Source organism: Streptomyces sp. NPDC039609 (assembly GCF_055596705.1).
This window is the reverse complement of sequence record NZ_JBVIUJ010000011.1, coordinates 228,867-282,840: the sequence shown is the minus strand read 5'-3', so window position 1 is coordinate 282,840 and position 53,974 is coordinate 228,867. Positions and strand designations below refer to the sequence as shown.

Genomic DNA, 53,974 nt, shown 5'->3' with positions numbered 1-53,974 from the left:
GCGAACACGTACACGTACGACTGGGCCAACCGCCTGTCGTCCTGGAACAACGGGACGACGACGGAGGCCTACGGTTACGACGCGTCCGGCAACCGCACCCGCGTGGGCGGCGACACGTACACGTACGACGCCCGCAACCGGCTCACGTCGGACGGGCACAGCACGTACACGTACTCCGCGCGCGGCACGATGAGCCAGGTCACGGACGAGGGCGGCAGGACGACCCTGATGAAGGCGGACGCCTTCAACCGGGTCATCAGCGAGGGCGACCGTACGTACGCGTACGACGGCCTCGACCGGGTCCTCGACGCCAAGGACGAGACGGGCTCACCGCTCTACTCGTTCCAGTACAGCGGTGCCGGAAACGACGTGGCCTCAGACGGTGTGACGACCTATAGCCGCAATGTGGACGGCTCACTGATCGGCGTGAAGACGTCCGTGTCGGCGGTGCTCGCGCTGGCCGATCTGCACACCGACGTGGTCGCGCAGTTCACGGCGTCCGGTGAGGCGCTGAGCGGTTCGACGACGTACTCGCCGTTCGGCAAGGTTTCGGCATCCAGCGGGATGCTCGGTGCGCTCGGCTACCAGTCGGGCTGGACCGACCCGCAGACGGCCAAGGTCAACATGGCCGCGCGCTGGTACTCGCCGCAGACGGCCCAGTTCAACAGCCGCGACACGGTGGGTCTCGACCCGATGCGCGGCGGCTCGGTGAACGCGAACCGCTATGCGTACGCCAACGGCAACCCGATGACGGGTGTAGACCCGACCGGCCACTGGTGGGAGGACATCAAGAAGGGCTGGAACAAGGTCACCAAGAAGGTGACGAAGACCGTCAAGACGGCCTACCACAAGACGGTGACCACGGTTAAGAAGACCGCCGCGGTCGTCAAGAAGGCGGCAAAGGTCGTCAAGAAGACCGTCAAGAAGGCAGTCAAGAAGGCAGCCAGAACCGTCCGTAAGGCTGTGCGGTACGTGTCCGACAGCGTCCGCAAGGTCAAGAGATACGTCAAACGCACCTACAAGCGGGTCAAGCGCTACGTCCACAAGGTCGTCAAGCACGTCAAGAAGACCGTGCGGAAGGTCGCCAAGGCGGTCAAACACGTAGCCAAGAAGGTCGTCAAGGCAGCCAAGAAGGTCGGCAGAGCCGTCAAGAAGGCAGCCAAGGCCACAGCCAACTTCGTCAAACAGCACGCCTCGACCATCGCCTCGGTCGCCGTCGGCATCGCCGTCTTCGCAGGATGCACGGCCCTCACGGCCGGTGTCGGCGCCCTCGGTTGCGCAGCGCTCGCGGGCGCGGCGGCCAACGGCGTCGGCTACATGATGAGCGACGGCCCGAAAACGCTGGGCGGGTTCGCCATGGCGGTCGGCGTCGGCGCCCTCACGGGTATGGCCGGCGGTGTGGCGGGCCGACTCGCGGCCGGTGCCGCGGGTCGCCTACTGTCCGGCGCGGCCGGCAAGATCGTCTCGGGGGCGGCGGAAGGCGCGGCCGAAGAGGCGGTCACCGGCGCGGTCGAGTACGGCACCTCCTGCGTTAACAGCGAGGAGGGCTGCTCCGTCGCTGGCGCCGCGAAGGCGGCGACGATCGGGGCAGCCATGGGCGGCGCCTTCGGCGCGGCAGGCAAGGTCCGCGGCCCGAAGGCGAAGGGGTCTCCGACGTCCAACGGCGGATCCTGTCCGATCCGGCGCGGTTCGACCCCGCACAGCTTCACGGCCAAGACACCGGTGCTGCTCGCCGGCGACAGAACGAAGGCCATCTCCCAGGTGAAGCCGGGGGACTACGTCCTGACCGCCGAGCCGGGTAAGAAGACGAAGGAGAAGCACCGGGTCAAGGAGGTGATCGTCACCAAGACCGACCGTGACTACGTCGACGTCGTCGTCGCCACGAAGGCCGGTCCGAAGACGATCCAGACCACCAAGCACCACCAGTTCTACGAGTCCACCCGCAACTCATGGACCCAAGCCGGTGACCTGCAGCCCGGCCAGATGCTCCAGAACGGTGAGGGTGCTCCGGCGAAGATCGTCGCGATCAAGTCGTACAAGGCTGAGCGGGTCACGTACGACCTGAGCATCGACGGCCTGCACACGTACTTCGTGCTGGCGGGCGGCTCGGTCACGGCGGTCGACACGAGCGCTGCGGTGCTCGTGCACAACTGCAATGATGAGGTGCCGAGGATCTTTGCCGTCGACTCGGGTGGAACGGCGTACGAGATGCCGGTTCACGAGATCGACCCGACTAAACACAGTCCGATGGCGTCCAACCATCTGAAGGCTGTGGCAAGCGGTGCTCCGGCGATCGTGACCAAGATGGACGGCGAAGCGATGCACAACAGGAACCGGAGGCAGGCACAGAAACACGCGCCGAGACCTCGCAGGTTCGCTTCGGACGCGACATGGGAGGAGTACCCCTTTGCCTCCACCTATGAAGGTGGACAGGGGGCGACGCTCACGCTTGCTCCTCAAAGCATCAATTCGAGTCACGGAAACTCCCTCAAGGAGTTTTACAAGAAGGCCGGTTTGAATGACGGTGATCCATTTGTGGTCCGCGTGAAGAGATAGAAGGCAATGAGTTGATCAGAGAGATCGTGGAAGAGCTCTGGGCCGAGGCTGCTCGTCTAGGGCGCCCGGTTGTGTCGGCACGCGTGGCTGGCGCTGCTCCTGAACGGGTTGTCACCGCTTTCGGTCCTGTGCCACAGGAGGTTTTGGACTGGTTCGGATCGTGTAACGGCGTGACGTACATGCCGGGGCAGACTCAAGACGACGCGGCGCTCATCCCAGGCTTCGAGCCCTTGTCCGTCGACGAGGCAGCGGCGATCAGGTCGACGCTTGAAGACCCCCTGTTGGGGGACTTCTGGGTACCGCTACTGGCGGACGGCGCAGGTGACTTCTACGCCGTGATTTACGGCTCCGATTCCGATGCACCAGTGCTGAAGGTGATGAGCGAGTATCCTTCGCGTCCTGCCTATCGGAGCGTCGCCGAGATGGTTTCCGCCTTCCGTGACATGTATCGCGATGGAGTCTTCTTCGTCGACGAGGACGGAACCCTCGAAGCGGACGATGACGCCTGGGTCCGGCGGGAAACGGGCGGTACTGAAGGACAGCAGGGAACTGTCGACTGAATTGACTGTCGCGCTGGTTCTCTTACCTCGTAGCAGTTGCTGAGAGAGCTGATCGACAGTTGAGAGTGAACGCCCCTCCAGGTCACGCTCCGGAGGGGCGTTCGCTATGAGCGCCTCCATGTCGGGTCGCTACTGAACTTGATTGGGCGATGTCGGAGCTGTTCGCCTGGCAGCGGCACCACGGCTTCGGTAGCCGTTGGGCGTGAGATACGCGCAGGGCGGTGGGTTGACCGATGCGGGGAGGCCGCGCGCGAGCGGATCCGGTTGCAGGCCGTGGAACGCTTCGAGGGCGGTGAGAAGAACCGGGAGATCGCCGACGCGCTGCGGGTCAGTGAGCGGTCGGTGGAGCGGTGGCGACGCCAGGGGCGAGAGCGCGGTGAGGCCGGAGTCCTGTCGAAGGGATCGCCGGGGCGACCGAGGCTCGGCGAGAGGCAGATCGCCAGGCTGGAACGGGAGTTGGAGCGCGGGCCGCTGGTCCATGGCTGGGCGGACCAACGGTGGACGCTGGCGCGGGTGAAGACGCTGATCGGCCGTTCGCGTCGATCACCGCGGTGGCCCCGCGTCGCTCGCCGAATTTCTCGGAGCGGCTGGAGGCGTATGAGGTGCTGAGAACTCTGGGGGTGGCCGACTAGCGCGGGACGACCGAAGGGTGGGGCAAGCGCTTCGAGGGTGGCGCAGCCTCATCTCTGTGCAACGCGTCCGCAGTCCGCTGAGGCACTGAGCGCGGCCCGGACGGGCTCGGAAAGGAACCGGCCCCGGGGGGAATCCCCCGGGGCCGGTTCTTGCGCTACTGCGCTTCCGCGTCGCGGCGGTGGCGGCCGTGGGGGGAGGAGGTGGAATCCTCCGACGGCGCCGCCTCGCCGCGATGCTTTCCGGAGCCGTGCGGCTCCGTCCCGTCCGTACGTGCTTCCGACATGGTGGAACTCACCCCGTAGTGATTGCTGTTGTCGTGCGGCCGTGAGTCTAGCCAGCGGCTTTGCGGTCGGCGAGCGGTGCCTGCTGGAGCGGGACCGGGCGGCAGACCCGCGGCTCCACGGTGACCTCGACCCGTGCCGGTTCCGGGTCCGGCGGGACCTCCAGGCCGGCGAGTCCACAGGGCGCCTCCTCCGTCGCGTACGGAAGCCGCAGCACGCCCTCCGCGGTCCAGAGCCCCGACCCGGCCAGCCACCCCGCCGGGACCGCCAGTTGGTGCATCCGGCGATCCGTCGGGCGCCACATCCCGACCCAGCTTCCCGCCGCCGCGTCGATCCGCAGCGCGACCGAGCAGGTCTCCGGCAGCAGCACCTGCCCCGGCTGCACCGCGAACGGGGTGACCGCCGCGTCGTCCAGCCGCAGGCACTCGGGGAAACGAATCGGCAGCAGACTGCCGAGGACTCCCCACCCCAGTCGCTCGTGCCCCGGTGACGGAGCGTCCGAGCGGATCAGCAGCAGCCCGCTGTCCGGGTCGGCCATCAGCAGCCGGTCGTCGCTCTCCTCGGTGAGCTGGAGCAGCGGCGTCGCCTCCCCGCTCCGCTCCAGGTCGACCGCCACCGCCTTGACCGGGCCGTCGTCCAGCCGCCGGTCGAGGGCGAGCATCCGTCCCGTACGGTCGAGCCAGACCCCGCCCGTGCAGCGGCCCTTGACCTCGGCGACCTGCTCGGGTCCGAACGCCCCGCCCGCCACCAGCCAGATCGTGGTGGTGTCGGCCCCGACACACATCGCGTACGCGCAGATGCCGTCGGGCGAGGGCGGCAGCAGGATGAGGTCCGCGGACTCGACGGCCCCCAGGGGCAGTTCTCCCGTCCCCGGTCCCGTCGGGTACAGCAGCGAGAACGTGTGGCGGTCGCCGTCCACCCGGCGTCCGGTCAGCACCCGTCCGTCCGCCAACGGCAGCAGCTGCGTGTGGCGCTCCTCGGGCTGGTCGAGCGGAAGGGGCACGGCGTACGGCTCCGGCCCGTCCAGGGTCCAGCGCTCCGCGTACAGGGCGTCGCCCGTACCGGCGAGCCGCGCCGCGTACGCCCCGTTCGCCGTGATCGTGAACCGCGAGGGCCACACGGCGCCGCCGCCCCCCGCCGCCGTCTCGATGGCACAGACTGTCATCGTCTCGTCACCTCCGGCCACCGAAGCTAGTTTTCGCACTTCCTGCCGAACAACACGAGCCCGGTCACTTCACACATAAGGGTGGCCGTGAATCGATTCTGCTGAGGGGAGGGGGGTTGCTGTGCTGGAGAGAACGGTGGGGTTTAAGGTAAGGCGACCCTAAGTGGAGTCTGGGACTCCGGGTGCGAGACCGGGTAGGGGACCCGTTCCGTGACCGATCCCGAGCCGCCGTCCTCGTACCCGTACAGGAGAACCCCTCATGTCACTCCGCCGCCGCGGCACCGCCGCAGCCGTCGCCCTCGCCGCCGCGCTCTCCCTCGCGGCATGCGGAAGCGGCGACGGCGCATCGGGCGCCACCTCGGAAAAGAAGGAAGGCGCCGCCAAGAAGGACGTCGCCACGGGCGGCAAGGACTTCGGTGACGCGGCGGCCAAGACGGCGGCCATGGGTACGGACGCCAAGGCCGGCCAGTTCCCCCGCACCCTCACCCACGCGCTCGGCAAGACCGAGATCAAGTCCGCCCCCAAGCGGGTCGTCGTCCTCGACGTCGGCGAACTCGACAACGTCGTCTCGCTCGGCATCCAGCCGGTCGGCTACGCCCCCGCCGAGGGAGACGATGGCATCCCCACGTATCTGAAGAAGGACGCCGGCAGCCCCAAGTCCGTCGGCACCATCAACAACCTCAACCTCGAGGCGATCGCCAACCTGGAGCCCGATCTGATCCTCGGCAGCCAGCTGCGCGCCGCGGACAAGTACGACGAGCTCTCGAAGATCGCGCCCACCGTCTTCTCCATCCGCCCCGGCTTCACCTGGAAGGAGAACTACCTCCTCAACGCCGCGGCCCTGGACAGGACCGCCGACGCCAGGACGAAGCTCGCCGCCTACGAGACCAAGGCGAAGCAGCTGGGTGCAGACATTGGCGCGGCCAGCGGCCCGAACAAGCCGACCATCTCCATGGTCCGCTACCTCCCGGGCAAGATCCGCCTCTACGCCAAGGCGTCCTTCATCGGCACGATCCTCGAGGACACGGGTCTGCCCCGGCCCAAGAACCAGCAGATCAACGACCTCGCCGCCGAGATCAGCCCCGAGAAGATCGACCAGGCCGACGCCGACTGGATCTTCACCGGCGTCTACGGCGACCCGAAGGCCACCAAGCGCGACACCGCCCAGGCCAACCCCCTGTGGAAGAACCTCTCGGCGGTCAAGGCCGGCCAGGCCAAGGACGTCCCGGACGAGACCTGGTACCTCGGCCTCGGGGTGACGGCGGCCGACAGCGTCCTCGACGACCTGCGCGCCGACCTCGTGAAGAAGTAGGCGGCGGAGCCCCTGGCGCCGACCGACGGCGCCAGGGGCTTCACCCGGCGGTGATCACCCGTGACCACCGATCGAGCAACCCCGACGGCGGCCCGCCACCTCCGCGAGAGCGGCGCCGGTCCAGGCGCAAAGAGGAGCCAGGTAGCCTTTCCTTCGTGCCCCGTCTGTCTGAAGTCATCGCCGCGCTCGACGCCCTCTGGCCGCCCGAGCGGGCCGAGGAGTGGGACGCCGTCGGCACGGTCTGCGGCGACCCCGACGCCGAGGTCGGCCGTGTCCTTTTCGCCGTGGACCCCGTCCAGGAGATCGCCGACGAGGCGATCGCGCTCGGCGCCGACCTGATCGTCACCCACCACCCGCTCTATCTGCGCGGTACGACGACGGTCGCGGCCTCCCACTTCAAGGGCCGCGTCGTGCACACGCTGATCAAGCACGACATCGCCCTGCACGTCGCGCACACCAACGCCGACACCGCCGACCCCGGGGTGTCCGACGCCCTCGCCGGCGCCCTGGACCTGCGGATCACCGGCCCCCTGGTCCCCGAGACCAACCTCGGCAGGATCTGCGAGCTGGACCATCCCGAGACGCTGGCCGAGTTCGCGGCCCGCGCCGCGAAGCGGCTGCCCGCCACCGCGCAGGGGATCCGGGTCGCCGGAGACCCGGGCATGACCGTCCGCCGGGTCGCGGTCAGCGGCGGCTCCGGCGACAGCCTCTTCGGCGCCGTACGGGCCGCCGGCGTCGACGCCTTCCTCACCGCGGACCTGCGCCACCACCCGGTCTCCGAAGCCACCCAGGCCGCACTCACGTCGACCGGGCCGATCGGCCTGATCGACGCCGCCCACTGGGCCACCGAATGGCCCTGGTGCGAGCAGGCCGCCGCCCAGCTCGACGAGATCTCCGACCGCCACGGCTGGGACCTGCGGGTCCACGTCTCGAAGACGGTCACCGACCCCTGGTCCTCCCATCACAACTCCCCTGGAGCCCCCAACTGAACGCCGCGCCCGCCGACCAGATCCGACTCCTCGACGTCCAGGCCCTGGACGTCCGTCTCCAGCAGCTCGCCCACAAGCGCAAGTCCCTGCCCGAGCACGCCGAGATCGAGTCGCTGAACAAGGACCTCACGCAGCTGCGCGACCTGCTCGTCGCCGCGCAGACCGAGGAGAGCGACTGCGCCCGCGAGCAGACCAAGGCCGAGCAGGACGTCGACCAGGTGCGCCAGCGCGCCGTCCGGGACCAGCAGCGCCTGGACTCCGGCGCCGTCTCCTCCCCGAAGGACCTGGAGAGCCTCCAGCGCGAGATCACCTCGCTCGCCAAGCGCCAGGGCGACCTGGAGGACATCGTCCTCGAGGTCATGGAGCGCCGTGAGTCCGCGACCGAGCGGGTCGCCGAGCTGACCGAGCGGGCCTCCGCGGTCCAGGCCAAGGCCGACGACGCGACCGCCCGCCGTGACGCGGCGCAGGCCGAGCTGGACGGCGAGGCGGCGTCCGTCGGCAAGGAGCGCGAGCTGGTGGCCGGCTCCGTCCCGGCCGACCTGCTGAAGCTCTACGAGAAGCTGCGCGAGCAGCAGGGCGGTGTCGGCGCGGCGCGGCTCTACCAGCGCAAGTGCGAGGGCTGCCACATCGAGCTGAACATCACCGAGCTCAACGACGTCCGGGCTGCCGCCGCGGACACGGTGGTGCGGTGCGAGAACTGCCGTCGGATCCTGGTCCGCACGTCGGAGTCCGGCCTGTAATGACGGCCATCACGGAAGTCGTCGTCGAGGCCGACGGAGGCTCCCGGGGGAACCCGGGGCCGGCCGGGTACGGGGCCGTGGTCCTCGACCCGGTGACCGGCGAGACGCTCGCGGAGCGGGCCGAGTACATCGGCGTCGCGACGAACAACGTCGCCGAGTACAAGGGCCTGGTGGCCGGTCTGAAGGCGGCGCGTGAGCTGTTCCCGGACGCCAAGGTGCACGTCCGGATGGACTCCAAGCTGGTCGTCGAGCAGATGTCCGGCCGCTGGAAGATCAAGCACCCGGACATGAAGCCGCTGGCGGCGGAGGCGGCACGGGTCTTCCCCGCGCGCCAGGTCCGCTACGAGTGGATCCCGCGCGAGAAGAACAAGCACGCCGACCGCCTCGCCAACGAGGCGATGGACGCGGGCAAGCGGGGCAAGCAGTGGGAGCCTTCGGCCTCCTCGGCCGCCCTGGACACGTCGGCGGCGCGCAACGCGGTGCGCGGCGCGGCGACGGCGCCCTCGGGTCCTCCCGGCGATGCGACGGCGGGTGCGGCCCGCGCGCGGGCCGCGCTCGCGGGTACGGGTGCGGCCTCCGGTGCGCGTACGGGCTCCGGTGCCGGTGGGCGTTCGGATGCGGGTGTCCCGGCCGACGACGGCCTCTTCGCCGCCGACGAGACCATCGCGGCCCAGGCACGCGCCTCGCTGGCGGCGGCCGCCACGGCCGAGCGTGAGTCCGCGGAGAGCGGCGACTTCGAGGCCGAGGCGGGTGTCCTCGGCCACGAGCCCAAGCCTGTCGTGTCCGGTGCCGAGGGCGCCGCCCGCACCGGCGGCGCCGCGCCCGGTTGGGGCGCGCCCGACCTGGGGGCTCCCGCCACCTTCGTGCTGCTCCGGCACGGGGAGACCGCGCTCACGCCCGAGAAGCGGTTCTCGGGGAGCGGGGGCACCGACCCCGAACTGTCCGCCGCCGGGATGCGGCAGGCCGAGGCCGTCGCCGCCGCGCTCGCCGCGCGCGGGACGATCCAGGAGATCGTCAGCTCCCCGCTCAAGCGCTGCCGCCAGACCGCGGAGACCGTCGCCGCCCGCCTGGGCCTCGATGTGCGCATCGAGGACGGGCTGCGCGAGACCGACTTCGGTGCCTGGGAGGGGCTGACCTTCGCCGAGGTGCGGGAGCGTCACGGCGACGACCTCGACGCCTGGCTCGCCTCGCCCAAGGCCGCCCCGACCGGTGGCGGCGAGAGCTTCGCGACCGTCGCGCGCCGCGTCTCCGCGACCCGGGACCGGCTGACCGCCGCGTACGCCGGCCGTACGGTCCTCCTCGTCACGCACGTCACGCCCATCAAGACGCTCGTGCGGCTGGCCCTCGGAGCCCCGCCCGAGTCGCTGTTCCGGATGGAGCTCTCGGCGGCCTCGCTGTCGGCGGTCGCGTACTACGCGGACGGCAACGCCTCCGTACGACTCCTGAACGACACCTCGCACCTGAGGTGATCCGCGACGGAAGCGGAGGGAAGGGGGCACGGAAATCCGTGGCCCCTTCCCTCGTTCCGTAGCACCATCGACGCCATGAGCTGGCACATCACCGAGGACGCCGACGCCTTCCGCGCGGCGGCCCACGAGCACTTCGCCGCCGATCCCGCGCGGAACACCGTGCTGCTCACCCTCAGCGAGGGAGCCCGGCGGCGGCCCGTCGAGTCCGCGCGGTACGGCTGGTGGAGCGAGCCGGACGGCCGGGTCACAGGCGCGTTCCTGTTCACTCTGCCCCACGAGCCGGCGCTCGGACCGATGCCCGCGGCGGCGGCCCGCGCCCTCGTCCATGTACTGCCGGACGCGGCCGAGGTGACCGGCGTGCGCGGCGAGGAGGAGACGGCGGAGGCCTTCGCCCGGGAACTGTGCGGCGAGAACCGCGCGTGGACGACCACGCGCCGGATGCGGCTCTACCGGCTCGGTACGCTCACCCCGCCGGACCCCGCGCCGCCGGGACGGTCGCGGCCGGCGGTCGCCGCCGACATTCCGCTCGCGGTGTCGTGGATGAGTGACTTCGCCCGGGACATCGGGGAGGACGGCGACGTGGACTACACCCCGAACATCGAGCCCCGTGTCGCCGACGGCCGCCTCCACCTCTGGGAGACCGCCGAGGGCCCGGTGTCGATGGCGAGCATCTCGCCGATCGTCGCGGGCCAGGCCCGGGTCTCGCCGGTGTACACACCGGCCGAGCTCCGCGGCCGTGGCTACGCGGGAGCCGTCACCGGTGCGGTCAGCCGGGCCGCCCTGGACGCGGGCGCGAAGCAGGTCCTGCTCTTCACGGACCTCGCCAATCCCACCAGCAACGCGTTGTACCAGCGGCTCGGGTACCGCCCCGTGACCGACCACGTCGGCCTGACGCTCTCCTGACGGTCGGTCGGCGAGCGCGCGCCGGCACCTGTCAGGGCGCTCGCAGCTCCGCCGCCTCGCGCGCCAGCGATTCGACCCGCGTCCAGTCGCGGGCCGCGAGGGCGTCGGCGGGCAGCATCCATGTGCCGCCGACGCAGCCGACGTTCGGCAGCGCGAGGTAGGCGGGGGCGGAGCCGAGGGAGACGCCACCGGTCGGGCAGAACCGGGCCTGGGGGAGCGGGCCGGAGAGCGACTTCAGATACGGGACGCCGCCCGCCGCCTCGGCGGGGAAGAACTTCATCTCGCGCACCCCGCGCTCCAGGAGCGCCACGACCTCGGAGGTGGTGGAGACACCCGGCAGGAACGGCACGCCCGAGGAGACCATGGCGTCCAGCAGGCTCTCCGTCCAGCCTGGGCTCACCAGGAAGCGTGAACCGGCCGCGACCGCGTGCGCGACGCCGACCGCCGAGATGACGGTGCCGGCGCCGACGACCGCGTCGGGGACCTCGGCGGCGATCGCGCGGATGGCGTCGAGCGCCGCCGGGGTCCGCAGGGTCACCTCGATCGCGGGCAGTCCGCCCGCGACGAGGGCGCGGGCGAGAGGTACGGCGTCGGCGGCGTCCTCGATGACGACGACCGGGACGACGGGGGCGAGGTCGAGGACGGAGGGCAGCGCGGAGGTCATGGCCCCATCCTGCCCGGGTGCGACAACACACGCAACGAGCGTTGCGCACAGTGCAACAGCGGCCCCGTCGGGCGTTCGCCGACCGATCGGCCCGCGACGTCATATGCGCCCGGGCACCCCACCCCGGCTTCGTGCGGGCACGCCTAGTGGATCTCCTCCACCAGGACGTCGAGGGCCCCCGCCTTCCCCTCCTCCACCACGTACTTCAGGTCCCGCAGCGCCTCCACCAGCTCCACCGGGTCCTTCGGCGCCGCACCCGCCTCGAGAAGGCTGCGCACGATCCGCCCCTTCGTCGCCTTGTTGAAGTGGCTGACCACCTTGCGGGTCGGCGCGTGCAGTACCCGCACCGTCGCCGTCCGCGCCGCCACCTCGCCCTTCGGCTTCCACGCCGAGGTGTACGCAGAGGACCGCAGGTCCAGAACCAGTCCGTCGCCCGCCGCCTCCGGCAGCACGCTCGCCATCGCACCCCGCCAGTGCGCACCCAGTGCCCCGAGCCCCGGCAGCTTCACGCCCATGGAGCAGCGGTACGACGGAATCCGGTCGTCCACGCGCACCGCGCCCCACAGCCCCGAGAACACCAGGAGCGAGGCCCGCGCCCGCTTCCGCGCCGCCGCGTCCAGCGTGGCCAGCCCCAGCGCGTCGTACAGCACCCCCGTGTAGATCTCGCCGGCCGGACGAGCCCCCGCCGTCCGCAGCTCCGTGTTCTTCGCGATCTCGCCGCGCAGCCCCTCGCTCAGCCCGAGCACCTCGCGCGCCTTCTCCTCGTCGGCGACGCACAGCTCGACCAGCTCGTCCAGGACGGCCGCCCGCGCCTCGGCCAGGCCCGGCAACGACAGGGACTCCGGCTTGAGCGGCGCCCCACGCCCCGAAGCGGCCTTACCCTCCGACGGCGGCAACAGCACGAGCACGGTGGTTCTCCTTCATACGTACGGGGCTGGGGGTGCGGCCCCAGAACGTTCAGCCTACAAAGTGCCGGGCCGGGTCCCCCGCCATACGCTCGGTCCATGCCACGCCGCCACATTCACGTGACCGGCGCAGCCGAGGACCTACGGGCCGCGCTGCGCGCACTGAGAACCCGGATGCAGGTCCCGGCGAGCTTCCCGCCGGCGGTCCTCGCCGAGGCGGAGGCGGCCGCGGCGTCCCCGCGGCTGCCGGACCACGACGCCACCGACATCCCTCTCTTCACCATCGACCCGCCGGGCTCCCGCGACCTCGACCAGGCCATGCACATCGCCCGACGGCCGGGCGGCGGCTACCGCGTCCACTACGCCATCGCCGATGTCGCCGCGTTCGTCACCGCCGGTGGCGCCGTCGACAAGGAGGCCCACAAGCGCGTCGAGACCCTCTACTTCCCCGACGAGAAGATCCCGCTGCACCCTCCGGTCCTCTCCGAGGGCGCCGCCAGCCTGCTGCCCGACCAGACCGTGCCCGCCCTGCTCTGGCGCCTCGACCTGGACGCCGACGGCCGCCAGGTCGCCGTCGACGTACGCCGTGCGCGTGTCCGCAGCATCCTCAGACTCGACTACGCCGGCGCCCAGCAGCTGATCGAGGCGGGCACGGCGGAGGAACCGCTCGCCCTGCTCAAGACCGTGGGCATGCTCCGCGAGGCCCTGGAGGTCAAGCGCGGCGGGGTCTCCCTCGACCTCCCCGAGCAGGAGGTCGTCGAGAACGGAGACTCGTACACCCTCGTCTACCGCGCCCCGCGCGCCGTCGACGGCTGGAACGAGCAGATCTCCCTGCTCACCGGCATGGCCGCGGCCGATCTGATGATCGCCGAGGGCACGGGGATCCTGCGCACCCTCGGCGCCACCCCGGACGGCGTCGAGAAGCTGCGCCACTCCGCGCAGGCGCTGGAGATCGCGTGGCCGCACCACGTCTCGTACGCGGAGCTCATCCGCTCGCTCGACCCGGCGAACAACCCCCAGCACGCCGCGTTCCTGCTGGACGCCACCGGCCTGTTCCAGAAGTCCGCGTACATCGACTTTGCGGACGGCCGCCTTCCGGACTCCGTGGTCCATGCCGCGATCGCCGACGAGTACACCCACTGCACCGCGCCCCTGCGCCGCCTGGTCGACCGCTATGTGGGCGAGCTCTGTCTGGCGGCCGCCGCGGGCCAGGAGCCACCCGCGTGGGTGAAGGACGCGCTGACGGCACTGCCGGCCGACATGGACAGGGGACGGGGCAAGGAGGCGGACAGGGAGAGCATGGACGTCGTCGAGGCGGCGCTCCTGAAGAACCGGATCGGCCAGGTCTTCGACGGGTTCGTGATCGACATCAAGGACACCGCGAACAAGCGGGGTGTCGTGCATCTGAAGGACCCGGCCGTGGTGGGCACCGTGAAGAGCCAGCAGGCGATGAAGCAGGGGAAGCGGGTGCGAGTGAAGCTGAAGAAGGCGGACCCGGCGGACCCCGGCAGGGACAAGATCCTCTTCGATCACGTACCGGAGTGAGTCAGACCTCCACGACGGCCTGCCTCAGCGCCCGGTGCAGCGCGCGGGCGTCGTCCGCGTGGAAGCGGAGGGTGTGGACGGGCCGGGGCCCGCCGAGGAACCGGGGCGCGTCGACGGGCTCGGTCAGCCGCCGGATCCGGGCGAGCAGGACGGCGTCCCGGATGCCGTACTCGCGGTAGCCGTTGGCCAGCCGTACGGGCTCGGGCAGCAGCCCCAGATGGTGGTAGTGGCGCACGGCCCGCGGGGTGACCCCGACGAGCGCGGCGATCTCGCCGATTCGCATGCGCCCAGTAGAAACCCTGACGCTGCGACAAGGTCAAGCGCGCCCGGCACGGCGGGTAGCATGGTCGGCACGGCAGACGAGCCGGGCGGGCGGCCGCGTGGGGATCCTCGGATCCTCCCGAGGAACGTCCGGGCTCCACAGGGCAGGGTGGTGGCTAACGGCCACCCGGGGTGACCCGCGGGACAGTGCCACAGAAAACAGACCGCCGGGGACCTCGGTCCTCGGTAAGGGTGAAACGGTGGTGTAAGAGACCACCAGCGCCTGAGGTGACTCAGGCGGCTAGGTAAACCCCACCCGGAGCAAGGTCAAGAGGGGCCGCCTGGAGACAGGCGACTCTGCGCGAACGCTTGAGGGCTGCCCGCCCGAGTTCGCGGGTAGACCGCACGAGACCGGCGGCAACGCCGGTCCTAGATGGATGGCCGTCACCCCGACGACCGCGAGGTCCCGGGGTACAGAACCCGGCGTACAGCCCGACTCGTCTGCCTCAACCCGTCCGACCCGGCTGAACTCCCGGGCCAGGCGGGTTTCGCGTTTCCCCGTGCCTTCGGCGTCACTCGTCGGTGCACCTCGCGGACCGGCCGGTCCTACGGAACCGTCCCAGGAGTCCTGACGGCCCGTCCCCTGACGTCACTTCTCCAACGACCGTTCCGCCACCCGCCGGACGTGCCCCGCGAACACCTCCTCCGCGTCCGGGGTCAGCGTGCGCAGTGCCACCATCGCCGTGATGATCACGTCGCACAGTTCGGACTCGACGTCCTGCCAGGTGTGCGACGTGCCCTTGCGCGGGTTCTGGCCCGTCGCGCCGATCACGGCCTGCGCCACTTCGCCGACCTCCTCCGAGAGCTTCAGGACGCGCAGCAGGACGTCCTGTTCGGGCGGGAGGGTGTGGTGTGCGGCGATCCACGAGGCGAGCCGCTCGATGGTGTTCCACGGGTCGGTCATGGGGGAGAAGAATGCCAGCTCGACGCGGTCGGTAGGGTGCGCGGACGATATTCCGGCGTGGGCGGCTGCAAGCCGCCGTGAGTGAGTTCGAGACCGCCGTGCGGGCACAGGACGGCGCTGCCGCCGAGCGGGCCTTCGGAGGGCTGCATCGGGCCTTCGGGCGGGCCGGGGATGCGGAGCTGGAGCTGCCGGAGGCCGGGCCCCGGCTCGCGGCGTTCCTCGCCGAGGTGCCCCCGGGTCCGCGCGCCGTGACCGCGGTGATGGTCGGGGCCTGTGTCGAGCGCGGCGCCGACGCGGTCGCCTGCGCTCCCGCCGTGTTCGCGGGGGCGCGTGAGGCGTTCGAGGCCGCCGAGGTGTTCTGCGAGCGGTGGGCGGCCACCGGCGGCGGCGACCTGCCGGGCCACGAGGACCTGACGGAGGCCCATGTCGAGCGGGTCGGCTTCGACGCCGTCGTCGGCTGGGAGTCGCTTCCGCAGTGGGAGATGGCCTGCGTTGCGATGCTCAACGTGAACGCCGTACGGCGCGGGGCCGACGGCAAGCAGGAGCTGCGCGCGGTCGTGGAGCGCGTGCAGGAGGCGTCGGGGGAGCCGTTCAAGTGCCTCGCCTACGCCCTGGCCGTGCTGGACGACGAGCCGCTCCTGGTCCTCGACCGGAAGTCCGGTGCCGGCTTCGCCGTACGCGTCTCCGGGATCGGCGACAACTTCCAGCTGCACACCCTCCTCGCCGACGCGCTGATCGGGGGCGGGCACCTGCCCGGTACGGCGCCGTCCCCACAGGCCGTCGCCATGTGCCGGGACCAGCCCGGGATGAGCCCGACCACCGGCTCCTTCAATCTCGTCGGCGCCGACGGCGAGTGGATCTGGAACGAGGGCAACCCCTCCGAGATCCCGGTCGTCGACGGCGTACGGCTCGTGGTCCTCGACCCGTCGCCGTACGAGCGGAGCTGGTCGGCCGGCCGGTTCTTCCCCGGGATGACCGGTGAGCTCGTCCTGGAACGCGTCCTGCCCGAGGCCGAGGCCGCGTCCCTGCTCCTCCAGGTGGCCGAGTCCGTGCGCTGAGGTGCGCCACATGTGCGGCCCGGGTCCGTCGGGAACCGGGCGGTCCGGTGTACCGGTAGGCCCATGACCATCCCTGTGGACAAGATCGGCGACCCCGCCGTGCGCGCCTTCGTCAGCGCGCTCAACGCCAATGACCCCGAGGCCTTCCAGGCAGCCCTCACCCCGGGCGCCACCATGTCGGACGACGGGTCCGACCGTGATCTCCAGGAGTGGACCGAGAAGGAGATCTTCTCCTCTCGCGGCCATATGGAGATCGAGTCCGCCAAGGACGACGGGCGGTCCCTCGTCGCCCGCTACCGCAACGACACCTGGGGCGAGATGCGGACCGCCTGGCGGTTCGTCGTCAAGGACGGAAAGGTCGCCCGCTTCGAGACCGGCCAGGCCTAGGGGGGTGTCCTGCCGATCCGGCCTGATCGGCAGGACACCCCCTGGAGCGCCGGGTAGGGGGTGGTGTCCCGCCCCCTACCCCCGGCCGATGTACGGCATCGCCGTCGCCATCACCGTCGCGAACTGCACGTTCGCCTCCAACGGCAGCCCCGCCATGTGCACCACCGTCGCCGCCACGTCCGCCGCGTCCATGACCGGCTCCACCGCCAGCTCCCCGTTGGCCTGCAGAATGCCCGTCTGCATCCGCGCCGTCATCTCCGTCGCCGCGTTCCCGATGTCGATCTGACCGCAGGCGATCCGGTACGGGCGCCCGTCCAGGGACAGCGACTTCGTCAGCCCCGTCATCGCGTGCTTCGTCGCCGTGTACGCGATCGAGTTCGGGCGCGGTACATGTGCCGAGATCGAGCCGTTGTTGATGATCCGGCCGCCCTGCGGGGACTGCTCCTTCATCGCCCGGTAGGCCGCCTGGGCGCACAGGAAGGCGCCCGTCAGGTTCACGTCGACCACCGAGCGCCAGGTCTCGTGGTCCAGGTCCTCGACCGGGACGCCGCCGCCCGCGAACGTACCCGCGTTGTTGAAGAGCAGGTCGACCCGGCCGAACCGGTCCCGTACCGCCTCGAAGAGGGCGGTCACCGCCTCCGGTGAGATCACGTCCGTCGGCACGCACAGGACGTCGGACGAGGAGACGGACGCCGCCGTCTCCTCCAGGGGCTCCCGCCGACGGCCCGCCAGCGCCACCGACCAGCCCGCCTCGGCCAGGGCCCGTGCCACGCCGCGGCCGATGCCCGAACCCGCTCCCGTCACCACTGCGATGCGCGACTCAGTACTCATGGGCGCGCAGCGTACGGCAGACGCGTGCCCCATGAACTCATCCGTCCGACACGTGGATGTTCTGTGCCCGACAACGTGACGTCGTCCCGCCCCACTCGAATACCGGACGGACAACATCCGCCTGGGGAGGGGTACATGACACACATCCAGCAGCACGACGGCGAACTACGGGCCGCCGCCCGCCACTTCGGCCGACGTCGCTTCCTCACCGTCACCGGGGCCGCCGCCGCGCTCGCCTTCGCGGTCAACCTGCCGGCCGCCGGCGCCGCGAGCGCCGCCGAACTGAACCCCGCTCATATCACCGAGAACCCGTTCACCCTGGGGGTGGCATCCGGCGACCCCCAGCCCGGCTCCGTCGTCCTGTGGACCCGGCTCGCGCCCCGCCCCTTCGAGACCGACGGCGGACTGCCCCGCTCCCGCGTCGCGGTCCGCTGGGAGCTCGCCCACGACGAGCGCTTCACCCGGACCGTCCGGCGCGGCAAGGTCACCGCACACCCCGAGTTCCAGTACAGCGTCCATGTCGAGATCGACCACCTCGACCCGGATCGCATCTACTTCTACCGGTTCCGCGTCGGCGACTGGATCAGCCCGGCCGGCCGCACCCGCACCGCGCCCGCCGCCGGCGCCCGGATATCCGAGCTCACCCTCGCCGCCGTCTCCTGCCAGGCGTACCACGACGGCTACTTCACCGCGTACGGACATCTCGCCCAGGAGGACGTCGACGTCGTCTTCCACCTCGGCGACTACCTCTACGAGTACGCCGTCAACGCCACCGGCGGCGCCCGCGCCTACACGGACCGGCGCCTGCCCGCCGTCTTCAACCGGGAGACGATCACCCTGGAGGACTACCGGCTGCGGTACGCCCTCTACAAGTCCGACCCCGACCTGCAGGCCGCGCACGCCGCACACCCCTTCGTCGTCACCTGGGACGACCACGAGACCGAGAACAACTACGCGGGCGAGATCCCCGAGAACGACGTCCCGCCGGAGGAGTTCCTGCTCCGCCGCGCCGCCGCCTACCGTGCCTACTGGGAGAACCAGCCGCTCCGCAGGCCCCAGCGGCCCGAGGGCCCCGACATGCGGCTCTACCGCCGCCTCCGCTTCGGCCGGCTGGCGCAGTTCGACATCCTCGACACCCGCCAGTACCGCTCCGACCAGGCGTACGGCGACGGCTGGCAGGTCCCCGGGCCCGAGTCCGAGGACCCGAGCCGCACCATGACCGGCGCCACGCAGGAGCGCTGGCTGCTCGACGGCTGGCGCGACTCGCGCGCCCTGTGGAACGTCCTCCCGCAGCAGGTCGTCTTCGCCGAGCGGCGCAATGTGCCCACCGCCGACTTCAAGCTGTCCATGGACTCCTGGGACGGCTATCCGGCCTCCCGGCAGCGCCTCCTGGACGGCGCGGCGGCGGCCGGGGTCGAGAACCTGATGGTGCTCACCGGTGATGTCCACGTCGGCTACGGCCTCGACATCAAGGCCGACCACCGCGACCCCACGTCCCGGACCCTCGGCACCGAGATCGTCGCCACCTCCATCGCCAGCGGCAAGGACGGCGCCGACCGGCCCGCCAACTACGACGCCCTCACCCGGGCCAACCCGCACATGAAGTTCTACAACGGGCGGCGCGGCTATGTGACGGTCGCGCTCGGCCGGGACAGCGCCCGCGCCGACTTCCGTACGGTCTCGGCCGTGACGACCCCGGGCGCCCCGGTCGCCACGGCCGGCTCCTACGTCACGGAGGCGGGCAACCCGGGGCTCAAGCCCGCGTGACCGACAGCTCGGACGGATAGCGGACGCCGACGCGGTCCCGTACCGCGTCGAGCGTCCGCATCACGGCGAGCGAACCCTCCAGCGGCACGAGGGGGGACTCGGTCTCGCCCGCGCGCAGACACCGCATGACCTCCGCCGCCTCATGGCGGAGCGAGTGCGGATCGTCCTCGTTCACGAACTCCTCCGGCTCCCGGCCGGCGCGGTGCAGCGTGAACCGGTCCAGGAAGAAGAAGCCCCGCGGAATGTCGATCCGGCCCGCCGACCCCGTCACCGACGCGGTCAGCGGGGTGTCCGCCACGAGCGAGCAGGACAGCAGCGCCGAGGCGCCGGAGTTCCAGCCCAGCAGCATCCCCGTGTTCAGGTCGACGCCTTCGGGCGAGAGGAGGGCGTGCGCCTGCACCGAGTCGGGCTCGCCGAGCAGCAGCTGCGCGAACGAGACGGGGTACACCCCGAGGTCCAGGAGCGCCCCGCCGCCCACCGCCGGGTCCCGCAGCCGGTGGTCCGCGGCGAACGGGCCCGCGAGTCCGAAGTCCGCCTGTACGGTCCTCACCTCACCGATCGCCCCGTCCGCGATCAGCTCCCGGATACGCCGGATCAGGGGGTTGCAGTACATCCACATGGCCTCCATCAGGAAGAGGCCACGGTCCCGGGCGAGGGCGACCAGCTCCTCCGCCTCGCCCGCGTTGAGGGTGAAGGCCTTCTCGCAGAGGACCGCCTTGCCCGCCTCCAGGGCGAGCCCGGCTGCCGCGCGGTGAGCGTGGTGCGGGGTCGCCACGTACACCACGTCCACGTCGGGGTCGGAGGCGAGCGCGGCCCACTCCCCGTACGCCCGCGGTATCCCGAACCGGTCGGCGAAGGCCTTCGCCGACGCCTCCGTACGGGAGGCGACGGCCACGACCTCCGCGCCCTCCGTCGTCAGCAGATCGGTGGTGAACCGGGCGGCGATCCCGCCGGTCGCCAGCACACCCCATCGCACGGTCTTCCCGGACGTTCCCATGCCCCACCCCAAAAGGTCTCGACCACCCCGGACGAACTGAGAGCATAGGGAAAGTTTCAACGAAATGGAGCAGTCGATGCCGGAGAGCGGCCGGACCCGCACGAAGGATCACATAGTCGAAGGGTCGGTCATCGCGGCCCGGCGCGCGGGGCTGCTCGTCACGCTGGTCCTCGGTGGACTCACGGCCCTGCCCCCGCTCTCCATGGACATGTACCTGCCGGCCCTGCCGGAGGTCACGGAGTCACTGCGCTCGCCGGCCGCGACCGTCCAGCTGACCCTCACCGCCTGCCTCGCCGGCATGGCACTCGGTCAGCTCGTCGTCGGCCCCATGAGCGACAAGTGGGGGCGCCGCCGTCCGCTGCTCATCGGCATGATCGTGTACGTCGCCGCCACCGCGGTCTGTGCGCTCGCGCCCTCCGCCGAACTCCTCATCGCCTTCCGGCTGCTCCAGGGCCTGGCGGGCGCTGCCGGCATCGTCATCGCCCGGGCCGTCGTCCGCGACCTGTACGACGGCGTCGACATGGCGCGGTTCTTCTCGACCCTGATGCTGATCTCAGGCGTCGCCCCGATCATCGCCCCGCTCATCGGCGGCCAGATCCTGCGGATCACCGACTGGCGCGGCGTCTTCTACGTCCTCACCGTCATCGGCGTCCTGCTCACCGTGGTGGTGTGGAGGTTCCTCGCCGAGACTCTGCCGCCCGAGCGGCGGCACGCGGGCGGGGTGGGCGAGGCGCTGCGGACGATGCGCGGGCTGCTCGCGGACCGGGTCTTCACGGGTTACATGCTGGCCGGCGGGCTCGCCTTCGCCGCGCTCTTCGCGTACATCTCGGCGTCCCCGTTCGTCGTCCAGGAGATCTACGGCGCCTCCCCGCAGACCTTCAGCCTCCTCTTCGGCCTCAACTCCATCGGGCTCGTGGCCGTCGGCCAGATCAACGGCAAGCTGCTCGTCGGACGCGTCAGCCTGGACAAGGCGCTGGGCTGGGGGCTGAGCGTGATCGTGCTCGCCTCGGTCGCGCTGGTGCTCATGACGAGCGGCCTGTTCGGGAAGGTGGGTCTCGCCCCGATCGCCGCCGGTCTCTTCGTCCTGATGTCGGCGATGGGTCTGGCCCTGCCGAACACCAACGCGCAGGCGCTGATGCGAACCCCGCACGCGGCGGGCTCCGCGTCGGCGCTGCTCGGCACCTCGTCCTTCCTGATCGGCGCGATCGCGTCGCCACTGGTGGGCATCGCGGGGGAGGCGACGGCGGTCCCGATGGCGGTGGTGCAACTGGTCTGCGCGATCGCGTCGCTCGGCTGCTTCCTCGCACTGTGCCGCCCATGGCGCAAGGCGCCGTCGCAGGAGGCCTGACCGGTCCGGCGCGGGGGCGATGCCACGGGTCGGCGGGGGCCGTGCGGCCCACGGTCGGTTCCGGTTCGTCGGCGGTCGTGTCCGGTCTGACGGGGTCCGGTCCCGACCGGTGCGAGGGCGGGGCCACGCGTCGGCCGGCACCGGCCCGGCCCTGGCCGTCCCGTGGCCGTGTCCTGCCCACGGGGTCGGTGCCCCACGCGAGGTCGCGTCCCGGCCCGCCCATGACCGGTCCCGAGTCCAGCCGTGGTGGTGTTCCGGCACAGACGGCCGGTCCTGGGCCGCGGAGACGGTGGTGGTCCCGGGCCGCCGTCCCACGGGGCCGCGTCCCAGCCCACGCGGTCCGTACGGGGCCACCCGGGGCTGGGGCCCACTGCATTCGGTTCGTTCCGGCCCAGCCCCCGTGGCCCGGCTGCCGGACCCGCGGGCGGGTGCCCGGGGGTATGGTTCGGCCGCCTAAAATGTGGAGGTGAACGCCTCCCCCTCCCTCGCCTCCGGTGACACGTTGCGCGTCGCCCTCGCCGGGCTTCTTGACGGGCTGCCGCCGCGCCAGGCGGCCCAGGCCGTCGACCGGCTGATCGCCAACTACCGGGGGACCACCCCGACCGACGCCCCCGTGCTGCGCGACCGATCCGACGTCGCCGCGTACGCCGCGTACCGGATGCCGGCGACCTTCGAGGCGGTACGGGCGGCGCTCGACGCGCTGCGGGACGCGGCGCCCGCGTGGGAGCCGGCGACGCACACCGACATCGGCGGCGGCACGGGCGCGGCGAGCTGGGCGGTCGCCGAGGCGTGGCACAGCCCCCCGAGCACGACGGTCCTGGACTGGGCGGAGCCGGCGCTCGCGCTCGGCCGGGAGCTGGCGGCCGGCGTGTTCGAGGCGGAGTGGCGCAGGGCCCGCATCAGCGGCGCGCTCAAGCTCGACGAGACGGATCTCGTCACGGTCTCGTACGTCCTGAAGGAGCTCACCGAGGCCGACCGCCGCGCGGTCGTCACCGAGGCCGCGCGGGCGGCGCAGGCCGTCGTGATCGTCGAGCCCGGCACCCCCGACGGCTACGAGCGGATCATCGCGGCCCGCACGCTCCTCGTGGAGGCGGGGCTCACCGTGGCCGCGCCGTGCCCGCACAGCGGGGCCTGCCCGATCGATCCGGGCGCGGACTGGTGCCACTTCGCCGCGCGGGTGAGCAGGTCGTCCCTGCACCGGCAGGTGAAGGGCGGCTCGCTGCCGTACGAGGACGAGAAGTTCAGCTACGTCGCGGCGACCAGGTTCCCCGTGACGCCGACGGTGTCCCGGGTGACCCGCAAGCCCCAGATCCGCAAGGGCCAGGTCCTGCTGGAGCTCTGCGGGGCGGAGGAGACGGGCCTGACGCGTGAGACGGTCACCAAGCGCCACGGCACCCTCTACAAGGCCGCGAGGGACGTGGAGTGGGGCGACGCCTGGCCCCCGGAGTAGAGCAGCCGGGGACGACCGGCGGGGTCCCGCGACGCCCGGTCCCCGGAGTAGAGCAGCCGGGGACGACCGGCGGGGTCCCGCGACGCCCGGTCCCCGGAGTCGCCGAGTGGGGCGACGCCCCGCCCCGAGCCAGGGCCGGGCATCGCCCCCGCGGTGTCAGGAGCGCAGCTCCTGCGTGCAGCACTTCACGCTGCCGCCGCCCTTGAGGAGTTCCGACAGGTCCATCCCCAGCGGCTCGAAGCCCCGCTCACGCAGCGGGGCGAAGAGCCCCACCGCCGCCTGCGGCAGCAGGACGTGGCGGCCGTCGCTCACCGCGTTCAGACCCAGCGCCGCCGCGTCGGTCTCGGTCGCCAGCAGGGCGTCGGGGAAGAGCCGGGCCAGGACCGCCCGGCTGCCGGCGGAGAAGGCGTCGGGGTAGTACATGACCTCGTCGCCCTCCGAGTCCAGGACGCACAGCGCCGTGTCCAGGTGGTAGTAGCGCGGGTCCACCAGCTCCAGGCCGATGACCGGGCGCCCGAAGAACTCCTGTGCCTCGTGGTGCGCGAGTGGGCTGGAGCGGAAGCCGCGGCCGGCCAGGATCCACGACGCGGTCACCGCGAAGTCGCCCTCGCCCTCGTTCACGTGCTCCGGTACCCACACCTCCGGGTAACCGTTCCTGCTGAACCAGTCCCGATGCGCCGCCGCCTCGTCCGTACGTTCCGGATAGGCGAACTTCGCGCCCAGCACCCGCCCGTCCACCACGGTCGCGCCGTTCGCGGCGAAGACCATGTCCGGCAGGCCGGGATCCGGGTCCAGGAGCTCGACGGTGTGGCCGAGCGAGACGTAGCGGGCCTGCAGGTCCTCCCACTGTGCGAGGGCGAGCGGCAGGTCGACCGGTTTCGTGGGGTCCATCCAGGGGTTGATGGAGTACGTCACCTTGAAGTGCGTGGGTGGGCACATCAGATAACGGCGGGGCGAGGCCTCGCGCGGAGTCAGGCGCAATGAGGGCTCCTCACGGACGAAGTGAGATGGTCGGACGGAGCCCATGGTCCGCCTTCCGTCGCCTCAGCGCAGTGGACCGTTCGGGTGGTTCGACTGAACATCACGTAGCGAGACGCGGCGTCTCGCCTGCTGCTAGATTGGACGCATGTCCGACACCAAGGCCCCCGACGCCTCCCGCCGCAGCGAACGCTCCCGCCGCGCCATCTTCGACGCCGCCCTCGCCCTCGTCTCCGAGGCCGGCTACACCAAGACCACCATCGAGGGCATCGCCGCCCGCGCCGGTGTCGGCAAGCAGACCATCTACCGCTGGTGGCCCTCCAAGGCCGCCGTCCTGTTGGACGCCTTCCTTGACCTCGCCGCCCAGGCCAACGAGGCAGCTCGGCGGGACGACGCCCACGGCGGGGAAGGGGAGAGTGAGATCCCCGACACCGGCGACCTCGCCGCCGACCTGAAGTACGTGCTCCGCGCCACCGTCGACGAGCTGAACAACCCCACGTACGACGCCCCCTCCCGCGCCCTCGCCGCCGAGGGCATCGTCAACGCCGAACTCGGCGCCCAGTTCGTGGAGCGACTCCTGGAACCTCAGCTCCAGCACTACGTACGCCGCATCGAGGCCGCCCAGGCCGCCGGGGACATCGACCCCGCCGTCGACCCCCGCATCGCCCTCGAACTCCTCGTCGGCCCCCTGAACCACCGCTGGCTGCACCGCACGCTGCCGCTCACCCACGCCTACGCCGACACCCTCGTCGACTACGCGCTGCGCGGGCTCGCGCCCAGGGCGTAACCACGGTACGTACCCCGGTTGGGGACTCCGGTCACCTGAAGCAGCGGAAGATGCGACGATGGGCAGAGCCGAACGGGCGAGCACAACGGGCTAGCGCAGGTGTGAGGGGATAGATGGGCGACGGTATCGGCCGCTACCGCGGCACGGAGAGCAAACTCGCGCAGTGGCTGCGCAGGCGTCCCAAGCGCACAGCGGCGGACGACGAGAACCACCGTGTGAAGCTGCTCCTGGACGCCGCTGCCGCAGGCCTGCCCCTCGCCCCCGCCGCGTACCCCGTCGGGTACCGCTGTTCCTGTGAACGCATCGGCTGTCCGACCCCGGCCCGGCACCCCGTCTCCTTCGCCTGGCAGACCCAGTCGACCACCGACCGCGCCCAGATCGAGCGCTGGGCACTGGGCGAGCCCGAGGCGAACTTCATCACCGCCACCGGCATGGTCCACGACGTCCTCGACGTCCCCCTGGAGGCCGGCCGCGCCGCCCTGGAGCGACTGCTCGCCCAGGGCATCGACGTCGGGCCCGTCGCCGAATCCGCCGAGAGCGCCGGCGACGGCGGCCGGATGCTCTTCTTCACCGCCACCCGCGGCACCCCCGAGGACGAGGACGAGTGGTGGCCCTGCGAGCTGGACTGCCATCCCGAGACCATGGACGAGCATCCGGGGCTGCGCTGGCACTGCCGCGGCAGCTACGTCCTCGTACCGCCGGCCCGACTCATCGGTGACGAGGACGAGCAGCCGGCTCTCGCCTGGGTCCGCGGCCCCGAGCACGCCCTGCCCGACCCGCTGAACCTGCTGGAGACCCTCACCGATGCCTGCGCCCGGCACGCCGCCGAGCAGGGTGAGCAGCACACCGGGCACGAGGTGGCCTGGCCGCTCGGCCGCCGCTGAGGAACGGCGGCCCGCGGGGGAGTACGAAGCGGAAGGCGGGATCCTTGCGTTGACGAACCCGGGCCGGGGGCCATGGGCCCGGGCACACGGCCACCAGGAGTGGGGTGGCGGAACCGGCGCTACGAGCCCTTCGCCCCCGTCACGCCCTGCAGCCGGCCCGCGATCGTGACCCCGTCCTGCTCCGTGCCCGTCGGCTTCACGAGGACGGCCTGGCTCGACACCCACTCCTTGGTGACCGTGTTCTTCACCTCGCCGGTCAGCAGGGGCTTCACATCGGGCGTGACCTTCGGCCGGTAGCCCTGCGCCGCCGTCTGTCGCTCGAAGTAGCGCGTCGCGAAGAAGACCAGCGCCCCGCCGTCCTCGGTCGCGAGGCCCAGCGGCGCGAAGTCCCCGGCGTCGGTGACCTGGTCGATGTACTGCGTCGCCATGCCGACCCTCTTTGCGGCCTTCTGCCGCGCGTCACGCCACTCGGTGGTGTGCGGCCCCGCCGCGAACTGGCCCTGCTCCCCGCCGCCGAGGAGCGAGACATAGTTCCGGCCCAGGTCCTTGGGCGCCACCGCGAGTTCGGCGGAGTCCGCGTCGACCGGCACCGCGAACCCGCCGTCCGTCTTGAACGCCGGGATCTCGTCCGGCGTCAGGATCGCCAGATACGCGGCCTCCCACAGCTGCTCGGAGCCGTTGCGCACGAAGACCAGGAGCCAGCGGTTGTCGCCGCTGCCCTGGTCGGTGTCCCGGTTGGAGTCGGTGTCCACGACGAACCAGCGCGGCCAGCCCGCCTTCTTCGGCAGCACGAACTTCGCGTCCGTCAGCTCCAGCGGGCGGTGGTTGGGGTTGCCGTTGGGACTGGTGATCGAACGGGACTTCAGACCCGCCTGGTTGATCGCCCCGAGCGGCCCGGTGACCCGGCCGGCGTCCAGCGCGGGGTCGTACGCCTTGTCCGCCTTGTTGTAGGCGTCGGTGAAGTCCTTGAGGGCCTGCTCGGCCTCACTCTTCGTCGCCGCCGGGAGCAGTTCCAGCTCGCCGTGCACCGTCACGCAACCGCTCGCCGTCAGCGCCAGCACGGTCGCCGCCGTCGTCGCCACGAGTGCCCTCGACGGTCGCCTCAGCCTTCTCATCGATCGCCTTCTGCTTCTTCACCGGGACGGACGGACCCGACCCTACCGGGGCCAGGAACAGCGCGAGCGTCGGGATCAGATAGAGCGCCCACACCGTGACCTGAAGAACCGTCGGATCGGGCTGGAAGTTGAAGACTCCCTTCAGGAGCGTCCCGTACCAACTGTCCGGCGGAATCGTCGCCGAGACGTCGAACGCCTTGTTCGCGAGCCCGTCCAGGAAGCGCGCCTCCTGGAGGTCGTGCACGCCGTACGCGAGGACACCGGCCGCCACGACGACCAGCATCCCGCCCGTCCAGGTGAAGAACCTCGCCAGGTTGATCCTCAGCGCGCCGCGGTAGAACAGCCAGGCCAGCAGCACGGCCGTCGCGATGCCGAGCAGCACCCCGATCAGGGGCGCGGACGTGCCGTCGGACGAGGCCCGCACCGACGCCCAGACGAACAGCGCCGTCTCCAGGCCCTCGCGGCCGACCGCCAGGAAGGCGGTGGTGACCAGCGCGCCCGTGCCCATCCGCAGCGCCGCGTCCAGCCTGCCGTGCAGCTCCGCTCTCAGATGCCGGGCGGTGCGCCGCATCCAGAAGACCATCCAGGTCACTAGGACGACGGCGAGGATGGAGAGCGAGCCGCCGAGCAGCTCCTGCGCCTCGAAGGTCAGCTCCTGCGAGCCGAACTCGAGGCCGGCACCGAAGGCCAGCGCGATACCGACCGCGACCCCGATGCCGATCCAGATCGGCCTCAGGGCCTCACGGTGGTCCGTCTTCACCAGGTACGCGATGAGGATGCAGACGACCAGGCCGGCCTCCAGGCCCTCGCGCAGGCCGATCAGATAGTTGCCGAACACGGCGTCTCCTTGTCTCCGTCCGCGGCTACGAGAACAGTGCCCGGCCCCACCAGTCGTCCCTGTCGCGGACGCCCGGCGGGACGGCGAACAGGGCCGAACCCACGTGCTGGATGTACTCGTTGAGGACGTCCGCGCGGGCCAGCGAGGTCTGCACCGGGACGAAGCCGGTACGGACGTCCCGCTGGTACGCGAGGAAGAACAGGCCCGCCTCCAGACGGCCGAGGCCGTCCGTGCCGTCCGTGAAGGAGTAACCGCGGCGCAGGATCGTCGCCCCGTTGTTGGAGTCCGGGTGCGCGAGCCGGACGTGCGCCTCCGGCTTCATCGCCTTCAGGAACGGCTCGTCGTGCTCCTTGGCCTTGCCGACGGGCGCGCCCTCGCGCTTGTCGCGGCCGAAGATGTCCTCCTGCTCCTGGAGCGGAGTGCGGTCCCAGGTCTCGACGTTCATCCGGATCCGGCGGGCGACGAGGTACGAACCGCCCGTCATCCAGGCCGTCCGGCCCGGGGCGTCCTTGGCGGGGACCCACACGTGCTTGTCCAGGGCGGCGGTGTCGGTGCCCGCGATGTTGCGGGTGCCGTCCTTGAAACCGAACAGGTTGCGCGGGGTCTGCGCGTCGGGGGTCGTGGAGGACGTCTTGCCGAAGCCCAGCTGCGACCAGCGCACCGCCACCTTGCCGAAGCCGATCCTGGCGAGGTTGCGGATCGCGTGCACCGCGACCTGAGGGTCGTCCGCGCACGCCTGGACGCACAGGTCGCCGCCGCTGCGGGCCGGGTCCAGGTTGTCGCCGGGGAACTTGGGCAGCTCGACCAGCGCGCCGGGCCGCCTGTCCTTCAGCCCGAAGCGTCCGTCGAAGAGGGAGGGGCCGAAGCCGATGGTGAGGGTGAGCCGGGAGGGCTTGAGACCGAGGGCCTCGCCCGTGTCGTCCGGCGGGGCCTCCGGCAGGCCGCCGTAAGCACCCTCGCCGACCTCGTGACCGGCCGTCATGCGCTCGGCGGCCCGCGTCCAGTCCTTGAGAAGCTGGACGAGCTCGGCGCGGTCCTCGGTCCTTACGTCGAAGGCGGCGAAGTGCAGCCGGTCCTGGACGGCGGTGGCGATTCCGGCCTGGTGCGGCCCGTGGAAGGGGACGGCCGCGCCGCTGTCGGCGACGGGCGCGGTGTCGTCCCCGCCACGGGTCAGGGCGACGGCGCCGCTGGCCGCGGCGGCGCCGAGCGCGAGCCCGGCGCCGCCCCAGCCGAGGAGCGTGCGCCGCGGGGTCGCGTCGCTCCCGCGCGGGCCGCTCTCGTCGGCATGGTTCTCGCTGGTGTCGGGCATCTCCGCGTCCTCCTACTTCACAACCGCAGCAGCGAGCTTGGAGAGCGGCTCGGCCAGCGCGTTGACGCCGTCCGACAGCTCCTTGCGCTCGGTCTTGCCGACCTTGTCGTACGAGGTGAAGACGTAGGAGCTCTTGTCCGTGCGGTACTTGTCGAGGAGCGTGTTCAGCGCGGCGAACTGCTTGTCGAGCTCGGCGACAAGCTTCGGGTCGTTCTTCGAGGCGACCGGCTTGAGCAGCTCGAACGACTTCTGGGCGCCCTCGACGTTGGCCTTGAAGTCGACCAGGTCGGTGTGGGAGTAGCGCTCCTCCTCGCCGGTGACCTTGCCGGTGGCGACCTCGTCCAGGAGCTCCTTGGCGCCGTTGGCCATCGAGGTCGGGGTGATGTCGGCCTTGCCGACCCGCTTCACCCAGTCCGCGAGGTCCTTGTCGAGGGTGTCGGCGAGCTGCTTCTCCCGGTCGCCGATCTTCTTGTCCTGCCAGAGCGCCTTCTCCAGGCGGTGCCAGCCGGTCCAGTCCTTCGCCGGGTCCTGCCCCGCCTCCAGGCCGTCCTCGCGGACGTCGACCTTCGGGTCGATGTCGCCGAAGGACTCGGCGACCGGCTCGGTGCGCTCCCAGCCGATGCGGGAGTCGGCGTACGCCTTCTTCGCGGTTTCGACGTCACCGGCGCGTACGGCGTCGGTGAAGACCTTCACCTTGGGCAGCGTCTCGTCGGCCTGTGCCTGCACGTACTGGCGGTAGGCGGCGACGGCGGCGTCCATCTCGGGGGAGCGCTTCGCGGCCGCGACGCCACCGGTGACGGTGACCTTCTGCCGGATGCCGTCACCCTTCATGCCGGGCTTGCAGGCGATCTCGTAGTCACCGGCCTTGACCTCGGCGGTGATGGTGGCCTTCGTGCCGGGGCCGATGTTCTCGCGCTCGGTCACGATCCGGTCGTCCGGGTACAGGACGTAGACCTCGGTGACCTTCGTGCCCTTGTTCTCCACGGCGAGCTCCACATGCCCGGCAGGGAACTCCTTGTCGGACACCTCGCAGGAGTCGTCCTTCGCGACGACCTGGACCGTGCCGTCGGAGGAGTCGGAGGAACCGCTCTTCTGGGTGCAGCCCGTGACGGCGGTCAGAGCCGCCACTGCGGTGGCGGCGGTGACGACGGAGAGACGGACGGCTCGCATAGGGGCTCCAGTGAGGACGGGGACGGGGTGAGGCGGACCTAACTTAACCGAGGCTTACCTCACTCAAACCGGGACGTCCAGTGATTCGGCTCTCACGTTCCGGGCGCGGGAACGACAAGGTCACGGCGGGCTCATCGATGCCCCATGGCAGGGTCAAGTGCGGGTCAAGGGGCCGGGTTTGTCTGTTTCGGCGTTGAGCGGGTGCGGCGCGGGACGACCAGCGGGACGCCGGTCCGTGGATGGGGCAACACCTCCACCGGCTGCCGGTAGACACGGCTCAGCAGCTCCTCGTCGAAGACCTCGGCCGGTGGCCCGTCGGCGGCTATCCGGCCGTCGTGCAGCACCCCGACGCGGTCCGCGTGCGCGGCGGCGAGCCCGAGGTCGTGCAGCACGACCACGACCGCGACCCCGGCGGCGGCGCGCTCGCGGCAGACCCGGAGCACCAGTTCCTGGTGGCGCAGGTCGAGCGCCCGCGGTCGGCTCGTCGAGCAGCAGCAGCGGGGTGCGCTGGGCGAGCACCCGGGCCAGGGCGACCCGGGCGCGCTCACCGCCGGAGAGTGCGGAGAAGGGGCGGTCGGTGAAGGCCTCCACCTCGGTGGCCGCCATGGCCTCCGCGACGGCGGCCTCGTCCTCCTCCTCGTGCCTGGTCCCGGCCCAGGGCGCCCGGCCCATCCGGACCACGTCCGCGACCGGGAAGGGGAAGGCGAGGGCGGCCGCCTGCGGCAGCACGGCCCGGCGCAGGGCCAGTTCGGGCGCCGACCAGTCGGTGGCGGGCCGGCCGCAGATCCGTACCTGTCCGCCGGACGGCGCGAGGTCGGCGGCGAGTGCGGCCAGCAAGGTCGACGTCCCGGCCCCGTTGGGACCGACCGGAGCGAGCACCTCACCGGCCCGTACGACGGCGTCGACCCCGCGGAGCACCTCCCGCCCACCGAGCCCGACATGGAGCTCCCGCGCCTCGGCGACGACCTCGCCGACCAGGGGAGGAGCGGGGAGCTCCCGCGGACGACGGGCGAGGAGACCGCGGATCATGCCCAACCACCTTGCTTACGACGGGTCCTGCGCAGCAGCCAGAAGAAGAACGGGCTGCCGAAGAGGGCGGTCAGGACGCCCAGGGGGAGTTCGGCCGGGGCCGCGACCGTACGGGCCGCCAGATCGCCGGCCGCGAGGACCACCGCGCCGCCGAGCCCGCTGCCCGGGACGAGGAAGCGGTGGCCCGGACCGTTCGCCATCCGCAGCAGGTGCGGGACGAGCAGGCCCACGCTTCAACGGCACCGTCCGCTTCGAGTGCGCAGCCCACACCATCGACTGGACCATCAGCGACGTGAAGGTGAAGGCCAAGGGCTCGACCGGCACGCTCGTCGCGGACGTCGCCACGGCCTCGGGCAGGAAGAACGACGTGGCCTTCGCGGATCTCGACCTGTCGAAGGCCGACTACACGGCGAAGAACGGTGTCGTCACCCTCGCGAACATCCCGGCCAAGCTGACGAAGGACGGCGCGGCCCAGTTCGCGGGCCCCGGCGGCCAGGCCTTCTACCAGCCGGGCACCGCCATCGACCCGGTGACCGTCGCCCTCACCGTGGACAAGGACGCCACCGAGCGCGACCACCGGAGGGACCTCGGGCGGTGGCTCGACCACCGGCGGCTTGTCCACCACCACCGGCGGCGGCACGGTCGGCGGCTCCGGCTCCCTCGCCGCCACGGGCGCGGGCGTCCCGACCGGCACCCTGCTCGGCGCGGCGGGCGCCACGGCCCTCGCGGGCGCGGCTGTCGTCTTCGCCGTCCGCCGCCGCACGACGGAGTCCTGAGCCCCGGCACGACGGCTCCGGAGCCCCGCTCCTGAAAGACCGCCACCCCCCCCACAGGCAGGGCCGCACCCCCGGAAACGGTGGTGCGGCCCTGCCGCGTGCGCGACTAGCGTGCGGGCATGCGACTGTTCCGGGAGAGCCCCTTCGGACCGGGGTACCGCGCGGAGGGTGGGGCCGAACCGCCCGCACTGCGCTGGGAGATGACGGACGGCCGCAGGATGCTGCTCCGCCAGGCGGGACGGCCCGTCCTGCTCGCCCGCGTCGACGAGGACCGGCACGGGATCATGCTCCACCGCCGCCCCGGGTACCGCTCACCCCTGCCGCCGGTACGGGCCGACGAGTCCCGGCTGATGCCAGACTGGCTGCGCCGGTACGCCGATCGGCTGGCAGCCTCCGACGACGGGCCCCTGCACCCGGGGCGTTGGATGGTCGGGACCCGGGATGTGTTCCCGCCGTACGTCTGGGGCGAGGACTTCGTCACGGCGTGGCCGTGCGGACATCTGGACTGGGACAGGAACGGCTGGAACGGCGTCGTCCCGCTGCGGAAGCTGTCGGCCCCGGACGCTCCTCGCGTCAAGGCGTACCGCAAACGGGCCAGGGACGGCACTCTCGCCCCCGTACTGCTGTGGTGGATCACCACCCTCGACGGCTGGCTGCTCCTCGACGGGCACGATCGTGCCGTCGCGGCGCTCGCCGAGGATCGCGCGCCGCAGGCGGTCGTCCTGGCCATGGCGGAGGACGCGGCGACGACGGCCGAGCGGTTCGCGGCACTCCCCGAGCAGGAGGAGGAGCTGCGGACGCGCGCCTTCCGCGGTCCCGATCCGGAGCGGCAGCGCGCGGCTTTCCTACGCGGCCTCAACGACTACGCCGCATCGATCCCGTACGAGGAAGCCCGCACCCGTGCCTGGCCGATTCCCGGTGGACCGGCGGAATGGGACGCCTGGATGCTTGAATTCCGCCATGCACACGACCGTGACGAGTAGCGCCACCGACATCGACGTCCTGCGGGTCTTCTGCGCGGGCGACGGCCGGTACGGCAACGCCCTGGGTGTCGTACGCGACGGGCGCACGTATCCCGACGAGGCTTCCCGGCAGGCGCTCGCCAAGGAGCTCGGATTCAGCGAGACCGTGTTCGTCGACGACCCCGAGCGCGGGGACGTCGACATCTACACGCCCGGGGTGCGGCTGCCGTTCGCCGGTTACCCGCTCGTCGGCGCGGCCTGGCTGCTCGATGTGGAGGTCGTCCGCCCGCCCGCGGGCGAGGTCTGGGTGCGCGGGGACGGGGAGTTCACGTGGATCGAGGCCCGGGCGGAGTGGGCCCCGCCGCGGACCCTCCGGCGGTACGGGTCGGCCGCCGAGGTCGAGGCGTTGGACGTGCCCGAGCCGGGGGAGTGGATTTACGCCTGGGCCTGGGAGGACGAGGCGGCCGGACGGATCCGGGCGCGGGGGTTCCCGGGGCGCGGGGACGGCATCGACGAGGACGAGGCGACCGGCGCGGCCGCCCTGCTGCTCACCGCCGAACTGGGCCGGGCCCTGAACATCACCCAGGGCCGGGGATCGCAGATCCTGACGGCCCCCGGCCCCGACGGCGTGATCGAGCTGGGCGGACGGGTCCGCATCGAGCGGAGCCTCACCCTCCAGCGCTGACGCTCACGCGGTGGCGCCGGTGTTCACGCGCCGAGGCACCCACGCGCCGGCACCCACACGCGCCGAGGCGCCCACGCGCCGGCGCCCACGCGCCGGCACCCACACGCCGAGGTACCCAGAGGCCGAGGCGCCCACGCGTCGGCGCCCACGCGCCGAGGCGGCTCACGCGCTGAGCGGGAACTCGCCTCCCAGCTCCCGGAACACCGCGCCGTTGAAGTCGAACGCGCGCTTGCACTCGTCGATGATCCGCTGCTTCTCCAGATCGTCGGCGTTCACCGCGTCGAGCAGCTCCCGGTAGCCCCGCTTGAAGGCCGCCGGGTTCGTGATCTCGTCGAAGACGTAGAACCGGACCCCGTCGCCCTTGCGCGCGAAGCCCCAGGTGCGCTCGGCCTTGTCGCGGATGATCTGGCCGCCGGAGAGGTCGCCCAGGTAGCGCGTGTAGTGGTGCGCCACATAGCCCGCCGGCCACTCCCGCGCGCACTCCGCCACGCGGGCGGCGTACGCGACGGTCGCGGGCAGGGGCGTGAGCCCTGCCCGCCACTCCGGGCCCCGCAGATGGGCGAGGTCCTGCTCCAGGGCGGTGGTGCGGAACAGCTCCGGCTGTATGAAGGGCCCGGCGACCGGGTCGTTCTTCAGCGCCTCGGCGCCGTCCTCCAGGGCGCGGTACACGAACCAGAGCTGCTCCGTGTACCGCGTGTAGGCGTCCACGGCGAGACGTCCCCCGAGGAGGTCGCTCATGAAGGTCGACGTCTCGGCCTCGGTGTGCTGTTCGTGCGAGGCCGTGCGGATGAGCGTCGAGAAGGGCGTGTCCAAGGCGTGCCTCCGGGACCGATGGGGACGAGAACCTGCTGCGATACTGCTACTTAGGCTTACCTAAGTCAACTGGTTCCCGACGGCCTGTCGGTAAAAAGCTACCCCGCTACGGGCTCAGGGCAACGTGAGGATTTCGGCCCCGGTGTCCGTGACGACGAGCGTGTGCTCGAACTGCGCCGTCCGCTTGCGGTCCTTGGTCACGACCGTCCAGCCGTCGTCCCACATGTCGTACTCGTGCGTGCCGAGCGTCAGCATCGGCTCGATCGTGAACGTCATGCCGGGCTGGATGACCGTGGTGGCGTGCGGGGAGTCGTAGTGCGGGACGATCAGCCCGGAATGGAAGGACGAGTTGATGCCGTGCCCGGTGAAGTCGCGCACGACGCCGTAGCCGAAGCGCTTGGCGTACGACTCGATGACCCGGCCGATGATGTTGATCTGACGGCCCGGCTTGACGGCCTTGATGGCCCGGTCGAGCGACTCGCGGGTGCGCTCCACCAGCAGCCGGGACTCTTCGTCCACATCGCCGCAGAGGTAGGTGGCGTTGTTGTCGCCGTGCACCCCGTTGATGTACGCCGTGACGTCCAGGTTCACGATGTCGCCGTCGTTGAGGACGGTGGAGTCGGGGATGCCGTGGCAGATGACCTCGTTGACCGAGGAGCAGAGCGACTTCGGGAAGCCGCGGTAGCCGAGGGTGGAGGGGTACGCCCCGTGGTCGCACATGAACTCGTGCGCGACCCGGTCCAGCTCGTCCGTGGTGACACCCGGCGCGATGTGCTTGGCGGCCTCCTCCATCGCCTGCGCGGCGATGCGGCCGGCGATCCGCATCCGCTCGACGGTGTCGGAATCCTGCACCTCGGGCCCCGTGTACGGGGTGGGTGCGGGCTTCCCGACGTACTCGGGACGGCGGATGGCTCCCGGAACGGAGCGGTGGGGGGAGATCTCCCCCGGTACGAGCAGCGACTGGCCAGACATGTCAGCGAGTCTAACGACCGCGACTGGGGCAGCATGGCCTCAGAGGAAGGAGCCGACGATGGCCCTGTTCAAGAAGCGCACGGTGGGCAAACCGGGCGAGTGGTACTACTGCCTGCAGCACCGCAAGGTCGAGGAAGGACCGGAGTGCCCGGCCAAGGACCGTTTCGGCCCGTACTCCACCCGCGAGGAGGCGACCCACGCGATGGAGAGTGCGCAGGAGCGCAACCTGGAGTGGGACACCGACCCGAAGTGGCACGACACGCCGAAGCCGACGGAGCCGCCGGACTAGGGCTTGCCGGACGGACCGCTCGTCAGGCCGGGGCCCCGGTCCCGGCCTCTCGCGCGTCCCGTGCCTCCCGCTCCTCCTGCGCGGCCTTGTGGCGCAGCGCGTCCTCGTCCGTGTCGGAGTCGTACGTGAGGAGCTTCGGCAGGGTCAGGCAGAGCAGGCCCACCGAGGCCACGCAGGCCACGCCGCCGGACCAGACCGCGGCTCGCGTGCCCGTCCAGCCCGCCATGGCACCCGCCCGGACCTGCCCCAGCTGCGGCCCGACGCTGTAGGAGAGGACCTCGATCCCGGCGAGCCGGCCGCGCAGCTCCTCCGGGATCGTCTGGTTCCAGATCGTGGCGCGGCCCAGGCCGCTCGCCATGTCGCCGGCGCCCGCGAACGCCAGGCACAGCAGCACCAGCCAGATGTTCGAGAACCAGCCGGCCGCCGCGATCGCCAGCCCCCAGGCCGTCGCCCCGCACACCACCAGGAGCCCGTGCCGGCGGATCCGCGAGGTCCAGCCGCTGGTCAGGCCGAGGACGAGCGAGCCGACCGAGCCCGCGGCGTACATCAGGCCCAGCGACCAGTCCGCGTCCAGCTCGTCCGCGAGGAACGGGAAGACCGTGTTGGGGAAGGCGAAGAACATGGCGGCGAGGTCGATCACGTACGTACCGAGCAGCACCGGCCGTGACCAGGCGTACCGCGCTCCCTCGACGATCCCGCGGAGCGACGGCTTGTCCGCGTCGTGCGCGGGCGGTGCGGGGGAGAGCCGCAGACACAGGAGTACCGAGACGAGGAAGCCGGCGATCGTCACGCCGTACGCGGGGGCGTGACCGGCGTACGCCACCAGCAGGCCCGCGAGGGCCGGTCCGGCGATGGTGCCCATCTGCCAGCGCAGCGAGTTGAGCGCCGCGGCGGCAGTCTGCTGGTCGTGTGGCACGATCCGGGCGAGCAGTGAGTCCAGGGCGGGGCGCTGGAGCCCGGCGAGCGCGGAGACGCCGGCCGCGACGACGTACAGCGGCCAGAGCATCGGCTCGGGCAGGAGCGAGTTGAGGAGCAGGAGCAGGGCGAGCAGCCCGAGCCCGGCCTCGGTGGAGACGAGGACCTTGCGCCGGTCGACGGCGTCGGCGAGCGCACCGCCGTAGAGTCCGAAGACGACCAGCGGGACCAGCTCGACCGCGCCCATCGCGCCGACGGCGAGCGGCGATCCGGTCAGATCCTTGATCTGCAGCGGCAGCGCGATCATCGCCACGGCGCTGGAGAAGAAGGCGACGAGCCCCTGGACCCAGAGCAACCGGAAGTCGCGGGAGGACCGCCACGGCGTCAGATCGGGCAGCACGGCGGAGAGCTTCGAGGTCACGAGGTGCCATGCTCCGGCGGCGCTCGTTCGTACGGCAACCGAATTACGGCGTCGAGGCGCCGTGCTACCAGCCCTGCGGCGGTGGTGACGTCAAGTGGTCGGCCAGGCGGGACAGCCGGTCCCGGAAACGGCGGCGACCGCGTGGGGAGGGCAGGCTGTTCTCGCCGGCCGCTGCGCTCACCAGGTGCTGCACCGTGTCCAGGTCGACCTCCGCGTCCGCGGCCACCGTCAGCGTCTCGTGGGCCAGGCCGTGGACCTCCGGGTCGCCGGCGTCCAGGGAGAGCACGGTCGCCCCCGCCCTTCGGGCGTCGTGGACCCGCTCCAGCACCCCTGCGTCGGGCCGCTCCGGCGCCACCATGAGCAGCGTCGCCCCGCGCCGCGCCGCCTCCAGGCGGCCGAGCCCCACCGCCAGGTGCGCCGGATCGCCGGGCCGTACCTGGTGGCGCACCAGCGTCGGCGCCAGCTCCGGCTGCCCCGACCAGGTCGCCTCGTCCACGAGATGCGCCGTCAGATGCCACGGCTCGTACCCCGCCGTCCCCACCAGGAGCAGCCCGCCCCCGTGCGGGACGACGGAGGACCGGAGCGAACCCGCGAACCCGCGGGCCGCGGCCGGCCACGCGGTCCCGGCCAGCACTTCCCGCAGCAACGCGACCCGTACGGCATCCATGGGGCCGCATCCTGCCGCAGCCGTGCCGTGCGCGAGGCCGGTTGCCGAGGAACCACCCGTACGTGAGACGCGCCGTCACCACCGGCCAGTAATGTCGAGGCCATGACTTCCTCCACTCCCGCCCCCGCCCCCAAGGACCCCTGGGACCTCCCGGACGTGTCCGGCCTCGTCGTCGGCGTCCTCGGCGGCACCGGCGACCAGGGCCGCGGTCTCGCCTACCGGCTCGCGAAGGCCGGCCAGAAGGTGATCATCGGCTCCCGCGCCGCCGAGCGCGCGCAGACCGCCGCCGACGAGCTGGGCCTCGGCGTCGAGGGCGCCGACAACGCCGAGTGCGCCCGCCGCAGCGACATCGTGATCGTCGCCGTTCCGTGGGACGGGCACGCCAAGACCCTGGAGTCGCTGCGCGCCGAACTCGCCGGCAAGCTCGTCGTCGACTGCGTCAACCCGCTCGGCTTCGACAAGAAGGGCGCCTACGCCCTCAAGCCCGAGGAGGGCTCCGCGGCCGAGCAGGCCGCCGCCCTGCTGCCCGGGTCCCGGGTCGCCGCCGCCTTCCACCACCTCTCCGCCGTCCTGCTCCAGGACCCCTCGATCGACGAGATCGACACGGATGTGATGGTCCTCGGCGAGGAGCGCGCCGACGTCGAGATCGTCCAGGCGCTCGCCGGCCGCATCCCCGGGATGCGCGGCGTCTTCGCCGGCCGACTGCGCAACGCCCACCAGGTCGAGTCGCTGGTCGCCAACCTGATCTCGGTCAACCGCCGCTACAAGGCCCACGCGGGCCTGCGCGTCACCGACGTCTGACCGGGGCCCGAGCGGTCGGGGGCATGGGGGACACTGGACGGGCACCATCAGCCGTACCCGGACAGGAGCCGACCCCCATGCCCCGCCTCGCTCTCTACGCCCTCGCCGTCTGCGCCCTCGCCGTCGCCGCGGCCGTCGTCTCCTTCGTCTCGGGCAACTGGCTCGGCGTCGTCTGGGTGCTCCTCGCCGGCCTCTCCTCCAACATGGCCTGGTACTACATCCGCCGGGCGAAGACCGAGGCCCAGTCCCAGGGCTAGACCTCGCAGAGCTCCGGCGTCTCCTGCCAGAAGCGGTAGAGGTTCGAGCCGCAGTAGCGGGAGACCTCCGGTGCGCCGAGCGCCCGCATCAGCGCGTCGATCGCGTCGAAGAACGCGCCGTTGATCGCCGGGACGAAGAGCAGCGCGATCACGATGAAGAAGCCGTACGGCGCGTACGGCTCGATCTGCCGCTTGATCTTGTACGACAGCCAGGGCTCGATCACCCCGTAGCCGTCGAGGCCCGGCACCGGCAGGAAGTTCAGGAGCGCGGCCGTCACCTGGAGGAACGCCAGGAAGGCCAGCGCGTACTGGAAGGCGAGCGGAACGCCGTCCAGCGCGTCCAGCCAGAACGGCGCCGTGCATACGATCGCGAACAGGACGTTCGCCAGCGGGCCCGCAGCCGAGATCAGGCTGTGCTTCCAGCGGCCCTTGATCCGGCCCTGCTCGATGAAGACCGCGCCGCCCGGCAGACCGATACCACCCATGATCACGAAGAGCACCGGCAGGATGATGCTCAACACGGCATGGGTGTAGGCGAGCGGGTTGAGCGTGAGGTACCCCTTCGCACCCACCGTGATGTCCCCGCCGTGCAGCGCGGTGCGGGCGTGCGCGTACTCGTGGAGACAGAGCGAGACGATCCACGCCGAGGTCACGAAGAGGAAGATCGCCACGCCGGGGGAGGCCGCGAAGCCGGTCCACACGGCCCAGCCGGTGACCGCCATGACAGCGAGGATCGCCAGGAAGACCGGGCTGATCCTGCGCTCGTGGCTACGGGCGGTGGCCGTCGTCATCGGTGGGACTCCCTGGGGCGCGGCGGGGTGTGTGCGGGAAACGTGCCGGGGTGGGGGTGAGTTCCTGCGACGATCCCCGGCTCACGGAGAATAGGGCCTGTGCGCTATTCCGTCCTCGGCCCTACCCAGGTCCACACCGTCCACGGCACCCCCGTCGCTCTCGGCGGGGCCCGGCTGCGGGCGCTGCTGACCGTACTGGCCCTGCGCGCCGGGCGGACCGTGCAGGTCGGCGTCCTCGTCGACGAGGTGTGGGACGGTGCCCCGCCCGCCGACGGCGCCGCGGCGCTCCAGGCCCTGGTGGGCCGGTTGCGGCGGGCGCTCGGGCGGGAGGCCGTGGAGTCGTCCCCGGGCGGCTACCGGCTGGCGGCCGCACCCGAGGACGTGGACGCGCACCGCTTCGAGCGGCTGACGGGGGAGGGCGTACGGGCGTTCGGCGCGGGCGACCCGGTGCGGGCGGCGGAGCTGCTCGACGAGGCGCTCGCCCTGTGGCGCGGGCCCGCGCTCGCCGACCTGCCGGACCGCACGGCGGAGGCCGCACGCTGGGAAGCCCGTCGCCTCGACGCCCGCCGGGCCCGCCTCGACACGGCCCTCGCTCTGGGCGAGGCCGCATCGGTCCTCCCCGAGCTGGCTGCGCTCTGCGAGGCCCATCCGCTCGACGAACCCCTCCAGGCCCTGCGCATCCGCGCCCTCCGCGACACGGGCCGCGCGGCGGAGGCTCTGGCCGCGTACGAGTCCTTCCGCCGCGACCTGGCGAACCGCCTGGGCGCGGACCCGTCCCCGTCCCTGCGCGCCCTCCACGCGGAGCTGCTGTCGCCGGAAGCCGGAACGACCAGTCCCGGCCAGGGGCGGACACCCCACGCCCCGCTTGCGCGGGCCGGCGCCGGCCCGCAGGACGACCTGGCAGGGACCGGCGCCCCTGCCGGGCCTGCGGGGCGCGGGGGATCCGGCGGCACGGCGGCGCCCGGCGTCCCGCAGGACCCCGCCGGACCTGCGGGACGGACAGGATCCGGGTTCCGGGAGGCCTCTGCGGCCACCGGCCCGGCGCACGACACCGGCGTCGCCGCCCGGGCTTCGGGGCCGGACGCATCCGTCGCGCCGGCGGCCCCCGGCCCGGTGCGGGGTGCCTCCGGCGGCCTCGCCGGGTCTGCTGGGCCCGGGGGATCTGGGGTCCCCGAGGCCCCCGGCCCGGCCCAAGCCCGTGCCGCGGGGCGGGACGCGGAGGTCCTCGCGGATCCGCGGCGCCCCGCCGCCCCACCCCGCCCCGGCAACCTCCGGGCGCGGCTCACCAGTTTCGTCGGGCGCGGGCAGGACATCGCGCGGCTCCGGGACGATCTGTACGGCAGCCGGCTCGTCACCCTTCTCGGGCCCGGCGGGGCCGGGAAGACGCGGCTCTCGCAGGAGGGGGCCGAGCGCGCCGCCGACGGCGGGGCGTGGCCGGACGGGGTCTGGCTCGCCGAACTCGCGCCCGTGACCGACCCCGAGGCCGTCGCCGAGGCCGTGCTCGGCGCCCTAGGGGCGCGCGAGACCGTGCTGCGCGGCGCCGGCGCCGAGGAGTTGCGCGGTACCGACACCCCGCTCGGACGCCTCGTCGAACACTGCGCCTCACGCCGGCTCCTGCTGATCCTGGACAACTGCGAACACCTGGTGGACGCGGCCGCGGCCCTCGCGGAGTCGCTCCTCGCCCGCTGCCCGGGCGTGACGGTCCTCGCCACGAGCCGCGAACCGCTCGGCGTCCCAGGGGAGTTCCTGCGCCCCGTGGAGCCGCTGTCGCCCGAGAGCGCGCTGCGTCTGCTCGGGGAGCGCGGGGCCGCGGCCCGGCCCGGTTTCGACCCGGGTGACGACCCCGAGGCGTGTGACGAGATCTGCCGGCGCCTCGACGGCCTCCCGCTCGCGATCGAGCTGGCGGCGGCCAGGCTTCGGTTGCTGACACCGCGCCAGATCGCCGACCGCCTCGACGACCGCTTCCGTCTCCTCACCTCGGGAGCCCGTACCGTCCTGCCCCGGCAGCAGACCCTCCGCGCGGTGGTCGACTGGTCCTGGGACCTGCTCGACGCGCCCGAACGGGCCGTCCTGCGCCGCCTGTCCGCGTTCACGGGCGGCTGCGACCTGGAGGCGGCGGAGTCGGTGTGCGGCACCACCCCGGACGACGTCCTCGACCTCCTCGGGTCGCTCGTCGACAAATCGCTGGTCGTCGCCACGCCCGCCGACGACGGGACGATGCGTTACCGCCTCCTGGAGACCGTCGCCGAGTACGCCGGCGAGCGCCTCGACGAGGCGGGGGAGCGGGCGGAGATCGAGCGGCGCCATCTCGTCCACTACCGCGAACTCGCCCGCCTCACCGACCCCGAGCTCCGTGGCGGCGGCCAGCTCCGCGCCATGACGTGGTTCCGGAGTGAGTACGAGAACCTGCGCACGGCCCTGCGTCACGCGGTCGCCGCAGGCGACGAGCACGAGGCGCTCGTGCTCGTCCACTGCCTTCTCTGGTACTGGCAGATGCGTGACCTCCGCTCCGACGCCCTGCACTGGGCCGGGGCCGTCGCCGCCCTCGGGCCCGATCCGTTCGCGCCGCCCGCCGCGCCCGTCGTACCGCTCCACGAGCGCTGCACGGCCGCGCCCCCGCCGCTGAGCGAGGAGCACCTGTGGGAGGCCCGGCGCGGGGTGCGGCTCATCGAGCTGCTCAACATGGACCACATGACGGGCGACTGGACCTCGCCCGAAGGGGTCGAGCGGCTGAAGCGGATCACCGCCGTCTACCGGCCCGGTCTGCCGCAGACCTGCCGCCTGCCCGGCTCCTTCGCCGTCTTCGCCGTCATCCTCATCGGCGAGGCGGGCCGGATGCGCGAGCTGCTCGACGCCACCGTCGACGCCTGCCGCCGCTTCGGCTACGTCTGGGATCTCGCCTACGCCCTCCAGCTGCGCGCCAACATGCTGGCCAACCGGGCCGACTGGGCCGGTGACGCGGCGGCCGACGCCGAGGAGAGCCTGGAGATCTTCGTCCGCCTGGACGACGCCTGGGGCGCGGCCGAGGCGCTCGCCTCGCGCGGCGAGGCCCGCGAGCGGGAGCTCCGGTTCGAGGGCGCGGCCGAGGACTTCGCCGCCGCCATCGGCTACGCCGAGCGGATCGGCGCGCAGTCGCAGATGGCGCTGCTGCGCGCCCGGTACGCGGACATGCTTTCCGTCACCGGGCGGGGCGAGGAGGCGGAGCTGATCCTCCGCCAGGTCCTGGACGCCGGGGAGAACCGGGGGCACGAACCAATGCTCGCCGCCCGGCTGTTCCTGGGGATGCTCCTCGGCCGCACCGGCCGCACCGCCGAGGCCCGCGAGCAGCTGGAGGCGTTGCTCGACGACTTCGACTCCCAGACCCTGTCGATCTTCGGGGGGTTCACCCTCGGCAGCCTGGGCTGGCTGGACAACCTGGACGGGCAGTACGACTCCGCGCTCGCGCTCACCCGGGAGGCCCTCGACCGGTCCCTGGGCACCCTGTCGATGATGGTCGCCCCGCAGATGCCGGCGGTCCACATGGTCATCGCCGCCTGGGCCCTCGCCGGTCTCGGCGGTCCCGACGCGGCGCTGGGAGCACGGCTCCTCGGGGCTCAGGCGGGCCTGCTCCCGGAGGGCCATCTGCTCCGGCCGGACGAGCGCGACAACCTGGAGCGCGCCACGGAGCTGGCCCGCTCCGTGCTCGGCGACAAGGCCTTCGAGGCCGCGTACGCCGAAGGCGGCGGCCTCTCCCTGGAGGAGGCCACCGCCCTGCTCGCACGCGGCGCCGACGCGATCAACGGGCGCGCCGAGCCCTGAAGTCCGTAGGACTCAGGTCTTCTTGCGGAACTTGGCGACCGCGAGCGGCGCCGTCACGGCCGTGATCACCACGGCCCAGCCGAGCGTCATCCACACGGAGTCGCCGACGGGGGTGCCGTTGATCATGGCGCGGGCGGCGTCGGCGAGATTCGAGAGCGGGTTGTAGTCGGTGAAGGTCTCCAGCCAGCCGGGCATCGAGGTCGGCGGGGCGAAGATCGAGGAGCCGAACTGCAGCGGCATCAGAACGATCATGGCCATTCCCTGGACGGCCTGGGCCGTCTTCATCGCGAGACCGAGCAGGATGAAGATCCACATCAGCGAGGCGCCGAAGACCATGGACAGACCGATGGCGGCGAAGAGGTCCAGGATCGAGCCCTTGATCTCCAGGCCCAGCAGGAAGCCCATGCCGAGCAGGATCGCGGTGGCGATCAGCATCCGGCCGATCTCGACGACGATCTTCGCGATGAGGACGGAGGACCGGGCTATCGGCATCGTCCGGAACCGGTCCATGACCCCCTTCTTGAAGTCGTCGTTGATGCCCGTGCCGACGGCCATCGCGATGTTCATGCCCATCATCGCCATCAGGCCGGGGACCACGTAGTTCACGTACGCGTCGTTGTTGCCCTTGCCGGAGATCGCGCCGCCGAAGACGTACACGAAGAGCAGGACGAAGATGATCGGCATCAGGACGACGTCGAACATCGACTCCGGGTCCTGCTTGATCTGCAGCGCGTTCCGCCGCGCCAGGGCGCCGATGTGGCGGAGGTTGGCGCGCAGGCCGATCCGGCCCTCGCCGCCGGGGTGCGCGCGCACCGGCGACGGCCCGGGCGCGTCGACGGGAGCCTTGGTGAGCTCTGTGGTCGTCGTGGTGCTCACGCGGCGACCTCCTCGAGGATCGTGTCGGAAACGGTGGTCTTCTCGCCCGTGATGGCGAGGAAGACCTCGTCCAGGCTGGGCAGGTGTGTGCCGATGTGGGCGATGCCGTAGCCACGCGCGCCCAGCAGGCCGACGACGGCGGTCAGCTGCTCGTCGCTCAGGATCGGGACGTACAGCACGCCCTCGTCGGGGACGACGGTCGAGCCGGCGATGCCGTCCAGGCCCGACTCCCGCAGCGCGCCGGCCATCGCGGGCAGGTCGGCCGGGTCCACCGGGCGGATCGTGAGCGTGCGGCCGCCGACGCGGGCCTTGAGCTCGTCGACCTTGCCGTTGGCGATGACCTTGCCCCGGTCGATGACGGTCAGCTCGCTCGCGAGCTGCTCCGCCTCCTCCATGTACTGCGTGGTCAGCAGCACGGTCACGCCCTCGGCGACCATGCGCTTGACCTCGTCCCAGACCTCGTTGCGGGTGCGGGGGTCGAGGCCGGTGGTGGGCTCGTCCAGGTAGAGGACGGCGGGCTGCCCGATCATCGAGGCGGCGAGGTCGAGCCGCCGGCGCATGCCGCCGGAGTACTGCATCGCGGGCCGCTTGGCGGCCTCGGTGAGCGAGAACCGCTCCAGGAGGTCGTCGGCGCGGCGCCGGGCGTCCTTGCGGGAGAGGTCGAGCAGCCGCCCGATCATGTAGAGGTTCTCCCAGCCGGAGAGCTTCTCGTCGACCGAGGCGTACTGGCCGGTGAGGCCGATCGTGCGGCGGAGCTGGCGGGGCTGCTTCACCACGTCGTAGCCGGCGACGGTGGCGGTCCCGGAGTCCGGGACGATGAGGGTGGACAGGCAGCGGACGAGGGTGGTCTTGCCCGCCCCGTTCGGGCCGAGCACGCCGAGAACCGTGCCTTCCCGGACGTCGAGGTCGACCCCGTCGAGGGCCTTCGTCTCGCCGTAGTGCTTCACGAGGCCTCGTACCTCGACGGCGTTGTGTGCGGATCGCGTCATGCCCCCATGAGAACAGCCGCCACCGACAAGGCACCGACAGAAGGCCGACAAGGGACCGACAGCCCGCCGACGACAGGAAGGCCGGCCGAAGGAAGCCGACGGAACGGCCGCCCGACCAAGCCCGCCCGACCAAGCCCGCCCGACAGGAAGCACGCCCGGCAAACGGCTGGACGCGGGTCGCGCGCGTTCTTCACGCGCGGCCCGCGCCCAGGGTGCCGATGGACCGGATCAGGAGCTAGTGGAAGGTGTGCTCCTCGGCGGGGAACGCCCCGCCGGTGACGTCCTCCGCGAAGGCGCGCGCGGCATCGCCGAGCGTCTCGCGGAGGTTGGCGTACTGCTTGGTGAACCGCGGGACCTTGCCGCCGGTCAGACCGGCCATGTCGGTCCACACGAGGACCTGGGCGTCGGTGTCCGGGCCGGCGCCGATGCCGATGGTCGGGATGTGCAGCGAGCGGGTGACCTCGGCGGCCAACTCGGCCGGGACGAGCTCCAGGACGACGGCGAAGGCGCCCGCGTCCTGCGCCGCCTTGGCGTCGCTGAGCAGCCGGTGCGCGGCTTCGTCGCTCCGGCCCTGCACCCGGTACCCCATGGTGTTGACGGACTGCGGGGTCAGGCCCAGGTGGGACATGACCGGGATCCCGGCCTGTACGAGCAGCTCGGTCTGCGGCAGCGAGCGCTCGCCGCCTTCCAGCTTGACCGCGCCGACGCCCGCGTCCTTGACGAGCCGGGTGGCGTTGCGCAGGGCCTGGACGGGCCCTTCCTGGTACGAACCGAAGGGGAGGTCGCCGACGACGAGGGCACGCTTGGTGCCCCGGACGACGGCGGCCGACAGGAGGGTCATCTCGTCCATCGTGACGGGCACGGTGGTGTCGTAACCGAGGTGACAGTTGCCCATGGAGTCGCCGACGAGCACGACCGGGATCCCGGCCTCGTCGAAGACGGACGCGGTCATCGCGTCGTAGGCGGTGAGCATGGGCCACTTCTCGCCGCGAGCCTTGGCCGCGGTGATGTCGTGGACGGAGATACGGCGCGTGCCCTTGCCTCCGTACAGCGCCTTGCTGCTGTCGGGGGACTGCTTCGGGGCAGGCTGAAGCGTCATGGTGAACGGCTCCTTCGTCATCTCGAGGCGCCCTGACGGCGTCCCCGGATCACGTCCATGGTGGCACCTCGCGCCACGGTGCGGAAAGGGGGCCGGCGTGGTGCTGTTCACACAGCCGCAACGGAAGAAAGTCGCCGAGTACGGGCACGCGGGGATGCCTACGGACACGTCGCCGTGAATGTGCGCGTTCTGTCACAGCCACCCGCCCCGCGCCACCTGCAGGAACCCGCCGCGCCGCTGTGTCGTCCCCCGTGGCAGTACGGCAGGCCCGGCATCACCTAGTGTCGACGTCGGGTCACAGAGCAAGGCAGTGAGGACTGAGTGATGGCGCGGGTGGACATGGCGGAGACCGAGAACGGCGGCGCGGGGGACGAGCGCTCCCGGCCCCGGTTCCGGGCGGCGCTCGACCGCTGGCGCGGTGACCGGGGCATCTGGCGCCGCGGGATCCTCCTCGCCGTCTGTGCGGTGCTGCTCACCCTGCTGATGGTCTTCCACGCCGAGATCCCCAACCGGATCGGCAACCTGGGCAGCCTCACCGAGACCTTCCTGCCGTGGCTGGGCGTGCTCGTGCCGGTCCTGCTCGTCCTGGCGCTGCTGCGGCGCTCGGCCACCGCGTTGATCGCCCTGCTCCTGCCGACCGTGGTCTGGGCCAACCTCTTCGGCGGGCTCATCACCGACAAGTCCGGCGCGGGCGGCGATCTCACCGTCGCGACCCACAACGTGAACGCCGACAACCCCGACCCGGAGGGGACCGCCCGGCAGATCGCCGCGTCCGGCGCGGACGTGGTGGCCCTGGAGGAGCTCAAGGGCGAGATGGTCCCGGTCTACGAGAGCGCCCTGGCGAGCACGTACACGTACCACTCCGTGCAGGGCACGGTCGGGCTGTGGAGCAGGTACCCGCTCAGCGATCCCCAGCCGGTGGACATCGGCATGGGCTGGACCCGCGCCATGCGTGCCACGGTCGCCACGCCGAAGGGCGACGCGCGGGTGTACGTGGCGCACCTCCCGTCCGTACGGGTCAAGATGAACGCGGGCTTCACCGCCAACCAGCGCGACAACAGCGCGAACCTGCTGGGCGAGGCCATCGCCTCCGACCGGCTCGAGCGGATCATCCTGCTCGGCGACCTCAACGGCACCATGAACGACCGCGCGCTGAACGCCGTCACCGCGCAGATGCGCTCCACCCAGGGCGCGTCGGGCGACGGCTTCGGCTTCAGCTGGCCGGCCTCGTTCCCGATGGCGCGGATCGACCAGATCCTCGTGAAGGGCGTGGAGCCCGTCTCCTCGTGGACGCTGCCGGAGACCATGAGCGACCACCTGCCGATCGCGGCGCGCGTACGGCTCTGACGTCCGGCCCCGGCGCCGGGCCCCCTTGCCCGGCGCCGTGCTGCCTGGCCCGACACCCCGCCCCGGCATCGAATCGAGCGCAGGCCGAAACCCCCTCGTCACCTGGGGGAGGCCGACGGGAACATTTCACCTGAGAGTATTTGTTCAGTCGAAGAACTATTCGTCTGGAAAGGCTCTCCCCATGCCCCTGGCGCTGCTCGCGCTCGCCGTCTCCGCCTTCGGCATCGGCACCACCGAGTTCGTGATGATGGGCCTGCTGCCCAATGTCGCCGAAGACCTCGGCACCTCCGTCCCCACCGCGGGGCACCTCGTCTCCGCCTACGCGATCGGCGTCGTCATAGGCGCCCCGCTGCTCACGGCGCTCGGCTCGCGCGTCCCGCGCAAGAAGATGCTGCTCCTGCTGATGGCGCTGTTCGTCGTCGGCAACCTGGCCTCCGCGCTCGCTCCCGGCTTCGGCTGGCTGATCGGCGGCCGCGTCCTCGCCGGGCTCCCGCACGGCGCGTTCTTCGGCGTCGGCGCCGTCGTCGCCGCACGGCTCGTGCGCGAGGACCGGCAGGCGCGCGCGGTGGCCACGATGTTCCTCGGGCTCACCGTCGCCAACATCCTCGGCGTACCGGCCGCGACCCTGCTCGGCCAGCACCTCGGCTGGCGGGCCACCTTCCTCGTCGTCACCGTCGTCGGCCTGCTGGCCATGGTGGCGCTCGCCCGGCTCGTGCCGTACGTGCCCGTCGACGAGCGGCAGAGCCTGGGGCGCGAGATGCGCGCGCTCGGTCGCCCGCAGGTCCTGCTCGGTCTGCTCACCGCGGTCTTCGGCTTCGCGGGCGTCTTCGCCGTCTACTCCTACCTCGCGTCGATGACGACCGAGGTGATGGGCTTCGGACAGTCCTCCGTCACCCTCGTCCTCGCTCTCTTCGGCATCGGCATGACGGCCGGCGCGCTCGCCGCGGGCCCGCTGACCGACCGGGCGCTGCGGCCGACGCTGTACGGCTCCCTCGGCGCCCTCGCGCTCGTCCTGGTCGCCTTCCGGTTCACGATCCACGTGCCGTGGCTGGCCCTCGTGACCGTCGTCGTCCTCGGCGCCGTCGGTTTCATGACCACCACCCCGCTCCAGATGCTGGTCATGAACAAGGCCAAGGACGCGCCGACCCTGGCCTCCGCCTCCAACCACTCCGCCTTCAACCTCGCCAACGCGGGCGGCGCCTGGGCGGGCGGCGCGGCCGTCGCCGCCGGCTGGGGCTGGACCTCCCCGACGCTCGTCGGCGCGGGCCTCGCCGTCGTCGGCCTGGCGATCGCCGCCGTGGCCGGACTGCTCGACCGGACGCGGACGGCGGAGGGCGCCTCCCGCGTCGTCGCGGGAAGCGCCCAGGTCGCCGAAGGGCACGAGCCCGCCGTCAGCGGCTCGTCGTCTCCCGCCAGCGGTTCGTGATCGGCAGTCGGCGGTCCTTGCCGAAGCCCTTCGCCGAGATCTTCGTGCCCGGCGGGTACTGGCGCCGCTTGTACTCCGCCGTGTCCACCATCCGCAGCGTCCGCGTGACCAGCTCCTCGTCGAAGCCGGCCGCGACGATGGCGTCCTTGCCCTGGTCGCGGTCGACGTACATCGCGAGGATCCGGTCCAGGACGTCGTAGTCCGGCAGTGAGTCGGTGTCCACCTGCCCCGGGCGCAGCTCGGCGCTCGGCGGCTTGGTGATCGAGCTCTCCGGGATCGGCGGGGTCATGCCCCGCTCCTCGGCCGCCCGGTTGCGCCAGCGCGCGAGCCGGAACACGGTCGACTTGTAGACGTCCTTGATGGGTCCGTACGCGCCGACCGAGTCGCCGTACAGCGTCGAATACCCCACCGCCAGCTCGGACTTGTTGCCGGGCGCGAGGACGATGTGGCCCTCCTGGTTGGAGATCGCCATCAGCGTCGTGCCGCGCAGCCGGGACTGCAGGTTCTCCTCCGCCAGGCCCGTGAGCCCGAGCGCACCCATGTACGCGTCGAACATCGGCTCGATCGACACCGTACGGAAGTTGAGCCCGGTGCGGCGGGCGAGCTCGGCGGCGTCGCCGCGCGAGTGGTCCGAGGAGTACTTGGACGGCATCGAGACGCCGTACACGTTCTGCGCGCCCACCGCGTCACAGGCGATCGCCGCGACCAGCGCCGAGTCGATTCCGCCGGAGAGGCCGATGAGGACCGAGCGGAAGCCGTTCTTGGCGGCGTACGCGCGCAGGCCCACGACCAGCGCCGAGTACACCTCCTCGTCGTCGTCGAGCCGGTCCGCGTAGCCGCCGGTCAGCTCCGGCTCGTACGCGGGCACCGGCTCCTCGGAGAGGATCACGCGGTCGATCCGCAGCCCGTCGTCCACGATGCCCGTGGGCGCGTCGGGGGAGGCGGCCGGCAGGTCGAGGTCGAGGAGCACACTGCCCTCGGAGAACTGCGGGGCCCGCGCGACGACTTCGCCGCTCGCGTCGACGACGATCGAGTCGCCGTCGAAGACCAGCTCGTCCTGGCCGCCGATCATCGCGAGATAGGCGGTGGTGCAGCCCGCCTCCTGGGCGCGCTTGCGGACCAGTTCGAGCCGGGTGTCGTCCTTCTCCCGCTCGTACGGCGAGGCGTTGATCGAGACGAGCAGCCCGGCGCCCGCACTGCGCGCGGCCGGCACCCGGCCGCCCTCCTGCCAGAGGTCCTCGCAGATCGCGAGGGCCACGTCCACGCCGTGGACCCGGACGACGGGCATGGTGTCGCCCTGGACGAAGTAACGGAACTCGTCGAAGACGCCGTAGTTGGGGAGGTGGTGCTTGGCGAAGCGCAGCACCACCTCACCGCGGTGCAGCACGGCGGCGGCGTTCTCGGGGGATCCGGCGGGCCGCCCGAGCCGGGGCTCGGCGCGGTCCGAACGGTCGAGATAGCCGACGATCACGGGCAGCTCCCCGAAACCCGCGGCGTCGAGGCGCCGGGCGAGCGCCCGCAGGGCGTCCCGGGACGCCTCGACGAAGGACGAGCGCAGCGCGAGGTCCTCGACGGGGTAGCCGGTCAGCACCATCTCGGGGAACGCGACCAGATGCGCGCCCTGCTCGGCGGAGTGCCGGGTCCAGTGGACGATCGCCTCGGCGTTCCCGGCGAGATCGCCGACGGTCGAGTCGATCTGATTCAGAGCGAGGCGTAGTTGAGGCACGCGCCCAGTGTAATCGTCAGACCGACGCTATGTCGTGGTGACGCCAAGCTCCGAGAAGGTTCTCTCCGGGTGACCGGGTGACCGGGTGGTCGGCGCGTCCCGGTATGCGGGACACCGGGACCGGCCGGGCGTCCGACTACTTCGTCGGGCCGGTCCAGATCGCTTCCTCGTGCTCGAGGATCGTCGGGCTCAGCTCGACCTGCAGCTCCCCGTCCGCCTTCGCCGGGACCGAGAAGGCGAAGTCGGCCTTGGCCTGCTTGCCGGGGAGCACGTTGCCCTGGAACATCTCCGTCGCGTTGCTGCCGTCGAAGACCGGCTCGGCCCGCGAGCCCTCCGCGTCGCTCGCGTCCACCAGGGCGCCGGAGACGTCGAGGGTCTTCTTGCTGCCGTTGACGATCGTGACCGTCACCTGGAACGCGCTGTTGCCCTTGGCGTGCCCGGCGGCGAACTGGTCGGGCTTGTAGGCGCGCGGCTTCGAGACGGTCACCTTGATCCCGTCCTCGTACGCGAAGGTCTGACCGAACTTCAGCGCCGCAGGGGCGGTCTCGGTCGGCGCGGCCTCCGTGGGCGCCGCGCCGGGCTCGGTGGGAGCGGCGGTGGCCTTCTCCTGCTTCTCGATCTCCTTGTCGATCTCGTCCGCGATGTCCTTCACCGCCGTGACGGTGACGATCAGCGACACGATCGAGAGGACGATGGCGATCGCGCCGAGGATGAGGCCCGAGAGGGCCACCCCCTTGTTCGTCGCCTCGCCCTTGCGTGCACGCCCGTGGCCGATGATGCCGAATATCAGGCCCAGGACGCCGAGGATCGCGCCGAGCCAGAAGAAGAGCGGGATGATCGCGAAGATCACACCGATGATGCCGACGACCAGACCCGCGACCCCGAGACCGTTGCGCGGCTGCTGGAACGGGGGCTGCGGGGGCATCCCGGGCATACCGGTCGGCGGCTGGCCCCAGGGGCTCTGGCCGGGGGCGTTCGTGGGCATGGTCATGCGCATCCTCCGAGGTGGCTGAGGGTTTGACGGTAAGCCAGATGATTATGGAGGAGCCACGTATTTTGTGTGCAACTCGTGTCCATGAGGCGGGAGCCGCCGACGTGCGCGGTGGTCGTGCCCCGCCGACGATGAGCTCATGACGACCAGTGAGCACCGCGAATCCGGCCGAATCCACCCCGACGACCGGAGCGAGAAGGCGCCCGAATAGCATCTCGTACCACTATGTCCAGAAGCCGTACGCGACCCGTCGCCGCCCTCCTGCTGTCGCTGGGCGCGCTCGCGTACACCGCCTGGGTCCTCGAAGTCGTCGTCCGGACCGGGCTCGACCCGATACGGACGTACGTCTCCGAACTCGCCGCCGCCGACCAGCCGCTGGGCGGGCTGTTCCGCGCGACCGACCTCGTCGCCGGTCTCCTCGTCCTCGCCGGGGCCCTGACCGCACTCGCGCTCCCCGGCCGCCGGCCCTGGACCGTCACCGGCTGGCTCGCCCTCGCCCTCTTCGGCGCCGCCACCGCCGTCGACTCCCGGCTGCCGCTCAGCTGCGCGCCCACCGCCGACCCGGAGTGCGCCGCGCGCGAGACCGCCGGACTCGTACCGGCCACCCACACGGCACACGCCGTCAGCTCCGGCCTCGCCATGACGGGCGCCCTGGCCGGCATGCTCGCCCTGACGATCGCCGCCCGCCGCTACCGGATCTGGCGGCCCCTCGCCCGCACCGGGCCCCTCTTCGTCGCCCTCGAACTGGCCGCCACCGTCTGGACGCTGGCCGCCGTCGCCGCGTTCGAGGCCGGCAAGGGGACCTTCTCCCTGGGGGCCGGGCAGCGGCTGCAGGTCCTCCTCGTGGCAGTCTGGCTCGCGATACTCGCCGTCTCCGTGGCCAGGGAGAGAGCTTGAGCATGTTCGTACGGGTCGGGGGCGTGGCCCACCACGTCGTCGTCGAGGGCGCCGGACCCGTCTGCGTGCTCAGCGCCGGCCTCGGCATGAGCTGGTTCGACTGGGACCCGGTCGTCCCGCTGCTGACCCCGCACCGCACGGTCGTCCGCTTCGACCGCCCAGGCCACGGACTCTCCGCCCCGGCCGCCGTCCCACCGAGCGCCACCGGCGAGGCCCACCGCATCGCCGGCCTCCTGGACGCCCTCGGCCACCCGGAGCCGGTCTCCGTCGTCGGGCACTCCATCGCCGGGTTCCACGCCGAGGCCTTCGCCCGGCTCCACCCGGACCGTGCCGCCGGGATCCTCCTCGTCGACTCCTCCGTCGAGGAACACGCTCGTACACCCGCCGCGCCGGCCCTGCGTACCGCCGCCGCCCGCGGCCTGGGCACGCTGCTCTCGGCCGCCGGAGCGCCCGCCGCCCTCGGCCCGGCCGTCCGCCGCGCCACCGTACGGCTCTCCCGCGCCACCGGCGGGGACCCGGCGCCCGCCGAGCTCGTACGCCGCTGCTACGCCACCTCACGCGTCATGCGGGGCACGCTCCTGGAGAACACCCACTACCGCGCGGTCGCCGCCGAACTCCTCGCCCTGCGCGAACGACACCCGCTCCCGCCCGGCCTCCCCGTTACCGTCCTCGCGGCCCCGGACGGCTCCGCCCGCTGGGCGCGCCGGCAACGTGCGCTGGCCCGCCGGCTCGACGCCCACTACGAGGCGGTCGAGCCGTCGGGCCACCTGATGATGCTGGACCGCCCCGACGCGGTGGCACGGGCGGTGCTGCGCCACGGTCCCGGTCAGCGGGACGCGTAGACGCTCGCGCAGAACTCCTTGATCTGCTCGTCGTCCAGATGCTGCGCCAGATCCGCCTCGCTGATCATGCCCACCAGGCGCTTGTTCTCGATGACCGGGAGCCGCTTGATCTGGTGACCCGTCATCTCGTGGAGTACCTCGCCCACGTCCGAACCCGCCTCGATCCAGCGCGGGGTGCCGTGGGCCATCTCTCCGCAGGTGACCTTCGCCGGGTCGTGGCCCATGGCCACACAGCCGACGACGATGTCGCGGTCCGTGATGATGCCGCACAGCCGTTCGTTCTCGTCGGCGATGGGCAGCGCGCCCACATTGAGGTCGCGCATCAGCTGTGCCGCGCGGTCGAGCGTTTCGTGCCGGGGGATCCACTGGGCCCCGGAGTGCATGATGTCCTTCGCCGTGGTCATGGGGTGCGTACCTCCGTCAGAACGTCGTCGTACGTACGTCCCCGAGCGTCAACCATTGTCCGCGTACGAAGCGGCCCCCGCGACCGCTGGGGTCACGGGGGCCGATCGCGGTCATGCTCAGGCGCGCGGCTTCGCGCCCCGCGCCTTCAGCAGATCCGCCATGAGCGCGATCTCGGACTCCTGGGCGTCGACCATGCCCTGCGCGAGGTTCCGCTCGATCTCCACGGAGCACTTGTCCACGCAGCCCTGGGCCATGTGGACGCCGCCCTTGTGGTGGTCGGTCATCAGCTGGAGGTAGAGGATCTCGGCCTCCTTGCCACTGGCCTTCCGCAGCT

The 53,974-nt window shown here is 71.8% G+C and carries 49 protein-coding genes, 1 other RNA gene and 4 pseudogenes (1 of these 54 running past the window's edge); 28 read left to right on the top strand and 26 right to left on the bottom strand.

Features of this window, described 5'->3' with window-relative positions:
• The 3 genes and pseudogenes from ACZ561_RS30465 to ACZ561_RS30455 form a co-directional block, all read left to right on the top strand.
• The coding region (locus ACZ561_RS30465; protein WP_471001000.1) for a NucA/NucB deoxyribonuclease domain-containing protein at positions 1-2,556 on the top strand (2,556 nt) is incomplete at its 5' end.
• 11 nt (positions 2,557-2,567) lie between these two features.
• On the top strand, positions 2,568-3,116 hold the full coding sequence (locus ACZ561_RS30460) for an SMI1/KNR4 family protein (RefSeq protein WP_471000997.1): 549 nt from the start codon (positions 2,568-2,570) through the stop codon (positions 3,114-3,116).
• Between the two features lie 202 nt (positions 3,117-3,318).
• Positions 3,319-3,650: pseudogene (locus ACZ561_RS30455) on the top strand (helix-turn-helix domain-containing protein); the annotation flags it as partial.
• A gap of 429 nt (positions 3,651-4,079) precedes the next feature.
• Here the strand turns inward: ACZ561_RS30455 and ACZ561_RS30450 are convergent.
• Positions 4,080-5,195 carry a hypothetical protein gene (locus ACZ561_RS30450; protein WP_471000994.1) on the bottom strand — a complete coding sequence of 372 codons (1,116 nt, stop codon included), beginning with the start codon at positions 5,193-5,195 and terminating at the stop codon, positions 4,080-4,082.
• Positions 5,196-5,454: 259 nt separating this feature from the next.
• On the opposite strand from ACZ561_RS30450, the gene ACZ561_RS30445 reads away from it, so the two are divergent.
• From ACZ561_RS30445 to ACZ561_RS30425, 5 genes are all read left to right on the top strand, one after another.
• The gene (locus tag ACZ561_RS30445; protein ID WP_471000991.1) at positions 5,455-6,507 is read left to right on the top strand and encodes an ABC transporter substrate-binding protein; all 1,053 of its coding nucleotides are present in this window, start codon (positions 5,455-5,457) and stop codon (positions 6,505-6,507) included.
• A gap of 155 nt (positions 6,508-6,662) precedes the next feature.
• Positions 6,663-7,496: a Nif3-like dinuclear metal center hexameric protein gene (locus ACZ561_RS30440; RefSeq protein WP_471000988.1), complete on the top strand. Its 834-nt coding sequence runs from the start codon at positions 6,663-6,665 to the stop codon at positions 7,494-7,496.
• Entirely contained in the window at positions 7,493-8,236 is a 744-nt protein-coding gene (locus tag ACZ561_RS30435) for a zinc ribbon domain-containing protein (protein ID WP_376440383.1), read from the top strand. Before ACZ561_RS30440 ends, ACZ561_RS30435 begins: the two co-directional genes overlap by 4 nt.
• Positions 8,236-9,705: a bifunctional RNase H/acid phosphatase gene (locus tag ACZ561_RS30430; protein WP_471000985.1), complete on the top strand. Its 1,470-nt coding sequence runs from the start codon at positions 8,236-8,238 to the stop codon at positions 9,703-9,705. The genes ACZ561_RS30435 and ACZ561_RS30430 overlap by 1 nt, the downstream gene beginning before the upstream one ends.
• 75 nt (positions 9,706-9,780) lie before the next feature.
• Positions 9,781-10,608, top strand: a complete 828-nt coding sequence (locus ACZ561_RS30425) for a GNAT family N-acetyltransferase (RefSeq protein WP_471000982.1) — start codon at positions 9,781-9,783, stop codon at positions 10,606-10,608.
• A gap of 31 nt (positions 10,609-10,639) precedes the next feature.
• Here the strand turns inward: ACZ561_RS30425 and eda are convergent, their stop codons facing one another.
• Complete coding sequence (gene eda, locus ACZ561_RS30420; protein WP_471000979.1) at positions 10,640-11,272, bottom strand: bifunctional 4-hydroxy-2-oxoglutarate aldolase/2-dehydro-3-deoxy-phosphogluconate aldolase; 633 nt, start codon at positions 11,270-11,272, stop codon at positions 10,640-10,642.
• A gap of 143 nt (positions 11,273-11,415) precedes the next feature.
• The gene (gene yaaA, locus ACZ561_RS30415) at positions 11,416-12,180 is read right to left on the bottom strand and encodes a peroxide stress protein YaaA (RefSeq protein ID WP_471000976.1); all 765 of its coding nucleotides are present in this window, start codon (positions 12,178-12,180) and stop codon (positions 11,416-11,418) included.
• A gap of 96 nt (positions 12,181-12,276) precedes the next feature.
• Between yaaA and ACZ561_RS30410 the strand changes: the two genes are divergently transcribed.
• The gene (locus ACZ561_RS30410; protein WP_471000973.1) at positions 12,277-13,722 is read left to right on the top strand and encodes an RNB domain-containing ribonuclease; all 1,446 of its coding nucleotides are present in this window, start codon (positions 12,277-12,279) and stop codon (positions 13,720-13,722) included.
• A gap of 118 nt (positions 13,723-13,840) precedes the next feature.
• Here ACZ561_RS30410 and ACZ561_RS30405 read toward each other — a convergent pair.
• A pseudogene (locus ACZ561_RS30405) lies at positions 13,841-14,005 on the bottom strand (MerR family transcriptional regulator); the annotation flags it as partial.
• Positions 14,006-14,082: 77 nt separating this feature from the next.
• On the opposite strand from ACZ561_RS30405, the gene rnpB reads away from it, so the two are divergent.
• Positions 14,083-14,487: RNase P RNA component class A (gene rnpB / locus ACZ561_RS30400), an RNA gene on the top strand.
• A 145-nt stretch (positions 14,488-14,632) separates the two neighbouring features.
• Here rnpB and ACZ561_RS30395 read toward each other — a convergent pair.
• Positions 14,633-14,947 (bottom strand): MazG-like family protein, encoded by a 315-nt coding sequence (locus tag ACZ561_RS30395; RefSeq protein WP_471000970.1) that lies wholly within the window; start codon positions 14,945-14,947, stop codon positions 14,633-14,635.
• Positions 14,948-15,024: 77 nt separating this feature from the next.
• Here ACZ561_RS30395 and ACZ561_RS30390 point away from each other — a divergent pair, with 77 nt between their 5' ends.
• Together ACZ561_RS30390 and ACZ561_RS30385 are read left to right on the top strand one after the other, a co-directional pair.
• The gene (locus tag ACZ561_RS30390; RefSeq protein ID WP_471000967.1) at positions 15,025-16,005 is read left to right on the top strand and encodes a hypothetical protein; all 981 of its coding nucleotides are present in this window, start codon (positions 15,025-15,027) and stop codon (positions 16,003-16,005) included.
• A 63-nt stretch (positions 16,006-16,068) separates the two neighbouring features.
• Entirely contained in the window at positions 16,069-16,392 is a 324-nt protein-coding gene (locus tag ACZ561_RS30385; RefSeq protein ID WP_384516932.1) for a nuclear transport factor 2 family protein, read from the top strand.
• Positions 16,393-16,467: 75 nt separating this feature from the next.
• Here the strand turns inward: ACZ561_RS30385 and ACZ561_RS30380 are convergent, their stop codons facing one another.
• Complete coding sequence (locus ACZ561_RS30380) at positions 16,468-17,223, bottom strand: SDR family oxidoreductase (RefSeq protein ID WP_471000963.1); 756 nt, start codon at positions 17,221-17,223, stop codon at positions 16,468-16,470.
• Between the two features lie 135 nt (positions 17,224-17,358).
• On the opposite strand from ACZ561_RS30380, the gene ACZ561_RS30375 reads away from it, so the two are divergent.
• Entirely contained in the window at positions 17,359-18,990 is a 1,632-nt protein-coding gene (locus ACZ561_RS30375; protein WP_471000960.1) for an alkaline phosphatase D family protein, read from the top strand.
• Here the strand turns inward: ACZ561_RS30375 and ACZ561_RS30370 are convergent.
• Positions 18,977-19,987 carry a Gfo/Idh/MocA family protein gene (locus ACZ561_RS30370; protein WP_471000957.1) on the bottom strand — a complete coding sequence of 337 codons (1,011 nt, stop codon included), beginning with the start codon at positions 19,985-19,987 and terminating at the stop codon, positions 18,977-18,979. The genes ACZ561_RS30375 and ACZ561_RS30370 overlap by 14 nt on opposite strands.
• Before the next feature lie 76 nt (positions 19,988-20,063).
• On the opposite strand from ACZ561_RS30370, the gene ACZ561_RS30365 reads away from it, so the two are divergent.
• Together ACZ561_RS30365 and ACZ561_RS30360 are read left to right on the top strand one after the other, a co-directional pair.
• Complete coding sequence (locus ACZ561_RS30365) at positions 20,064-21,335, top strand: Bcr/CflA family multidrug efflux MFS transporter (protein ID WP_471000955.1); 1,272 nt, start codon at positions 20,064-20,066, stop codon at positions 21,333-21,335.
• Between the two features lie 466 nt (positions 21,336-21,801).
• Positions 21,802-22,785, top strand: a complete 984-nt coding sequence (locus ACZ561_RS30360) for a small ribosomal subunit Rsm22 family protein (protein ID WP_471000951.1) — start codon at positions 21,802-21,804, stop codon at positions 22,783-22,785.
• A gap of 156 nt (positions 22,786-22,941) precedes the next feature.
• Here the strand turns inward: ACZ561_RS30360 and ddaH are convergent, their stop codons facing one another.
• Positions 22,942-23,766, bottom strand: a complete 825-nt coding sequence (ddaH, locus tag ACZ561_RS30355; RefSeq protein WP_471000948.1) for a dimethylargininase — start codon at positions 23,764-23,766, stop codon at positions 22,942-22,944.
• A gap of 145 nt (positions 23,767-23,911) precedes the next feature.
• Here ddaH and ACZ561_RS30350 point away from each other — a divergent pair, with 145 nt between their 5' ends.
• Positions 23,912-24,550, top strand: coding sequence for a TetR/AcrR family transcriptional regulator (locus tag ACZ561_RS30350; RefSeq protein WP_471000945.1), 639 nt, complete (start codon positions 23,912-23,914; stop codon positions 24,548-24,550).
• A 113-nt stretch (positions 24,551-24,663) separates the two neighbouring features.
• Positions 24,664-25,434 (top strand): bifunctional DNA primase/polymerase, encoded by a 771-nt coding sequence (locus ACZ561_RS30345; protein ID WP_329121201.1) that lies wholly within the window; start codon positions 24,664-24,666, stop codon positions 25,432-25,434.
• Between the two features lie 119 nt (positions 25,435-25,553).
• On the opposite strand, the gene ACZ561_RS30340 is transcribed toward ACZ561_RS30345, so the two are convergent.
• The 6 genes and pseudogenes from ACZ561_RS30340 to ACZ561_RS30315 all read right to left on the bottom strand — a co-directional run.
• Complete coding sequence (locus ACZ561_RS30340; RefSeq protein ID WP_471001021.1) at positions 25,554-26,495, bottom strand: SCO2278 family lipoprotein; 942 nt, start codon at positions 26,493-26,495, stop codon at positions 25,554-25,556.
• Complete coding sequence (gene efeU, locus ACZ561_RS30335) at positions 26,419-27,387, bottom strand: iron uptake transporter permease EfeU (RefSeq protein ID WP_471000942.1); 969 nt, start codon at positions 27,385-27,387, stop codon at positions 26,419-26,421. Before efeU ends, ACZ561_RS30340 begins: the two co-directional genes overlap by 77 nt.
• A gap of 25 nt (positions 27,388-27,412) precedes the next feature.
• The gene (gene efeB, locus ACZ561_RS30330) at positions 27,413-28,696 is read right to left on the bottom strand and encodes an iron uptake transporter deferrochelatase/peroxidase subunit (protein ID WP_471000939.1); all 1,284 of its coding nucleotides are present in this window, start codon (positions 28,694-28,696) and stop codon (positions 27,413-27,415) included.
• Between the two features lie 12 nt (positions 28,697-28,708).
• Positions 28,709-29,866, bottom strand: coding sequence for an iron uptake system protein EfeO (gene efeO / locus ACZ561_RS30325; RefSeq protein WP_471000936.1), 1,158 nt, complete (start codon positions 29,864-29,866; stop codon positions 28,709-28,711).
• Between the two features lie 164 nt (positions 29,867-30,030).
• Positions 30,031-30,895, bottom strand: a pseudogene (locus ACZ561_RS30320) (heme ABC transporter ATP-binding protein).
• Positions 30,892-31,125, bottom strand: a pseudogene (locus ACZ561_RS30315) (iron chelate uptake ABC transporter family permease subunit); the annotation flags it as partial. The pseudogenes ACZ561_RS30315 and ACZ561_RS30320, both read right to left, overlap by 4 nt.
• Positions 31,126-31,166: 41 nt before the next feature.
• On the opposite strand from ACZ561_RS30315, the gene ACZ561_RS30310 reads away from it, so the two are divergent.
• The 3 genes from ACZ561_RS30310 (at position 31,167) to ACZ561_RS30300 (ending at position 33,318) form a co-directional block, all read left to right on the top strand.
• Positions 31,167-31,706 (top strand): HtaA domain-containing protein, encoded by a 540-nt coding sequence (locus ACZ561_RS30310; RefSeq protein WP_471001018.1) that lies wholly within the window; start codon positions 31,167-31,169, stop codon positions 31,704-31,706.
• Between the two features lie 84 nt (positions 31,707-31,790).
• Positions 31,791-32,654: a hypothetical protein gene (locus tag ACZ561_RS30305; protein ID WP_471000934.1), complete on the top strand. Its 864-nt coding sequence runs from the start codon at positions 31,791-31,793 to the stop codon at positions 32,652-32,654.
• On the top strand, positions 32,632-33,318 hold the full coding sequence (locus ACZ561_RS30300) for a PhzF family phenazine biosynthesis protein (RefSeq protein ID WP_471000931.1): 687 nt from the start codon (positions 32,632-32,634) through the stop codon (positions 33,316-33,318). The genes ACZ561_RS30305 and ACZ561_RS30300 overlap by 23 nt, the downstream gene beginning before the upstream one ends.
• 162 nt (positions 33,319-33,480) lie before the next feature.
• Here ACZ561_RS30300 and ACZ561_RS30295 read toward each other — a convergent pair whose 3' ends face one another.
• Together ACZ561_RS30295 and map are read right to left on the bottom strand one after the other, a co-directional pair.
• Positions 33,481-34,131, bottom strand: a complete 651-nt coding sequence (locus ACZ561_RS30295) for a biliverdin-producing heme oxygenase (RefSeq protein WP_471000928.1) — start codon at positions 34,129-34,131, stop codon at positions 33,481-33,483.
• A 114-nt stretch (positions 34,132-34,245) separates the two neighbouring features.
• Positions 34,246-35,103: a type I methionyl aminopeptidase gene (map, locus tag ACZ561_RS30290; RefSeq protein WP_376440295.1), complete on the bottom strand. Its 858-nt coding sequence runs from the start codon at positions 35,101-35,103 to the stop codon at positions 34,246-34,248.
• A 58-nt stretch (positions 35,104-35,161) separates the two neighbouring features.
• On the opposite strand from map, the gene ACZ561_RS30285 reads away from it, so the two are divergent.
• Positions 35,162-35,392, top strand: coding sequence for a hypothetical protein (locus ACZ561_RS30285; protein WP_376440293.1), 231 nt, complete (start codon positions 35,162-35,164; stop codon positions 35,390-35,392).
• Positions 35,393-35,414: 22 nt separating this feature from the next.
• On the opposite strand, the gene ACZ561_RS30280 is transcribed toward ACZ561_RS30285, so the two are convergent.
• Both ACZ561_RS30280 and ACZ561_RS30275 read right to left on the bottom strand, forming a co-directional pair.
• On the bottom strand, positions 35,415-36,728 hold the full coding sequence (locus ACZ561_RS30280; RefSeq protein WP_471000925.1) for an MFS transporter: 1,314 nt from the start codon (positions 36,726-36,728) through the stop codon (positions 35,415-35,417).
• A 64-nt stretch (positions 36,729-36,792) separates the two neighbouring features.
• Positions 36,793-37,395, bottom strand: coding sequence for a hypothetical protein (locus tag ACZ561_RS30275; RefSeq protein WP_471000922.1), 603 nt, complete (start codon positions 37,393-37,395; stop codon positions 36,793-36,795).
• Positions 37,396-37,497: 102 nt separating this feature from the next.
• Between ACZ561_RS30275 and npdG the strand changes: the two genes are divergently transcribed.
• Together npdG and ACZ561_RS30265 are read left to right on the top strand one after the other, a co-directional pair.
• Entirely contained in the window at positions 37,498-38,196 is a 699-nt protein-coding gene (npdG, locus tag ACZ561_RS30270; RefSeq protein ID WP_471000919.1) for an NADPH-dependent F420 reductase, read from the top strand.
• Between the two features lie 23 nt (positions 38,197-38,219).
• Complete coding sequence (locus ACZ561_RS30265; RefSeq protein ID WP_471000916.1) at positions 38,220-38,453, top strand: hypothetical protein; 234 nt, start codon at positions 38,220-38,222, stop codon at positions 38,451-38,453.
• On the opposite strand, the gene ACZ561_RS30260 is transcribed toward ACZ561_RS30265, so the two are convergent.
• Complete coding sequence (locus tag ACZ561_RS30260) at positions 38,450-39,244, bottom strand: site-2 protease family protein (protein WP_471000913.1); 795 nt, start codon at positions 39,242-39,244, stop codon at positions 38,450-38,452. The two genes, ACZ561_RS30265 and ACZ561_RS30260, sit on opposite strands and share 4 nt — an antisense overlap.
• A gap of 99 nt (positions 39,245-39,343) precedes the next feature.
• Here ACZ561_RS30260 and ACZ561_RS30255 point away from each other — a divergent pair, with 99 nt between their 5' ends.
• Entirely contained in the window at positions 39,344-43,042 is a 3,699-nt protein-coding gene (locus tag ACZ561_RS30255) for an AfsR/SARP family transcriptional regulator (protein ID WP_471000909.1), read from the top strand.
• Between the two features lie 12 nt (positions 43,043-43,054).
• Here ACZ561_RS30255 and ACZ561_RS30250 read toward each other — a convergent pair whose 3' ends face one another.
• From ACZ561_RS30250 to panB, 3 genes are all read right to left on the bottom strand, one after another.
• The gene (locus ACZ561_RS30250) at positions 43,055-43,918 is read right to left on the bottom strand and encodes an ABC transporter permease (RefSeq protein ID WP_329121233.1); all 864 of its coding nucleotides are present in this window, start codon (positions 43,916-43,918) and stop codon (positions 43,055-43,057) included.
• Positions 43,915-44,907, bottom strand: a complete 993-nt coding sequence (locus ACZ561_RS30245) for an ATP-binding cassette domain-containing protein (RefSeq protein ID WP_471000906.1) — start codon at positions 44,905-44,907, stop codon at positions 43,915-43,917. Before ACZ561_RS30245 ends, ACZ561_RS30250 begins: the two co-directional genes overlap by 4 nt.
• Positions 44,908-45,142: 235 nt before the next feature.
• Positions 45,143-46,006: a 3-methyl-2-oxobutanoate hydroxymethyltransferase gene (gene panB / locus ACZ561_RS30240; RefSeq protein WP_376437902.1), complete on the bottom strand. Its 864-nt coding sequence runs from the start codon at positions 46,004-46,006 to the stop codon at positions 45,143-45,145.
• Between the two features lie 324 nt (positions 46,007-46,330).
• Between panB and ACZ561_RS30235 the strand changes: the two genes are divergently transcribed.
• Entirely contained in the window at positions 46,331-47,353 is a 1,023-nt protein-coding gene (locus ACZ561_RS30235; protein WP_471000902.1) for an endonuclease/exonuclease/phosphatase family protein, read from the top strand.
• Positions 47,354-47,534: 181 nt separating this feature from the next.
• The gene (locus ACZ561_RS30230) at positions 47,535-48,779 is read left to right on the top strand and encodes an MFS transporter (protein WP_471000899.1); all 1,245 of its coding nucleotides are present in this window, start codon (positions 47,535-47,537) and stop codon (positions 48,777-48,779) included.
• On the opposite strand, the gene ACZ561_RS30225 is transcribed toward ACZ561_RS30230, so the two are convergent.
• Complete coding sequence (locus ACZ561_RS30225; RefSeq protein ID WP_376437908.1) at positions 48,745-50,505, bottom strand: NAD+ synthase; 1,761 nt, start codon at positions 50,503-50,505, stop codon at positions 48,745-48,747. The genes ACZ561_RS30230 and ACZ561_RS30225 overlap by 35 nt on opposite strands.
• 136 nt (positions 50,506-50,641) lie before the next feature.
• The gene (locus ACZ561_RS30220; protein ID WP_471000896.1) at positions 50,642-51,496 is read right to left on the bottom strand and encodes a DUF4190 domain-containing protein; all 855 of its coding nucleotides are present in this window, start codon (positions 51,494-51,496) and stop codon (positions 50,642-50,644) included.
• Between the two features lie 225 nt (positions 51,497-51,721).
• Here ACZ561_RS30220 and ACZ561_RS30215 point away from each other — a divergent pair, with 225 nt between their 5' ends.
• Together ACZ561_RS30215 and ACZ561_RS30210 are read left to right on the top strand one after the other, a co-directional pair.
• Positions 51,722-52,393, top strand: a complete 672-nt coding sequence (locus ACZ561_RS30215; protein WP_471000894.1) for a DUF998 domain-containing protein — start codon at positions 51,722-51,724, stop codon at positions 52,391-52,393.
• Between the two features lie 2 nt (positions 52,394-52,395).
• Positions 52,396-53,235, top strand: coding sequence for an alpha/beta hydrolase (locus ACZ561_RS30210; RefSeq protein WP_471001015.1), 840 nt, complete (start codon positions 52,396-52,398; stop codon positions 53,233-53,235).
• Here the strand turns inward: ACZ561_RS30210 and ACZ561_RS30205 are convergent.
• A complete protein-coding gene (locus ACZ561_RS30205) occupies positions 53,220-53,639 on the bottom strand; it encodes a CBS domain-containing protein (RefSeq protein WP_471000892.1) in 420 nt (139 codons plus the stop codon). The two genes, ACZ561_RS30210 and ACZ561_RS30205, sit on opposite strands and share 16 nt — an antisense overlap.
• 117 nt (positions 53,640-53,756) lie before the next feature.
• Positions 53,757-53,974, bottom strand: partial view of a DUF305 domain-containing protein gene (locus ACZ561_RS30200; protein WP_471001012.1) — the end only. The gene runs 418 nt beyond the window's last position; only the last 218 of its 636 coding nucleotides appear in the window; the start codon falls outside the window, past its right edge — the gene reads right to left on this strand; the stop codon is at positions 53,757-53,759.

Coding starts and splice junctions, on each gene's coding strand:
- ACZ561_RS30425 (WP_471000982.1), top strand. CDS start 9,781: ATGAGCTGGCACATCACCGAGGACGCCGACGCCTTCCGCGCGGCGGCC.
- ACZ561_RS30345 (WP_329121201.1), top strand. CDS start 24,664: ATGGGCGACGGTATCGGCCGCTACCGCGGCACGGAGAGCAAACTCGCG.
- ACZ561_RS30380 (WP_471000963.1), bottom strand. CDS start 17,223: ATGAGTACTGAGTCGCGCATCGCAGTGGTGACGGGAGCGGGTTCGGGC.
- ACZ561_RS30265 (WP_471000916.1), top strand. CDS start 38,220: ATGGGGGACACTGGACGGGCACCATCAGCCGTACCCGGACAGGAGCCG.
- ACZ561_RS30230 (WP_471000899.1), top strand. CDS start 47,535: ATGCCCCTGGCGCTGCTCGCGCTCGCCGTCTCCGCCTTCGGCATCGGC.
- ACZ561_RS30220 (WP_471000896.1), bottom strand. CDS start 51,496: ATGACCATGCCCACGAACGCCCCCGGCCAGAGCCCCTGGGGCCAGCCG.
- ACZ561_RS30300 (WP_471000931.1), top strand. CDS start 32,632: ATGCACACGACCGTGACGAGTAGCGCCACCGACATCGACGTCCTGCGG.
- ACZ561_RS30305 (WP_471000934.1), top strand. CDS start 31,791: ATGCGACTGTTCCGGGAGAGCCCCTTCGGACCGGGGTACCGCGCGGAG.
- ACZ561_RS30260 (WP_471000913.1), bottom strand. CDS start 39,244: ATGACGACGGCCACCGCCCGTAGCCACGAGCGCAGGATCAGCCCGGTC.
- ACZ561_RS30385 (WP_384516932.1), top strand. CDS start 16,069: ATGACCATCCCTGTGGACAAGATCGGCGACCCCGCCGTGCGCGCCTTC.
- ACZ561_RS30450 (WP_471000994.1), bottom strand. CDS start 5,195: ATGACAGTCTGTGCCATCGAGACGGCGGCGGGGGGCGGCGGCGCCGTG.
- efeO (WP_471000936.1), bottom strand. CDS start 29,866: ATGCGAGCCGTCCGTCTCTCCGTCGTCACCGCCGCCACCGCAGTGGCG.
- ACZ561_RS30285 (WP_376440293.1), top strand. CDS start 35,162: ATGGCCCTGTTCAAGAAGCGCACGGTGGGCAAACCGGGCGAGTGGTAC.
- ACZ561_RS30445 (WP_471000991.1), top strand. CDS start 5,455: ATGTCACTCCGCCGCCGCGGCACCGCCGCAGCCGTCGCCCTCGCCGCC.
- efeB (WP_471000939.1), bottom strand. CDS start 28,696: ATGCCCGACACCAGCGAGAACCATGCCGACGAGAGCGGCCCGCGCGGG.
- ACZ561_RS30365 (WP_471000955.1), top strand. CDS start 20,064: ATGCCGGAGAGCGGCCGGACCCGCACGAAGGATCACATAGTCGAAGGG.
- eda (WP_471000979.1), bottom strand. CDS start 11,272: ATGACCTCCGCGCTGCCCTCCGTCCTCGACCTCGCCCCCGTCGTCCCG.
- ACZ561_RS30370 (WP_471000957.1), bottom strand. CDS start 19,987: ATGGGAACGTCCGGGAAGACCGTGCGATGGGGTGTGCTGGCGACCGGC.
- ACZ561_RS30350 (WP_471000945.1), top strand. CDS start 23,912: ATGTCCGACACCAAGGCCCCCGACGCCTCCCGCCGCAGCGAACGCTCC.
- panB (WP_376437902.1), bottom strand. CDS start 46,006: ATGACGCTTCAGCCTGCCCCGAAGCAGTCCCCCGACAGCAGCAAGGCG.
- npdG (WP_471000919.1), top strand. CDS start 37,498: ATGACTTCCTCCACTCCCGCCCCCGCCCCCAAGGACCCCTGGGACCTC.
- map (WP_376440295.1), bottom strand. CDS start 35,103: ATGTCTGGCCAGTCGCTGCTCGTACCGGGGGAGATCTCCCCCCACCGC.
- ACZ561_RS30430 (WP_471000985.1), top strand. CDS start 8,236: ATGACGGCCATCACGGAAGTCGTCGTCGAGGCCGACGGAGGCTCCCGG.
- ACZ561_RS30275 (WP_471000922.1), bottom strand. CDS start 37,395: ATGGATGCCGTACGGGTCGCGTTGCTGCGGGAAGTGCTGGCCGGGACC.
- ACZ561_RS30375 (WP_471000960.1), top strand. CDS start 17,359: ATGACACACATCCAGCAGCACGACGGCGAACTACGGGCCGCCGCCCGC.
- ACZ561_RS30215 (WP_471000894.1), top strand. CDS start 51,722: ATGTCCAGAAGCCGTACGCGACCCGTCGCCGCCCTCCTGCTGTCGCTG.
- ACZ561_RS30245 (WP_471000906.1), bottom strand. CDS start 44,907: ATGACGCGATCCGCACACAACGCCGTCGAGGTACGAGGCCTCGTGAAG.
- ACZ561_RS30235 (WP_471000902.1), top strand. CDS start 46,331: ATGGCGCGGGTGGACATGGCGGAGACCGAGAACGGCGGCGCGGGGGAC.
- ACZ561_RS30205 (WP_471000892.1), bottom strand. CDS start 53,639: ATGACCACGGCGAAGGACATCATGCACTCCGGGGCCCAGTGGATCCCC.
- ACZ561_RS30410 (WP_471000973.1), top strand. CDS start 12,277: ATGCCACGCCGCCACATTCACGTGACCGGCGCAGCCGAGGACCTACGG.
- ACZ561_RS30210 (WP_471001015.1), top strand. CDS start 52,396: ATGTTCGTACGGGTCGGGGGCGTGGCCCACCACGTCGTCGTCGAGGGC.
- ACZ561_RS30395 (WP_471000970.1), bottom strand. CDS start 14,947: ATGACCGACCCGTGGAACACCATCGAGCGGCTCGCCTCGTGGATCGCC.